Below are 57,671 nucleotides of genomic sequence, written 5' to 3'. Positions count from 1 at the left end.
GGCGGGCCGGAGTAGGCAGGCGCGGTGCGAAGCGCAGGTTGGCGGCGGCGACGGCGAGACCGAACACCGAGACCAGGGAGCCGAACCGGACCACCCGCTCGATCGGCGCAGCGGTCACACCTCCGAGTGGTCCCGTCCGCGACGGCTGCCGAGCACCGGTTCCTTGTTGCGGGCCATCCACGCCAGCGCACCGACGATGACGGCGACACCCAGCGTCACACCGGCCATGATGCCCGCCCAGCCGGCGAAACTGCGGGTGCTGGGATCCGAATAGCGCACCTCGGCCCGGATCGTCGACGTGTCGCCGGCGGGCAACTTCCACGACACGATCGAATCGCCCTCACGGGTGCCGTTGGTGGTGGCGACGCGGGCCGGGAACGCGATCGTGAACTGCACGTCGGTGCCCTGAGCGGGGACCGAACTGAGATCGGCCTTCCCGTCGAGGGTCACGAGGTCGCCGGTCCGCTGGAGCGAGATCTGGAAACTTCCCGTGGCCTGCTCCGACATGGTGCCGAGCTGCTGCACGTCGCCGAACGTGAGGTCGCTGAAGAACGCCTGGCTGCCCACGTAGCCGTCCTTCTTGTACTCCTGGACACGCACCTTGTCCGACAGCGAGCCGGGGGGAGTGAGCTGGGGGCCCTTGTCCTGATCGTTCGCCGGCACGGCGGCGGCCACGATCTGGCCGGAGACCCGGTCGTCGGCGGACACGCCCATCGACACCTGAACCCGCAGGCATCCCGCGAGGAACGGTACGAGGAGAAGTCCGAGGACGGCGAGGGACGCGGCCCTCCGCGAGCGGGTCGAGGTCGGAACCGAAGGCAGCTGCACAGTCGTATCGTGCCAGGGGACCGGTTCGGTGTCAGGCGTGAGGGTGCGTGTCGCGGGCCCCGGGGCGCCGGACGCCCGGCCGCAGCAGCGAGACCAGCAGGGGAACTCCCAGGATTCCCATCGCGCACCACCCGTAGACCGCCGAATACCGCAACTCGGGGGCGTCCAGGAAGACGGAGTGGGCCAGCGCCGAACCCAGCCACGTCCACAGGAACAACCCGATCGGGACGCCGTCGCGGTGCCGGGTTCCCGTGCCGAAGCGGCGGTCGATCCGGTCGACCGCGACCGCCATCACCGTCGCGACGACGAACCACCCCGCGTAGTTCGTCAGCGGAATGTGCTCGACCCCGGGCAGGCCGGCGTCGGTAACGCACCAGCGCCACTGGCCGTCCGCGACCATCTGCGGGTCCAGATACAGGTCCCAGCCGACGACGCCGACGGTCGTCAGCGCGACCCGGACGGCCCGCCGGTGCGGGCCGCGGGCGAGCGCCGACGCCACACACCACACCGGGTAGAAGCCGGCGGTCCAGGCGAACGGCACCACCAGGGGCACCCCGGCGAGCGCGGGACCGAGCCGGTCGACGCTGTAGTCGTAGCAGCCGTAGGGAAAGCCGGTCGCCGTCCCGGCGACCTCGGAGACCAGACCCAGCCCGGCCGTCACGACCACGAGTCCCACCGCCCAGCGTCCGCCCCGGGTCACGGCCGCATGGGTGATCGAGGCGGCGGCGAGCAGGACGACGACGAACACGGTGACGACGTCGCGGACCCCGCCGTGCACCAGCGGGTAGAGGATCTGCGCCGCGATCGCCGCCCCCGCGAGAACGGCGGGAACGCGGGCGGTCATCGCCGGCGCCACACGCGGGCCAGACCCTTTCGGTCGTCGCGGAGCGCGATCCGGGCGGCGCTGCGGCCGCTCGCGCCGGACACCCCGCCACCCGGATGGGTCGAGGCCCCCGTCAGGTACAGGCGGTCCGCTCCCGGAACCCGGTGCCCCGACAACTCGGGAAGGGGACGCCACATCATCATCTGGTCCAGTGACATCTCCACGTGCATGACGTTGCCGCCGAGCAAACCCATCTCGTCTTCGAGGTCCTGCGGAGACTGCACGTGCCGGTCGAGGACGGACTCGCCGAAACCGGGTGCCAGCGCGTCCATCTCCGCCACGATCCGATCGGCCTCCGGCGCGGCGAGGTCCGTCCACCGCCTGCCGCCGGTCAGCCGGTACGGCTGCCACTGCGACCACAGGGTCACCTGGTGCCTGCCCTCGGGCGCGATGGTGGGATCGAGCCCGCTGAAGCTCATCCCCAGCACCGCGGGCCGCGGCGGGAGCTCCCCGGCGAGCGCCGCCCCGTGCGCGAGCCGCAGCTGGGCGCGATCCGAGACCAGCAGCTGGAGCCCGTGGGTGACGGTGTCGTCGGGCGCACTCGGATAGGCGGGGAGCGCGTCGGTCGCCAGCCGCACCACCATCCCGATCCCCGGGCCGACGCGGATCCGGCGACGCCACCGGGCGAGCGTCTGCGCGTCGTACCCGCCGCGTTCGAGCAGGCCGAGGGTGGTCAGCACGTGGCAGCCCGCGACCACCGCGCGGGAGCGGATCTCGCGGCCCGACGACGTCCGGGTCGTCCAGGTGCCGCCGTCGCGGCTCAGCGAGACCACCGACTCGCCGAGCGTGACCGTCCCGGCGTCCGACCGCAGCCGAGAGGCGAGCGCCGCGGTCAGGGCTCCGCTGCCGCCGACGGCCCGGCCGGGCGGAACGGTGTGCATCAAGGCCGCGAACCCGACCATCGGCGCCGTCCCCGGCTCCGACATCGGCGGACCGGACTGGGCGCCGAACCATGCGAGTGCCGCCTTGAGTCGTTCGTCGTCGAAATACTCGTCGAGCAGTGCGTCGCCGGAACCGAGGAACTGCCGGGAGAGGTCGCTGCCGCCGCCGCCCGTGTCGAGCCCCCAGAACGACGAGAGCAGCGCGGGCGCGGTCGGCGGATTCGAGAACGCGCGCATGACGCGGGCGCTGCGCGGACCCCACACGTCCACGAACCGGCGGTACGCGTCGGCGTCCGCGGCCCCACAGGACTCCTCGATGGACCGGCACGTCCCCTCGAGGCTGCGGCGGAACACGATCCCGGGCCGGTCCGTCCCCGCGGGGGCGGGGGCGAACGCCCACGGATCGCAGTCGAGGTACCGCAGGCCGTGCGCGCCGAGGTCGAGTTCCTCGACGATTCCCGTGTGCCGGACCATGATGTGCGCGGACGACCCACGGTCGACCTTGTATCCGGGGAAGCGTTCCACCGTGGACACCGCTCCGCCGAGCACGGTGTCGCGTTCGATCACCTCGACCGACCACCCGGACCGCGCGAGGTAGCACGCCGACACCAGCGCGTTGTGTCCCGACCCGACGACCACCGCGTCGATCACAGGGGAAGCCCGCGTCCCAGCACCGCGAACGGCCGGTTGTCCCCGGCGAATCGGAAGTGGCGCAGGACATCCCGGAAGCCGAGGCGGCGGTACAGCCGCCACGCGCGGTTGTCCTCGTCCGCCACTTCCGGGGTGGAGAGCAGCACTCCGCGTTCGGGTCTGCGTTCGAGGAGGCGCAGGAGCAGGGTCTCGCCGAGCCGGTGTCCCTGGGCGTCCGGGTGGACGTGGAGTTCGGTGAGTTCGAAGTAGTTGCCGAGGATCACGTCGATCTGGTCGCGGGTCCACCCGGTGTGGCGCAGACCGGAACGGACCTGCTGGTGCCACCACTGCTCGGGGGCCCCGCGGTAGCCGTAGGCGATGGCGACGAGGCGGGCGGCCGCGTCATCGGTGGATCCGTCACCGGCCGGGACGAGTGCGCCGACGCCGCGCCACCCCGACCGCTGGAGGTGCTCGTTCCACATCGGCGCCCGGTGGTATTCGGTGCCGTGGGGATAGCCCATGGCGGCGACGTAGATCGACAGCGCCTCGTGCAGGCGGTCGCGGAACTGGGCGGCCGAGAGTTCGACCACGCGCGGAGTCTGGTCAGCGTTCGGTTCGACCGGTCTCACCTTTCTCTTGACGACGTGTCGGTGGGTCCAGCTATATTGAATAGGTCGAACAGATGTTCGATGGCGGGGATCCGGCGATGCTCGAGGGAAGCGAGCATCGCCGGCCCCCGGACTTACGACCTGACTACGCCCGGCGGGGTGGTTGCACCGGGGTTTTGGAGGTGTTCGAAGTGATGACGAACCCGGTCACGGGACCGACCTCTGGGAACTCGCACCGGCGGGGTGACGTACGCAACCCGGCCACGAGGCGCGGTTCGGTGCTGCTCGATCGCGCCGACGCGCTCCTCGCCCAATCGGTGGGGGCAGGTGGCCCGGCGGATCGATTCCACAGCGCGTACCTGGCCGCGTTGCGCGGCGCGGGCGCGGTGCTGGCCGCCGCGGAGGGGCCTGCGGCGGGGAGCAAGAGGACACGAACACGTAACGCCTGGGTGCTCATGGCGCGCGCGGCGCCGGAGTTCGGGAATTGGGCCGACTACTTCGCCGGACACTCGGGCACCCGCGCCGCCATCGAGGCGGGAATGTCGCGAACCCTCACCGATCTCGAGGCCGACGAGTTCTTCGTCGAGGTCGGGCGCTTTCTCCAGGCCGTCGAAGAGCACATCGGACGTGGCGCAGGTCTCGATTTGCGGGCCTCCTGAGCGGCGGGCGCCCGGAAACGGCGGGAAAACGGTGAGGCGTCCGCGACATTGCGGTGCCCCGAACGTCGTTCGGTGCGGGAGTCCGTAAGGTTGGTGGGGAACTCGTACGTGGAGTAGGTGGTACGGGGATCGAACTGCTCGTATTATTAAATCTAGGTAGCCGCCAAAGTCGGTTACCCACCGTCTCGCACCGTGAGGCGGTGGCCAACACTCCAGTGCCGGGGGAGGTACCGTGCCACTCTCCGAGCACGAGCAGCGCATGCTCGACCAGATCGAGAGCGCTCTCTACGCCGAGGATCCCAAGTTCGCCTCCACTGTGCGAGGCGGTCGCATGCGTGCGGCATCGAGTCGTCGTCGATTGCAGGCGGTGGCCCTGTTCGTTCTGGGCCTTGTTCTGCTCATCGCCGGCGTCGCCCTTCCGATCAAGCCGGGCGGTTTCCCCGTCATCAGCCTGATCGGCTTCATCGTCATGTTCGGTGCCGGAGTCCTCCTCCTGTGGGGTGGAGGAAAGAGCAAGTCCGGACAGTCCTCGCGTGGTGGCTCGACCACGCAGGGTGAGACCGGCCGTGCCGAACGCGGTAAGCCCCGAAGCGGGCGCAAGAGTGGCGGATTTTCGTCGCGAATGGAAGACCGCTTCAAGAAGAGATTCGAGCAGGAGTAGTACGACCCGCTCGGCAGTTCAGTGGCGGCGTGGCATGTGATGCCACGCCGCCACTGCTGTCTCCGGGGCCGGCACCCGGTCGCCCGGCGCCCATTCGGCCCGGTCGTGCCCGGCAGGTGGGGCCAGTGAATGCTCCAGCCCACGAATCCCCACCCTCACCCACCCCGTTTCCCCACTTTCCCCCCTCGGGTCTGCGACAAGCCGTGGGGCAGGGGTAACGCACCAGTCCGGTGAGCTCTCACCTGGGCTTTTCCGGTGTTCCGCGCCGCTGTGTGCCGGGGCGCGATCGATGGTGCCCGTGGCGATGATCACGTCGGGAATCTTCCCCCACCCACTCCAATCTGCGTTGACCAGCAAGTATTGGGCAAATAGGGGGACAACACGCCGTTATCTGCCTTGTGGGTGGGGGAAAGTGGGGTACTGTGGTGCGCAGCGGGGAGCGAAGGTGAACCGCCCGGGCATACGGCGTTCGATTTCGAACGCGGTGGGAGGTGTCGAGTGTTTCTCGGTACCTACACGCCGAAGCTCGACGACAAGGGGCGGCTCACGTTGCCCGCAAAGTTCCGGGATGCGCTGGCGGGAGGGTTGATGGTCACCAAGGGTCAGGATCACAGCCTCGCGGTGTATCCCCGGGAAGAATTCACCGCTCTCGCACGCAAGGCCGCGGCCGCGTCGAGAAGCGATCCGGAGGCGCGAGCCTTCGTTCGCGGACTGGCGGCAGGTACCGACGAGCAGCACGCAGATGCCCAGGGGCGCATCACCCTCTCGGCAGATCACCGTCGTTACGCGGGTCTCTCCAAGGACTGCGTAGTGATCGGTTCGGTCGATTTCCTCGAAATCTGGGATGCGCAAGCCTGGCAGACCTATGTCGAGGCGAACGAGGAGAACTACTCGCAGGCAACAGGAGTCGCGCTCGGCGAAATCGTCTGAGCGTGAACACGTCCCGGCGAATGCCGCGAGGCCTCTGTCCGACGGAACCCTGACGCACTTCCCCAGCGCCAGGTTTTCATTTCGGGCAGGGACCTCGAAGCATTCGCCACGGCAACTGGCCGACACGAGAAGTTCGAGCAGTGAACCCCGGCACCGGGCTTGTTCACCCGCACCGCAGAGCAGGAGCCGGAGGGATCATGGTGGATCACGAGGGGGAAGATTCCTCGCCCGCCGATGGTTTCGGTCACATCCCGGTACTGCTTCACCGCGCAGACGAACTGCTGGGCCCCGCTCTCACCGCGAACGACCCGCAAGGCGGGGGCGCCGTGATGATCGACGCGACCCTCGGCCTCGGCGGGCATTCCGAGCACTTCCTGCGGACCTACCCCCAGCTGAGGCTCGTCGCCCTCGACCGTGATCCGCACGCACTGGAGATCGCCGGCGGCCGGCTCGCCCCGTTCGCGGACCGGATCACGTTCGTGCACACCCGCTACGACGGCATCGAGGATGCGCTCACCCAGGCGGGTCTCTCCGCGCGGGAGTCGGTGCACGGCATCCTCTTCGACCTCGGCGTCTCCTCGATGCAGCTCGACGAATCGGATCGCGGGTTCGCGTATTCGATCGACGCGCCCCTGGACATGCGGATGGACCCGACCACCGGCATCACCGCGGCCGAGGTCCTCAACACGTACAGCCACGGAGATCTCGCTCGCATCCTCAGCACGTACGGCGAGGAGCGCTTCGCGGGCAAGATCGCGTCCGAGGTGGTCCGGCAACGCGCGAAGGAGCCGTTCACGACCAGCGCACCGCTGGTCGAACTGCTGTACCGCACCATTCCTGCGGCGACCCGCCGTACCGGGGGACATCCGGCGAAGCGGACGTTCCAGGCCCTTCGAGTGGAGGTCAACGGCGAGCTCGATTCACTGCGCGCCGCGGTACCGGCTGCACTCGACGCGTTGACCGTCGGGGGACGCGTCGTGTTCATGTCGTACCAATCCCTGGAAGACCGGGTCGTCAAGCAGGAAATCACCCCCAGGTCCAAGTCGAAGAGCCCGGAGGGGCTTCCCGTCGAATTACCGGGGATGGGACCGGAGTTCCGGATCCTCACACGAGGGGCGGAGCGCGCGTCCGAGCAGGAAATCGAAGAGAACCCACGATCAGCCCCGGTGCGGTTGCGCGCTGCAGAAAGAATTGCCAGGAGGTCGGCGGCATGACGGTTCAGGTGAGTTCCACCGAGATTCGGCCCGCGCGGGCGGACAACCGGTCGGGCGCGGCTGAGCGGGCGTACAAGAAGCGCACCCAGCGCGCGGCCGTGCACAACGGATCCGCGATCGCCGTCTCCGGCAAGAACCGCACCGGCACGCTCACCGCCCGCATTCCGTTCGTGGCGACGATCCTCGTTCTGCTCGCGACGGGCCTGGCCGTCACACTGCTGCTCACGACCCGGTCCGCGGAGGACTCGTACCAGCTGAGCGCCGCCCGCGCGCACAACCAGTCGCTCGCGGAGGAGAAGGCGGCGCTCCAGCGTGACGTCGAGACCGCCAACTCCGCCCCGAAACTGGCGGAGGAAGCGGCCAAGCTCGGCATGGTCCCCGCGAACGACCCGGCTCGGCTCGTCGTCCACCCCGACGGCAGCGTCGAGGTCGTCGGAAAACCGGCCCCGGCGTCGGGTGCGCCCGTGCCTCCACTCGACGCGGCCGCCCCGAACACCCAGCGTGGCAACTCCGTGGCTACCGCCCCGAATCGAGGGAGCACCACGCAGTCTCCGCGCGCCACGCCGCAGCCCGGCAATGGCACGGAGATCCAGGCGCAAGGTGAACAATTGGTTCCCGTGATCCCTTCGGCCGCCGCACCGACGACTGCTCCACCCTCCGGTGGTCGCCGGTGAGTCGAAGCGCACCGAGAAATCGTCCCCGGCGCCCTGCGGGCGCCGGGAGCGCGTCATTTCCGTTCAGGCAACGGATCGGGCGCGGACTGATGTTCTTGGCGCTCGGCCTCGCCGCCGTGCAGCTTCTGTGGATCCAGGTCATCGACGCACCGCAACTGTCCGCGGAGGCGGCGAACCAGCGCACGACCACCGAGGTGGATCCGGCGCTGCGCGGGTCGATCACCGACCGCAACACCAATCCCATCGCCTTCACGATGGAAGCGAAGGCGCTGACGTTTCAGCCCACGCGGGTGCGCAAGGAACTCGAGGAGGCGAAGGCCAAGAGCGATACCGCCCCCGACGTCGATTCGCGACTCGACGCGATCGCGAAGGAGATCCACGACCGGCTCGGCGACGCCGCACCGGAGAAGGATCTGAAGGAGAAACTGCACGGCGACGAGACGTTCGTCTATCTGGCGCGCAGCGTCGACCCGAACATCGCCGCGCAGATCAGCGACAAGTTCCCGGAGGTCGGCCTCGAACGCCAGGACATCCGCGAGTACCCGGGCGGGTCCCTTGCCGCCAACCTCGTCGGCGCCACCGGCTGGGACGGTCACGGACTGCTCGGCCTCGAGGATTCGCTCGACTCCACCCTCGCCGGCACCGACGGCTCCCAGACGTACGACAGGGGCTCCGACGGCGCGGTGATTCCCGGCAGCTGGCGTGACAAGCAACCGGCGGTGGACGGATCGAGCGTCGAGCTCACCATCGACTCCGACCTGCAGTACTACGTACAGCAGCAGGTTCAGATGGCCAAGGACAAGTCCGGCGCGAAGGACGCGTCGGCGGTCGTGCTCGACTCCCACACCGGTGAGGTGCTCGCGATGTCGAACGACAGCACGTTCAATCCCGCGATCGGGGTCGGCAACAACCCGCGAACGGTGGAGATGGGCAACCTGCCGGTGAGCACGCCGTTCGAGCCGGGATCCGTCAACAAGATCGTCACCGCGGCGGCCGCGATCGAGTACGGGCTGACCTCACCCGACGAGGTTCTCGAGGTTCCCGGCAGCATTCAGATGTCGGGTGTGTCGGTGAAGGACGCGTGGGACCACGGGGTCGCGCCGTACACGGCCACGGGCGTGTTCGGTAAGTCCTCGAACGTGGGCACCCTGATGCTCGCCCAGCGCGTGGGGGAGGACCGTTACGCGGACATGCTGTCCAGGTTCGGTCTCGGCCAGCGCACCGACGTCGGGCTTCCCGGTGAGAGCGCGGGCAGCGTCCCCAGCCGGGACCAGTGGTCGGGGGGCACGTTCGCGAACCTTCCGATCGGACAGGGCCTGTCGATGACCCTGCTGCAGATGACCGGCATGTACCAGGCGATCGCCAACGACGGTGTCCGCATCCCGCCGCGCATCGTCAAGGCGACGGTCGACGCGTCCGGCAACCGGACCGAGACGGAGGCGCCGGAGGAGGTGACGGTCGTCAGCCCGCAGACCGCGGCCACCGTCCGCGACATGTTCCGGTCCGTCACCCAGAACGACACGGGCAACCAGCGCGGCACCGGGGTGCAGGCCGCCGTCGACGGGTACCAGATCAGCGGCAAGACGGGCACCGCCCAGCAGGTCGATCCCGCGTGCAAGTGCTACTCGAACTCGAACTACTGGATCACGTTCGCCGGGATCGCTCCGGCCGACAATCCGCGGTACGTCGTCGGAATCATGCTCAACGCGCCGACACGCAGTGCGGACGGCTCCGGTGGGCAGTCTGCTGCCCCGCTGTTCCACAACATCGCGTCCTGGATGTTGCAGCGCGACAGCGTGCCGATGTCCCCGGACCCCGGACGCAGGCTGGTGCTGCAGGCCGATTGAGCGAAGGTCGGCCGAATCGGGTTCCGGGAGCGCTCGCGGTAATCTGACACGTCGGCCGTTCAGTGGACACGCGCATTTGCCGTGAACGCAGGGAACTGCCGAGGTAGCACGCTGTATCGATCCGTGCACTACGCCGTTGTCCGTGAGAGTCGACATCCGAGAGGAGCCCGGTGCCTGTTCCGTCCCGCCCGCAGTCGGCGTCAGTGGAGGCGAAGGTCACAGACGGTCTTCGCCCCGCCCAGCCGGTCCGTACCACGGTGAGCGCTCTGGCCGCGCTCGCCGGAGCGAGGGTCGAGGCACCCACCGGAACCGCCGAGCACGTGATCGTCACCGGGGTGGATCTGCGCGCCCAGGGGATCATGGAGGGCGATCTGTTCGCAGCCCTTCCAGGGGCCCGCGCGCACGGCGCGGAGTTCGCCGCCGACGCTCTCGAACGCGGAGCCACCGCGATCCTCACCGACGAGGCCGGATTCGCGCTGGTGTCCGCACTGGGCACCGATGCTCCGGTGCTCGTCCACGACGACCCGCGCGGCGTGCTCGGTGAGCTATCGGCCACCATCTACGGTCGCCCCTCGGAGAAGATGCAGGTCATCGGCATCACGGGGACGTCGGGGAAGACCACCACCTCGTATCTCGTCGAAGGCGCCCTCAACGCGGCAGGCCGGACGACGGGTCTCGTGGGCACGATCGAGACCCGGATGAGCGGCCGCCGGGTGCCGAGCGCCCTGACGACCCCCGAGGCGCCGCAACTCCACGCGCTGTTCGCCGTGATGCTCGAGCAGGGGATCGACACCGTCGTCATGGAGGTGTCCAGCCACGCGCTGTCCCTCGGCCGCGTCGACGGAGTCCGCTTCGACGTGGGCGCGTTCACCAACCTCTCCCAGGACCACCTGGACTTCCACCGCGACTTCGAGGACTACTTCGCCGCCAAGGCGCGGCTCTTCGCGGCCGACTCGTCCGTGCACGCGCAGTACGCCGTCATCTGCGTCGACGACGTGTGGGGCCGGCGGATGGCCGAGGTCGCGCGCGGCGCCCACTCGATCGTGACGACGGTCGCGACGACGCCGGTGACCGACGGCGCGGTGTGGACGGCGGGCCCGGCGACGGTGTCGGCATCCGGCTCGCAGACGTTCGCGCTCACCACCGCCGAGGGCACGGCGCTCGACGTGGAACTCCGGCTGCCGGGGCAGTACAACGTCGCGAACGCTTCGCTCGCCGTCGCGTTGTGCGCCGCGCTGGGCGTCGATCCGCGCGACGCCGTCTCCGGTATCGCCGGGGTCGACGTGCCGGGCCGGGTGCAGCGGATCGACCGGGGGCAGGATTTTCTCGCCGTCGTCGACTACGCGCACAAGCCCGCCGCGGTGGAGGCCGTGATCGCGACGCTGCGCGAGCAGGTCCGCGGCCGCGTCGCCGTCGTCGTGGGTGCCGGGGGCGATCGCGACGCGGGTAAGCGGCCCCTGATGGGCGCCGCGGCCGCGCGGGGAGCCGACCTGCTGATCATCACGGACGACAACCCGCGTACCGAGGATCCGGCGAAGATCAGGGCCGCGATCCGCGAGGGCGCCCTCGGGGTGCCCGAGTCCGAGCGGGGACAGGTGTGGGAAGTAGCGGACCGAGCGAAGGCGATCGCCGACGCCGTCGGCTGGGCGCAGGCAGGCGACGTGGTTCTGGTCGCAGGCAAGGGACACGAGATCGGTCAGGAGATACACGGGGTGAAGTACCCATTTGACGACCGCGACGTACTGGGCGACGCGATCGAGCGACAGGTCGGAGGAACGCGATGATCCCGATGACACTCGCTCGGATCGCCGAGATCGTGGGAGGCGAACTGCACGATGTCGCCGACCCGTCGGCCGAGGTGACGGGAACGGTCGAATTCGACTCGCGCAAGGTCGCCGGCGGCGGATTGTTCCTCGCCCTGCCCGGCGCCCGCGTCGACGGACACGATCACGCGGCAGCGGCGATCGAGGCCGGCGCGGTCGCGGTCCTGGCCGCGCGCCCGGTCGGGGTCCCCGCCGTGGTGGTCACCCCGACGCCCGGGGCAGGCCCGAGCAAGGCGATGGCGCTCGAACACGACACCGACGGATCGGGCGCCGCCGTACTCGCGGCCCTCGCAAAGCTCGCGCGCGCATCCGTCGACGACCTCGCCGCGAAGGGGCTCACCGTCGTCGGCGTCACCGGCTCGGCAGGCAAGACGTCGACGAAGGATCTGCTCGCCGCCGTCCTGCGGCCCCTCGGTCCCGTCGTCGCGCCGCCCGGATCGTTCAACAATGAACTCGGCCACCCGTGGACCGCGCTGCGCGCGGACGCCGAAACGGGATTCCTGGTTCTGGAGATGTCGGCCCGGGACCGCGGCCACATCGCCTCTCTCGCAGCGATCGCGCCCCCGAAAATCGGGGTGGTCCTCAACGTGGGAACGGCGCACCTCGGCGAATTCGGTTCGCGGGACGCGATCGCCGCGGCCAAGGGCGAACTCCCGGAGTCGCTGCCCTCGGCGGAGGACGGTGGAGTCGCGATCCTCAACGCGGACGATCCGCTGGTGGTGGCCATGGCCCCGCGCACGTCGGCGCGGGTGGTGCTCGTCGGCCGCTCGGAATCCGCGCACGTGCGGGCCACCGACATCGTGCTCGACGAGAGGGCAAGGGCGCGTTTCACTCTCACGACGACGGCGGGCAGCGTTCCCGTCGAACTCGCCGTGCATGGTGAGCACCAGGTCGGAAACGCACTCGCAGCAGCCGCGGTGGCGCTCGAATGCGGTGCGCACCTCGACCAGATCGCGCAGGCGCTCTCCGGCGCCGCCGCCGTCTCGGGGCGCCGGATGGACGTCCGCGACCGGCCGGACGGTGTGACCGTCGTCAACGATTCGTACAACGCGAACCCCGACTCGATGCGGGCCGCCCTCAAAGCGCTGGTGTCGATGGCCAGGTCGGGCCGGGGAGCGGCGCGCCGGAGTTGGGCGGTGCTCGGAGAAATGGCCGAGCTGGGTCCAGAATCAGTGGTCGAACACGACGCCATCGGCAGATTCGCGGTCCGGCTCGATGTCAGCAGGCTGATCGTCGTCGGAACCGGAAGGCCCTCCCGTGCCATGCACCAGGGTGCGGTCATGGAAGGTTCGTGGGGTGAGGAGTCGATCCTCGTCCCCGACATCGCCGGTGCGGTCGCACTGCTCGAGAAGGAACTGGCGCCGGGAGATCTGGTGCTGGTCAAGGCGTCGCAGTCCATCGGATTGTGGGAGGTCGCGGACACGGTGTTGGCGGGAAGCACGGGACAGAAGGGTTCGGAGGCTACGCGGTGAGACAGATCCTCTTCGCGGCGGGCATCGCGCTCGCTGTCTCGATTCTGCTGACCCCCGTTCTCATCAAGGCCTTCTCCCGTCAGGGGTTCGGCCAGGAGATCCGCGTCGAAGGTCCGGCGAGTCACCAGTCGAAGCGCGGCACGCCGACGATGGGTGGCGTCGCCATCCTCGCCGGACTGTGGGCGGGCTACTGGGGTTCGCACATGATCGGCATCGGGTACGACGCGGACGGACCGTCGGCGTCGGGACTCCTCGTGCTCGGTCTCACGACGGCGCTCGGCGGCGTCGGGTTCCTCGACGACTTCATCAAGATCCGCAAGCAGCGCAACCTGGGGCTGAACAAGACGGCGAAACTCGTCGGACAGCTCATCGCGGCGGTGGCGTTCGGCATTCTCGCGCTGCAGTTCCGCGGTGCGAACGACCTCACCCCCGGCAGCGAGCACCTGTCCTATGTGCGCGACATCGCGACGGTCACGATGGGCTCCGTCGTATTCGTGGCGTTCTGCTACCTGCTGGTGAGCGCGTGGTCGAACGCGGTCAACCTCACCGACGGCCTCGACGGGCTCGCCGCCGGTTCCATGAGCCTGGTGCTCGGCGCATATGTGATCATTACGTTCTGGCAGTACCGCAACGCGTGCGAGACGAGCCCCGGCAAGGGCTGCTACGACGTCCGCGACCCGCTCGATCTGGCCCTGATCTGCGCGGCCGGCGCCGGTGCGTGCATCGGATTCCTCTGGTGGAACGCCGCGCCCGCCAAGATCTTCATGGGCGACACCGGTTCGCTGGCACTCGGCGGCATGCTCGCCGGACTGTCGATCACGACGCGCACCGAACTGCTGATGGTCGTGATCGGCGCGCTGTTCGTCGCCGAGGCGGCGTCGGTGGTGATCCAGGTCGCGGTGTTCCGGTCGAGCCGAAGACGCGTGTTCCGGATGGCCCCGTTCCACCACCACTTCGAACTCGCCGGGTGGGCGGAAACCACGGTGATCATCCGTTTCTGGTTGCTGGCCGCCATCGCCTCCGCGATCGGGCTCGCGCTGTTCTACAGCGAGTACCTGGCAGCGATCGGGGGCTGACGCCGTGACAGAGGAACACGGCGGGCTCGACTGGTTGCGGGGCCGCAGTGTCCTCGTCGCCGGTGCGGGTGTGTCCGGCCGCGCCACCATCGAACCTCTTCGTGACCTCGGGGCCCACGTCACCGTCACCGACTCGAACGTCGACGCCCTCGCCGAATGCGCACGGCTGGGGGCGGCGACCGTCCCGATCGACGATCTGCTCGCCGAGCGGGAGCGGGTCGCCGAGTTCGCGCTGGTCGTGACGAGTCCGGGTTTCCGCCCGGACGCGCCGCTGCTCTCGGTCGCCGCCGGGGACGGGGTGCCGATCTGGGGCGACATCGAATTCTCGTGGCACGTGGACCGGGCCGGGCTCTACGGCCCGCCGCGGCGGTGGCTGGTGGTCACCGGCACCAACGGCAAGACCACGACGACCTCCATGCTGCACTCCGTTCTCGAGGCGGCCGGGTTGCCGAGCCTGGCCTGCGGCAACATCGGGCTCCCGGTGCTCGACGCACTGCGGCAGACCGAACCGCGGGCGGACGTGCTGGCCGTCGAACTGTCGTCGTTCCAGCTGCACTGGGCGCCGTCGGTCCGGCCGATTGCGGGCGCGATCCTCAACATCGCCGAGGATCACCTGGACTGGCACGGCGGCATGCAGCCGTACATCGACGCGAAGGCCCGCGCCCTGACCGGTGAGGTCGCGGTGCTCGGTCTCGACGACGAAGTCGCGTCCTCTCTCTTCTCCTCGTCCCCCGCAGCGCGCACCCTGGGTTTCCGGCTGGGGGTGCCCGCGCCGGGCGAACTGGGCGTCGAGGACGGCTATCTCGTCGATCGCGCGTTCGCGGACGGCGAGCGGCTGGCCCCGGCCGACGGGATCACCCCACCCGGGCCCGCCGGACTGATGGATGCGCTGGCAGCGGCGGCTCTCGCCCGGGCGATCGGGGTTCCGCCTGCCGCCGTCGCAGCAGGCCTGGCCGCCCACGTGGTGGGCCCGCACCGGGCGGCGCACGTCGCCGACGTCGGGGGAGTGACGTTCGTCGACGACTCCAAGGCAACCAACCCGCACGCCGCCCGCCCGTCGATCCTCGCCCACGACCGGGTGGTGTGGATCGCCGGTGGTCTGCTGAAGGGTGCGCGGGTCGACGACCTCGTCCGGGAGGTGGCCGGCCGCCTTGCGGGTGCCGTCCTGCTGGGCCGCGATGCGAGGCAGATCGCAGAGTCGCTTGCGCGACACGCCCCCGAGGTTCCCGTGGTCACCGTGGAAACGGGAGACGATGCAGGTGTGAGTGCAGTCCCGCAGACCGCGATGCACCGGGTGGTGCTGCCGGCGGACACCGACAGCGACGCTGTGATGGGCGTCGTCGTGCGCGAGGCGGCTGCGCTGGCAACGGCAGGCGATGCCGTCGTCCTGGCGCCCGCGGCGGCGTCGCTCGACATGTTCGACAGTTACGGTCACCGGGGGCGCAGCTTCGCGGACGCCGTCGGCAGGCTCGACGAGTCGGACATCTCCAGGACGCCGCGATGACCTCCGCCGGAGCCCGCACCCGCCGCGTCCCCGAAGGACAGCGGTCCCCGGCCCGCACCGCCGCCGCACCCGGGGTGGCCAAGCGCGCACCGTCGAGTCCGCGCACGCGGGCGGCCCCTCCCCGCAGCCCGCGCACCCGGATCGGGGCGTGGCTGTCGCGGCCGCTGGCGTCGTTCCACCTCGTGGTCACCATCGCGTTTCTGCTGACGGTCCTCGGCCTGGTGATGGTGCTGTCGTCGTCGAGTGTCGAGGCCTACGCCTCCGACGGCTCGGCCTACACCCTCTTCACCCGGCAGGCGCTGTTCGCGGCTCTCGGACTCGGCCTGTTCTACGCGGCGCTGCAGATCCCCGTCCGGGTGATGCGCGCCCTGTCGTTCCCGGCGTTCGCGGTCACGATCATCCTGCTGGTCCTGGTCCTCATCCCCGGTATCGGCACCGTGTCCCAGGGCACCCGCGGCTGGTTCGTGGTCGCCGGATTCTCGTTGCAGCCCGCCGAGCTCACCAAGATCGCGCTGGCGGTGTGGGGTGCGCACATCCTGGCGTCGCGCCGCAGCGACATCTCCAGCGTCCGCGACATGCTGGTGCCGCTGGTTCCGGCCGCTCTCATCGCGTTCGTCCTGATCATCCTGCAGCCCGATCTCGGCACGACGGTCTCGCTGGCCATCATCCTGATGGCGCTGTTGTGGTTCGCGGGACTGCCGCTGAAGCTGTTCGTCGCCATCGTCGGCACCGGCGTCGCCGGAATCGTGATCCTCGCGCTCACCGCCGGCTACCGGTCCGCTCGCGTGCGTGAGTTCCTCAACCCCGGCTCCGACCCGCAGGGCATCGGATACCAGTCGCGGCAGGCGATGTACTCGCTCGCGGACGGCGGGATCCTCGGCCGCGGGCTCGGGCAGAGCCGCGCGAAGTGGAGCTACCTGCCGAACGCGCACAACGACTTCATCTTCGCGATCATCGGCGAGGAACTCGGATACCTCGGCGGCGCCGCGGTCCTCGGCCTGTTCGGGCTGTTCGTGTACACGGGCCTGCGCATCGCGGCCCGATCCGCCGACCCGTTCCTCCGGTTGCTCACCGGAACGGCGACCGTGTGGATCACCGGGCAGGCGTTCATCAACGTGGGATACGTGATCGGGCTGCTCCCCGTCACCGGGCTGCAGTTGCCGCTGGTGTCGGCGGGCGGAACGTCGACGGCCACCACACTGTTCATGTTCGGTCTCGTCGCCAACGCGGCGCGGCACGAACCGGAGGCGGTCGCGGCGCTGCACTCCGGGCAGGACGGCCCGTTCGGCCGTCTGCTGCGGCTCCGCAAACCGGAGGCGTATTCGCCGGTGCGCGCGGACGCGGCGCGCGCGGAGGCGGTGCGCCGGGCCGAGGCCCGTCGCCGTGCCGGTCGCGAGATGGCCCCGAGGACCCGCAGCATCACATACGAGAAGGGCCGCCCCGAACGCGGCAAGGGCCGCACCCCCGAACGCGGTGCACGTCAACAGCGAAGCTCGGGTGGCCGAGCAGGAGAGCGAGGATTTCGTAGGTGAACGGCGACAAGCCCACCCTGTCGGTGATCGTGGCCGGCGGTGGTACCGCCGGGCACATCGAACCGGCCCTGGCCGTGGCCGACGCGATCAAGGCGATCGACGACACCGCGGTGGTGACCGCTCTCGGCACGGCGCGTGGCCTCGAAACCACGCTGGTTCCCGAGCGGGGCTACCCGCTCGAACTCGTTCCGCCGGTGCCGCTGCCCCGTAAACCCACCCTCGACCTGCTGCGGCTGCCCGGGCGCGTGCGCGCGTCGGTGCGCCGTACCCGCGAGGTGCTCGACGCGACCAATGCCGACGTCGTCGTCGGTTTCGGCGGGTACGTCGCGCTGCCCGCGTACCTCGCGGCAGGCCCCGGCCTGCTCCGCCGCCGGCGCCGCATCCCGATCGTCGTGCACGAGGCGAACGCCAGCGCCGGGATCGCGAACAAGATCGGCGCCCGCCGCGCCGCCCGCGTCCTGGCCGCGGTCGCCGGTTCGGGCGTGTCGGCACGGGGGCGCTCGGACGCCGAGATCCTCGGTATCCCGGTGCGGGCGTCGATCACCGGTCTCGACCGGGCCGCGTTGCGCGCGGAGGCGCGTGCACACTTCGGCCTCCCCGCCGACGGCCCGGTGCTGCTGGTGTTCGGCGGTTCGCAGGGCGCGCGGTCGCTGAACGAGGCCGTGTCGGGTGCGGCCGAGTCGCTCGCGGCGGCCGGGGTGGCCGTCCTCCACGCGCACGGACCGAAGAACACCCTCGACGTTCCCGCGACCCCGGGCGGCCCGCCGTACGTGGCCGTTCCCTACCTGTCGCGGATGGACCTCGCCTATTCGGCGGCGGACGCCGTGATCTGCCGGTCGGGTGCGATGACGGTTGCCGAGGTGTCGGCGGTCGGCCTTCCCGCGGTGTACGTGCCGCTGCCACACGGCAACGGTGAGCAGGAACTGAACGCGCGGCCGGTCGTGGCCGCCGGAGGTGGAATGATTGTGGCCGACGGAGACCTGTCCGCCGGATTCGTCGCGGAGACCGTGATCCCCCTGCTGCGCGACCCCGCACAGCTCGAGGACATGGGACACCGCGCGGCCGGCGCGGGTCACCGCAGCGCAGCCGCCGAGGTTGCGCGCATCGTGATCGACGTGGCCGCGCAGACGAGGGGAACCCGATGACCGACCTGCCCGCGCAGTTGGAACGTGTCCACATGGTCGGGATCGGCGGCGCCGGAATGTCCGGAATCGCGAGGATCCTGCTGGCCAGGGGTGGACAGGTGTCCGGTTCGGACGCCAAGGAGAGCCGCGGCGTCCTCGCGTTGCGTGCCCGCGGCGCGCAGGTCCGCATCGGCCACGACGCCTCCGCACTCGACCTGCTGCCCGGCGGCCCGACCGTCGTGGTCACCACCCACGCCGCCATCCCCAAGGACAACCCGGAACTCGTGGAGGCGGCCCGGCGCGGGATTCCCGTGATCCTGCGGCCCGCGGTGCTGGCCTCGCTGATGCAGGGGCACCGCACCCTGCTGGTGTCGGGCACCCACGGCAAGACGTCGACCACGTCGATGCTGGTGGTGGCGCTGCAACACTGCGGGTACGATCCGTCGTTCGCGGTCGGCGGCGAACTCAACGAGGCCGGAACCAACGCCCACCACGGCAGCGGCGACGTGTTCGTCGCCGAGGCCGACGAGAGCGACGGTTCACTGCTCCAGTACGACCCGAACGTCGTCGTCGTCACCAACGTCGAGGCCGATCACCTCGACTACTTCGGAAGCCCCGAGGCCTACATCCAGGTATTCGACGATTTCGCGGCCCGGCTCTCGCACGGCGGGCTGCTCGTCGCCTGCCTCGACGATCCGGGGTCCGCGGCGCTCGCGCAGCGGGTGGCGGCACGGGGACTGCCCGGGGTGCGGGTGCTCGGCTACGGCAGCGCCGAGGATGCGGACGGGGCCTTCGCTCCGATCGACGGCGTCGAGGTCGGCGCGCGCCTGCTGAGTTTCGAGGCCAGGGACGTCGGCGGGGTACTGCAGTTCCAGCTGGCCGGGGAGCAGGCGCCGAGAACGATCCGGATGAATGTGCCCGGCAGGCACATGGCGCTCAATGCGCTGGCCGCGCTCCTCGCCGCCATGGAGGCGGGCGCCGACGTGGACGAAATCCTCGAGGGCATCGCCGGTTTCGGGGGAGTGCACCGCCGGTTCCAGTTCACCGGCCGCGAGCACGGGGTGCGTGTGTTCGACGACTACGCGCACCACCCGACCGAGGTGCGTGCCGTGCTCGGCGCCGCCGCCGATCTGGTGCGCCAGCCCCACGAGGCCGACCGCCGCGAATCCGAGGACTCGGTGCGCAGCGGCAAGGTCATCGTGGTCTTCCAGCCGCACCTGTATTCCCGCACAGCAACATTCGCCGAGGAATTCGGGCACGCACTGGACCTCGCCGACGAGGTCGTGGTCCTCGACGTGTACGGGGCGCGGGAAGAACCGCTCCCGGGCGTCAGCGGCGCCCTGGTCGCGCTGTCGGTGTCGAAGCCGGTGCACTACCAGCCGGACCTGTCGCAGGCGCCGCGTCAGGTCGCGGGACTCGCGTCCCCCGGTGACGTGGTGATCACCATGGGCGCCGGCGACGTGACGATGCTCGGGAACCAGATCCTCGACGCTCTGCGTGCGGCTCCGCACCACCACCCGTCGCGATGACGCGGGAGCGCCGCGGCCGGTCCGAGCGGCCGGACCGCCCTGTCCGCCGCGACGCCGCGCGCAGTCCGCAACCGGGCACGTCCGGCGCACGCGCCGCGGCGGGCGACCGGACGTCCTCGCGTCGGCGCAGCGCGATCGCCACCGACCCCGGCACGCGGCGCACCCGCGAATCGGCTTCGGCGGCACGGAAGTCCACGGCGGTGGAGACGCCGCGGCGTCCGTGGTACCGGCGGCCTGCGGTGATGGGTGTGGTCGGCGTCGTTGTGGTCGTGGCGCTCGGTCTCGTCGCGTGGTTCACGCCGCTGCTGTCGGTGCGGCAGACGGACGTCGCGGGGGCGACGTCGATTTCCGAGGAGCAGATTCGCCAGGCGCTGGCGGTGCCGCAGGGGCAGCCGCTGCTCCGGGTCGACACCGAGGGCGCGGCCCTGCGCGTCGCCGCGATCCCGAAGGTGGCGTCCGCCCGCGTGCAACGGGTGTACCCGTCCACCATCCGCGTCACGGTAACCGAGCGGGTGCCCGTCGTGTTCGTCGACAGCCCCGGCGGCACCCATCTCCTCGACGGGGAGGCCGTGGATTACGAGATCGCACCGCCGCCGCCCGGGGTGCCGCGACTGGTGACGGAGAAGCCGGGGTGGGGCGACCCGTCGACGGAGGCGGCGATCGAGGTGCTGGAGTCGATGCCGCCCCAGCTGCGCGGTCAGGTGGGACAGGTTGCGGCGAAGTCGATTTCGGATATCGCGGTGACACTGCTCGACGGCCGGATCGTGGTGTGGGGCGGCACGGAGAAGTCCGAGCGCAAGGCCGCGGTCACCCTGCCGCTGCTCACCCAGCCCGGGCAGACGTACGACGTGTCGAGTCCCGACCTGCCGACGGTGCGGTGAGGGGCCGTGACTCGGATGCGAAAGAGTTGCGGGCGAGTTCGTCAAATAACTCGGCGCGTCTCGGCGCGCCTAATGGCGTATCCGTATGACGGTGCATAGCGTTTCGCTCTAGTCGAGCAGCACTTGACATAACCGTAACCCTATGGTTGAGGTTGAGGCTTCAGACTGGGCTGATCTGTACGAAAGCGTGATACACACTCATGGAAGGCGAGAGCCGATGACGCCCCCGCACAACTACCTCGCCGTAATAAAGGTCGTCGGCATCGGCGGCGGCGGCGTGAACGCAGTCAACCGGATGATCGAGCAGGGACTCAAGGGAGTCGAGTTCATTGCCGTCAACACCGACGCGCAAGCACTGCTGATGAGTGACGCCGACGTCAAGCTCGACGTCGGCCGGGAACTCACCCGCGGGCTCGGCGCCGGCGCGGATCCCGAAGTCGGCCGCAAGGCCGCAGAAGATCACAAGGACGAGATCGAGGAAGTCCTCAAGGGCGCCGACATGGTGTTCGTGACCGCAGGCGAGGGCGGCGGCACCGGCACCGGTGGCGCACCGGTCGTGGCGAGTATCGCGCGCAAGCTCGGCGCCCTCACCGTCGGCGTCGTCACGCGCCCCTTCTCCTTCGAGGGCAAGCGCCGCGGCGGCCAGGCCGACACCGGCATCCAGTCGCTGCGCGAATCGTGCGACACCCTCATCGTGATCCCCAACGACCGCCTCCTGCAGCTCGGCGACGCCGCGGTCAGCCTCATGGACGCGTTCCGCAGCGCCGACGAGGTCCTGCTCAACGGTGTCCAGGGCATCACCGACCTCATCACCACCCCCGGACTGATCAACGTCGACTTCGCCGACGTCAAGGGAGTCATGTCCGGCGCGGGTAGCGCGCTGATGGGCATCGGATCCTCGCGCGGCGAGGGCCGGGCCATCAAGGCCGCGGAATCGGCGATCAACTCCCCGCTGCTCGAGGCGTCGATGGAGGGTGCGCGCGGCGTGCTGCTCTCGATCGCCGGTGGCAGCGACCTCGGTCTGTTCGAGATCAACGAGGCTGCGTCGCTGGTGCAGGAAGCCGCCCACATCGACGCCAACATCATCTTCGGCACCGTCATCGACGATTCCCTCGGCGACGAAGTGCGGGTCACCGTCATCGCCGCCGGGTTCGACGGCGGCACCCCCGCCCGCAGGCCGGTCGAGTCGGGTGCCGCCGGTCGCAGCGCCATCGGCGCCGGACGGGCGGGCGAGGTCGGACAGTCCGTCGAGCAGCAGAACAGCGAGCCGATGTCGGTGACCCGCGAGACGATCAGCTCGCACCAGAGCCCGAGCAGTCTGCCGCCGCTTCCCGGAAACGGGCAGTCCCGCGCGGTGCCGGTGTCCGACGAGGAGGGTGAAGACGAAGTCGACGTGCCCTCCTTCATGCGTCGTTGAGTTCGCCGACCGCCCCCGAGTTCAGGGTTCGCCGGGTCGTCACCACCCGCGCCGGAGGACACTCCGTCGCACCGTATGACACGTTCAACCTCGGTGATCACGTCGGCGACGATCCGGCCGCGGTGGAGGCGAACCGGCGCCGGCTCGCGGGCGAGATCGGCGTGCCGTTCGACCACCTGGTGTGGATGGAGCAGATCCACAGCCGCAACGTGACCGTCGTCGACGGGCCCACCGATACGCCGGTGCCCGCGACGGACGCGCTGGTGACGACGGTGCGGGGGCTCGCGCTCGCGACCCTCAGCGCCGACTGCGTCCCGGTGCTGCTGTCCGACGACGAGGCCGGGGTGATCGCCGCCGTCCACGCCGGCCGGATCGGCGCCCGCATCGGCATCGTTCCGCGGGTGCTCGACGTCATGGTGGAGCAGGGGGCGCGGATCGACCGGATCGGCGCGTTCCTGGGTCCGGCGGCGAGCGGCCGCCAGTACGAGGTGCCCGCGGCGATGCAGGCGGACGTCGAGAAGTTCCTTCCCGGCAGCGCCGTCCGCACTGCCAAGGGGACCCCCGGCCTGGACCTGCGGGCGGGTCTGCGGAAGCAACTGCTCGACGCGGGTGTCGCCGGAGTGGCGGAGGATCCGCGCTGCACCATCGAGGACCAGACGCTGTTCAGTCATCGCCGCCAGGCCCCGACCGGTCGGCTCGCGGCGGTGATCTGGATGGATACTGGGCAGGACAGCGTGTGACGACTGCCGGCGATGCCGGCGAGAGATTCGGTGTGGGAGTGGAAACGATGAGCAGGGTCGGGGACATCGAGGCTGCGCTCGGCGCCGTGCGCGCACGGCTCGACGCGGCGTGCCGGGACGCCGGTCGCGACCCGTCGGAGGTCTCGCTCCTGCCCGTCACGAAGTTCTTCCCCGAATCGGACGCGCGGATCCTGTACGACCTCGGCTGCCGTGAGTTCGGGGAGTCGCGAGAGCAGGAGGCCACCGCCAAGATCGCGGAGTTCCGCACCGCGGTGACGGACCCATCGGTGCGGTGGCACATGATCGGGCATCTCCAGCGCAACAAGGCGAAGGCGGTCGCGCACTGGGCGTATGCGATCCACTCGGTGGACAGCGAACGACTCGTCGGCGCCCTCGGCCGCGCGGCGGCCACCGCATTGGAGGCGGGGGAGCGGCCCGCGCCGCTGCGGGTGCTGCTGCAGGTCAGCCTGGACGGTGACCCGCAGCGTGGCGGCGCCGCGATCGCCGATCTCGATCGCCTTGCCGCGCAGGTGCAGTCGTCGCCGGGGCTCGAGTACCGCGGACTGATGGCGGTTCCGCCGATCGACGCCGACCCGGACGCGGCGTTCGAGGAACTGCACAACATACACGCGAGGTTGCAGCGCGACCATCCGGATGCGACGGAACTCTCGGCGGGCATGACGAATGATCTCGAGCACGCTGTCCGACACGGGTCCACCTGCGTGCGTGTCGGAACCGCGCTGTTGGGTTCGAGGCCTATAACCTCGAAATAGATCGCTCAGGTGATCGCCAACCCGTCCACACCGCTGCGACCGGTCGCAGTTGGATCCTGTCCGCCGCGCCAAGGAAGGTCGATCAATGAGCAGTCTGCACAAGTTCAAGGCTTACTTCGGCATGGTTCCCCTCGACGATTACGAGGACGAGTACCTGGACGAGCCGGAACCTGCGCGCAGGCCCGCTCGACCGGCGCGCGACAGTGGACGCGATCCGTACCTCGACCGTGACGACCGTGACTTCGCCGAACCGGCCTTCAGCAAGGCCGCCTACGCGCCCGGTCGCCGGGACGACCTCGACGACGACTTCGACCGGTACGAGAGCCCCCGGCACTCGTCCCGGGTCGAACCCGTGGCCGTCCGGTCGGCCCGTCCGAGCGCGAGCGGTGCTGTGCGCGGCAGCACCCGCGGCGCGCTCGCCGTCGACACGCGCTCCGACCGGGTCGAGAGCCGTCGCGGACCCCTCTTCGACGAAGGTGGCCCTCTGTCCAAGATCACCACGCTCCGTCCCCGCGACTACGGGGAGGCCCGCACGATCGGCGAGCGGTTCCGTGACGGCACCCCCGTCATCATGGACCTGGTCGAGATGAGCAACGCCGACGCCAAGCGCCTCGTGGATTTCGCCGCCGGCCTGGCGTTCGCACTGCGTGGTTCGTTCGACAAGGTGGCCACGAAGGTGTTCTTGCTCTCACCTGCAGACATCGACGTGTCCGCCGAGGAGCGCCGCCGCATCGCGGAAACCGGCTTCTACAGCCAGAAGTAAGCCGGGGAGCGGGGGAAACGACCATCGGGATCCGAACGTCCGACACGACGCGAGCCGCGACGGCTGTGGCGCAGAACGCCCTGGCCACGCGGCTCGTTTTGATCGGCCGGACATTCTCAGGCAGAGTGAAGGTGTGGCCTTGTTCTCGGTGATCTACTTGATACTGTTTGTCTTTTGGCTGCTACTCATCGGCAGAATCATTGTCGAGTTCGTACGGACCTTCGCACGAGACTGGCGGCCAACCGGCGTCGTGGTCGTCATTCTCGAAGCGATTTTTACGGTCACCGATCCACCGGTCAAACTGCTTCGGCGGTTGATCCCCCCGATCAATCTCGGTGGGGTGCGGTTGGATCTATCCATCATGGTCTTGCTGTTCATCGTCTTCATCCTGATGTCGATCGTTCAGGGACAAGCGCGTGCCGCGGGAGTGGTGTGACAGAATGGACCCCATTGATCCAGTCTTGTTTCACCGTTACGTAGACTGCGCTGTAACTGAATGCTTGCTAGACCGCCAAATGACGCGTGAAGGGATCCTTCCATGCCGCTGACTCCCGCTGATGTGCACAATGTCGCGTTCAGCAAGCCACCGATCGGTAAGCGGGGCTACAACGAAGACGAAGTCGATGCGTTTCTCGACCTCGTCGAGCAAGAGTTGTCGCGCCTGATCGAGGAGAACGCCGACCTTCGGCAGCGAGTAGGGGAGCTCGACAAGGAGCTCGCCGATGCGAAGAAGGCTCCCCGCTCCACGTCCGCAGCACCGACTCCCGCCCCCAAGGCGGAGCCGGCGCGCGTCGTCGAGCAGCCCAAGGCTCCGGCGCCCGCTCCGGCTCCGGCTGCCGCCGCTCCCGCCCAGGGCGCCGACGCTCACATGCAGGCCGCCAAGGTCCTGGGTCTCGCCCAGGAAATGGCAGACCGGCTGACGAGCGACGCGAAGACCGAGTCCGAGCAGCTGCTCGGCAACGCGCGCACCAACTCGGAGCAGCTGGTCGGCGACGCGCGGACCCGCTCCGAGACGATGATCTCGGACGCCCGCCAGAAGTCGGAAGCACTGATCACCGACGCTCAGACCCGTTCCGAGACCCAGCTGCGCCAGGCCAAGGAGAAGGCCGACGCGCTGCAGGCGGACGCGGAGAAGAAGCACACCGAGATCATGGCGACGATCAACCAGCAGCGTTCCGTGCTGGAGGGTCGAATCGAGCAGCTCAAGACGTTCGAGCGCGAATACCGTGTGCGCCTGAAGTCGTACCTGGAGTCGCAGCTCGAGGAACTGGAGCAGCGGGGATCCGCGGTTCCGGTGGACGGCGGTCAGGATTCGTTCGCGCAGGGTGGATCGCAGTCCAATTACAGCCAGTCCTACGCCAAGGGCAATAGCTGACTGAGCGCGCGGTAGTTGCCCAGCCAGCGGCCCGGATAGAGGTTGAGCCGTGCTGGTCGTGACACTCGCTTTTGCAGCGGTGGGGTTCGCTCTCCTTGTGGTGGCTCTCATGACAGGTTCGGTCGTGTGGGCCTGGGGATGCATCGTGGTATGTGTCGCCGGAGCGGTCCTGCTGCTCGTCAGCGCCCTCGCGGGTAAGAAGGCCGCGGTCGTGCCCCGGCAACCCGCGAGCGGCGTTCCCGGTGAACGCGGTCCCGCAGCCGATACGGGCGCGACACCCGGATCCGACGAGCCCGACTGAGTTGCCGTCCGGCGGTGGCGGCTAGACTGCATACAGCGAACAATTCAGTAACCGATTCGTGGCGACGATCCGGCCATCACCGGGGAGCCTTCGGAAGAACGGCCGGCACGCCGGCTCAGTAGAACCGAACGGGTGGGCCCGTCACAGCCCTGCACCGAGAGGCGCCCTCCGGGGTGCAAGCGGGGTGGTACCGCGGTGGTGACGCAGGAGGCGTCCCCGTCGTCCCCGTGCCGAGTACGTCAGGCACGAGGAGATCGCGGTGACCGACACCAGCAACGTGACCAGCAGCAACGAGTCGTACCCCAAGGTCGACTACGGCGTCTCCCAGGACGCCGGCGTCCGATTCCCCCAGATCGAGCAGCGGGTGCTGGCCGGCTGGGACGAGGACGACACCTTCCGGGCCTCGGTCGCCCAGCGCGAGGACGCCCCCGAGTTCGTGTTCTACGACGGCCCGCCGTTCGCGAACGGTCTCCCGCACTACGGCCACCTCCTGACGGGGTACGTCAAGGACCTGGTGCCGCGGTTCCAGACCATGCGCGGCAAGAAGGTCGAGCGCCGATTCGGCTGGGACTGTCACGGGCTGCCCGCCGAACTCGAGGCGGAGAAGCAACTCGGCATCAAGGACAAGTCCGAGATCGACGTCATGGGTCTCGAGAAGTTCAACGAGTACTGCAAGTCGTCGGTGCTGCGCTACACGGACGAGTGGCGCGACTACGTGACCCGTCAGGCCCGGTGGGTCGACTTCGACAACGACTACAAGACCCTGGACCTCGACTTCATGGAGTCGGTCATGTGGGCGTTCAAGGAACTGTTCGACAAGGGCCTGATCTACCAGGGCTTCCGCGTGCTGCCGTACAGCTGGTACGAGCAGACGCCACTGTCGAACCAGGAGACGCGGCTCGACGACGCCTACAAGATGCGCCAGGATCCCGCCGTCACGGTCGACATGCCGCTCCGCGGTGAGGGCCCGCTCGACGGCGCCAACGCCATCATCTGGACCACCACCCCGTGGACGCTGCCGTCCAACCTCGCCGTCGCAGTGCACCCGGACATCGACTACGTGCAGGTCGCGGGCGGCGACGGGAAGCGTTACGTGCTCGCGAAGGACCGGCTGGGGCATTATGCCCGCGAACTCGGCGAGGCTCCGGAGGTGCTGTCCGAGCACAAGGGTTCCGAGCTCGTCGGGCTCAGTTACGACCCGCCGTTCGACTTCTTCGCCGGCCACGACAACGCGCACGTGGTGCTGTCCGCCGACTACGTGACCACCGAGTCCGGTACCGGAATCGTGCACATGGCACCGGCTTTCGGTGAGGAGGACTACGACTACTGCGTCCGCAACGGCATCGAACTGGTGCAGCCGCTCGATCCGGGCGGCAAGTTCACGGCGATGGTGCCGCCGTACGAGGGTCTCCTGGTGTTCGACGCGAACCCGGTGATCATCAAGGACCTCAAGGCTGCTGGAAAGTTGCTGCGGCACGAGACGATCGAGCACTCGTACCCGCACAGCTGGCGCAGCGGGCAGCCGCTGATCTACATGGCGGTCCCGTCGTGGTTCGTCGCGGTCACCAAGTTCCGCGAGCGCATGGTGGAGCTGAACCAGGACATCACCTGGGTGCCCGAGCACATCCGCGACGGACAGTTCGGCAAGTGGCTCGAGGGTGCCCGCGACTGGAACATCAGCCGCAACCGGTACTGGGGCAGCCCGATTCCGGTGTGGGTGTCCGACGACCCGGCGTACCCGCGCACGGACGTGTACGGCTCCCTCGACGAACTCGAGCGTGACTTCGGGGTGCGGCCGACGGATCTGCACCGCCCGATGATCGACGATCTGGTGCGCCCGAACCCGGACGACCCGACCGGGAAGTCGATGATGCGGCGCGTTCCGGAGGTCCTCGACTGCTGGTTCGAGTCCGGGTCGATGCCGTACGCGCAGGTGCACTACCCATTCGAGAACCGGGAGTGGTTCATCGGGGCGAGCGGAGCGACGGGGGATGACACTGCGCATTTCCCGGGCGATTTCATCGTCGAGTACAACGGGCAGACCCGCGGCTGGTTCTATACGCTGCACGTCCTGGCGACGGCGCTGTTCGATCGGCCCGCGTTCAAGACCGTTGCGGCCCACGGCATCGTCCTGGGCGAGGACGGCCTGAAGATGAGCAAGTCCAAGGGCAACTACCCGGACGTGAAGGAGGTGTTCGAGCGCGACGGCTCCGACGCCATGCGCTGGTTCCTCATGTCTTCGCCGATCCTGCGCGGCGGAAACCTCGTCGTCACCGAGCAGGGCATCCGGGAGGGTGTCCGGCAGGCGCTGCTGCCGCTGTGGAACGCGTGGAGCTTCCTGCAGTTGTACGCGCCGACGTCCGGTGAGTGGCGCACGGATTCGACGAACGTCCTGGACCGGTACATCCTCGCGAAGCTGGCAGGCACCCGAGACGTCATCACCGACGCGCTCGAGACGAACGACATCGCCGGGGCGTGCGACGAATTGCGCACGTTCTGCGACGCGTTGACGAACTGGTATGTGCGGCGGTCGCGTTCGCGGTTCTGGGACGAGGACGCCGAGGCCGTCGACACGCTGCACACCGTGCTCGAGGTGGTCACCCGGCTTGCCGCCCCGTTGCTGCCGCTCATCAGTGAGGTGATCTGGCGGGGGCTGACCGGCGGACGGTCCGTGCATCTCGCGGACTGGCCGGCCCAGGGTGAACTGCCCGCGGATGCGGAGCTGGTGTCGGCGATGGACGAGGTGCGGTCGGTGTGCTCGACGGTGCTGGGTCTGCGCAAGGCGCAGAACCTGCGGGTGCGGCTGCCGCTGCCCGAGGTGACGGTCGCGTCCGAGGACGCGGAGCGGCTGCGCCCGTACCTCGGTCTCATCGCCGACGAGGTCAACGTCAAGAAGGTCGACCTCACCACCGACGTGGACGTGCACGGCCGCTTCGAGCTCGTCGTCAACGCGCGTGCCGCGGGGCCGCGGCTGGGCAAGGACGTGCAGACCGTCATCAAGGCCGTGAAGGCCGGTGACTGGTCGGAGAATTCGGACGGCGTCGTCGTCGCCGCGGGGATCGAATTGCTGCCGGAGGAGTACACGCAGCGGCTCGTCGCCGCCGAACCGGAATCCACGGCGGCCCTGCCCGACGGGGCCGGTCTGGTGGTCCTGGACTCGGCGGTCACCGAGGAACTCGAAGCCGAGGGCTGGGCGAAGGACCGGATCCGCGAGTTGCAGGACGCGCGCCGCGCGGCCGGGCTCGAGGTGTCGGATCGGATCACCGTCGTCCTCGACGTGCCCGCGGAACGGCGGGACTGGGCGCTCGCGCACCGGGAACTGATCGCGGGCGAGATCCTCGCCGTCGAGCTGGAACTGGCCGAAGCGCCGGGCGATGCCGTCGAACTCGGTGAGGGTGTGCGGGCGGCGATCACGAAGGCGTGACCTGTCGGACCGGGCGGGTATTTTGCACCAGGTGAGTCGTCGGTGGGTGCTGCACCTCGACATGGACGCGTTCTTCGCGTCCGTCGAGCAGCTCACCCGGCCGACGCTCCGCGGCCGCCCGGTTCTCGTCGGCGGTCTCGGCGGACGCGGTGTCGTCGCCGGGGCCAGCTACGAGGCGCGGGTGTTCGGCGCGCGGTCGGCCATGCCGATGCATCAGGCCCGGAGGCTGGTGGGCCCGGGTGCGGTGGTGCTGCCGCCGCGGGGCCGGCTGTACGGCATGCTCAGCAAGTCCGTGTTCGACGCGCTCCGCGGGCCGATGCCGGTGCTCGAGCAGCTGTCGATGGACGAGGCGTTCGGCGAACCCACCGAACTGGCCGGAGCGGATGCGGCCGCGGTGCAACGCTATTGCGAGGGTCTGCGGGCCCTGGTCCTCGGGGAGACGGGGCTCGTCGCGTCCATCGGGGCCGGGTCGGGGAAACAGGTGGCCAAGATCGCGTCCGGTCTCGCCAAACCCGACGGGATCACGGTGATTTCGCCGGACGAGCAGCACGCGGTGCTGGACGAGCTTCCGGTGCGGAAGCTGTGGGGCATCGGCCCGGTCGCGGAGGAGAAACTGAAGCGGCTCGGCATCGAGACCATCGGCGGTTTCGCGCGGACCCCCGAATCGGAGGTCGCGTCGATTCTGGGCACCACGATCGGACCGGGCCTGCACCGGTTGGCGCAGGGCATCGACAATCGGCCGGTCGCCGAGCGTGCCGAGTCCAAACAAGTCAGTGCGGAGACGACTTTCGCCACCGACATCGTCACGATGGCGGAACTGCGGGGCGCCGTCGAGTCGAGCGCGGCGTCCGCGTTCGTGCGCCTGCAGAAGGACGGCCGGGCCGCGCGCACGGTGGTGCTGAAGCTGAAGAAGTCGGACATGAGCATCGTGACGCGTTCGGTCACGCTGCCCTACGCGACACTCGACCGTCACATTCTGGTCGCGGCCGCGCAGCGTCAGGTGATCGACCCGATCGAACTCGGGCCGGTGCGTCTGGTCGGGGTGGGGTTCGCCGGACTGTCGACGGTGCGCCAGGGCTCGCTGTTCCCCGAACTGGACCTGGACGTGCCGGGATACCAGGAGTCGAAGATCACGGAGGCGGCCGGTGACGACGGCCTCTCCGAGCCCGTCCCGGCACCCGCCCGGGCGATCGACACCCGGTGGCATCCCGGTCTCGACGTGGCGCACCCGGACTTCGGCCACGGCTGGGTGCAGGGTGCCGGGCACGGTGTCGTGACCGTTCGATTCGAAACGCGCACAACGGGTCCGGGAAAGGCCCGCACCTTCAAGGAGGACGACGGGCAGCTCGAACCGGCCGATGTGGAAGGCTCGCTCGCGTGACCGGACCCGCCGCCCGAACGAGGGAGTGGAGACCGGCTCCACGAGAAGGTAGCCTCGGGCGCTGATGCCTACCCTTGGGTAATGTCGCCCGGGTAGCGAACGAGCTCAGATCGTCCGAGAACGAACACCGAGAATGAAGAGGTTATTGAGTTGAAGCTTCGTAAGATCACGGTTGCCGGAGTTGCAATCGCCGCAGCCCTCACGATGTCCGCGTGTGGCTCCGACGAGGGCGACACGGCGGCCAAGACCACGACGACGACTTCCGCAGCTGCCGAGACCTCGGAAGCCATCGAGGTGCCCACCGCGGCCGATCTCAACGCGCTTCTGGTGCAGGGCCTCGACCCGGCGACGCCGCTCGAGGTCAAGTCCGCGATGGTCGAGGGCTCGGAGCAGGATCCGGAGCTCATCAACCAGGTCGCCGCGGCCGCCAAGGCCAACAACGCCGAGGTCACCGTTCTCGACCCGGTCATCGACAACGGTGACGGCACCGCCAGCGGCCAGCTGCAGCTGACCGTCAACGGCCAGGTCCAGCAGGGTGGCGTTCCGGCCATCTTCGTTCCCGGCGAGAACGGAACGTGGAAGCTGTCGAAGATCACCGCATGCCAGATCGTGTCGCTCGCGCAGCTGACCTCGCCTGCATGCCCTGCCTGATTCCAGGCCGAACCGTGCGGTCCTGACGGATCGCCGCGTTCCCGCACCGATGCCGGTGTCCCCTCGGGGAAGCCGGCATCGGTCGTCTACGGGGACCGGCTCAGCCGGCGGGTGCGGGCGCGAGCTTCGCCACGGCGGTGCTCGTCAGGTCGTTCATGACGCCGGCGTCGATCGGGTCCTGTCCCGTCGCGACCAGTTGAGTGACGGTGCTGCCGACGACGACCACCACCACATCCGAGACGAGACTGACGCCCTCGCTGGTGGTGACGAGCCGGAACGCCGTCGACGCGTCGCCCGCGGGCTGCTGCTCGCGGCCCCCGATCCGGTACTGCACCTGCACGCCGTCGGCGTCCGTGCCGCTGTACTGGGTGCATCCCGGCAGCCGCTCCTGCACCGCGGCGAAGGCCTGGGACGCGTCCGCGCCGGTGGCGTAGCTCGCCGCGTCCTGGTCGATGGTCGCGAAGCCCGGGCCGGTGAACCAGCCGGACGCCGAGGCCGCCGCTCCCGCGCGCTGGTCCGCGACCGGTGACAGCACCGCGCCGCAGTCCGCGGGATCCGTGCTCGACTTGTCGGAATCCGCCGACTCCGACGCCGGCGGCAACCCCAGATCGTCCTCGGGATCGGGCACCGGGGTGAATCCGACGGGAAGGTCGCCGACGTCGAGGAGCGCCGCCTTCAGCGCGGCCTGATCGGCGAACGATGTACCCGCCGCGTCCTGCGCGGCGGTCACCACCGGACCGAGCGGCTCCAGCGCGGTGGCGTCGCCCGCGTCGCCGGACGCGTTCGACGAGCACGCCGACAGCGCGAGCACGGCCAGCAAGGAGCAGTAGGCGGCGACGGGTCCGCGGCGCATCAGGAACCCCACCGGACCGAGTTCGACGTGGTCTGGTGCAGGCGGGTGGCGCCGTCGGGGTCGCTGTACTGCTGGTCACCGCCCACGGTCACGGTCCCGGACACCGGCAGCGGCAGACCGAGGTCGACGGTCATGGTGCCCGAGCCCTGCATCACGTACTGGTCGACGTTCAGCGTGCCTGCCTCTCCGGGCAGTTCCCACACGGGCGACTTCGGCTTCTGGTCGATCGTGTAGTCGATGGTGAGGCGGTTGCCGTCCCGCGCGGTCAGGGTGGCCACGGTCGTCTGGTCGAGGGCGATGCCGCTCATCACCTGCTGGCGGATCGTCCACTGGGCGCCCACGCCGACCGGTTCCGCCGGAAACGGGACCGTGCGGTACACGGCCTGGTAGAAGGCCTGCTCGATCGCGGAGCGGGCGATGTCCTGGGACTCGGCGTCCGGTCGCAGGCGCAGCGCCGTGATCGCACCGGTGGGATCGACGGTGAAGCCGGCGCCGGAACCGGCACTGGCTTCGAGCGCGCTGCCGAGGCGGCCGTCGGGGCTGGTGACGTCGCCGAGCGTGAGGTCGACGGTGGTGCCGCCGTCCGCGTCCTCGGTCGCCCGGCCGACGGCGGCGGTGAGGGGGAGCGTCACCTGGGGGGAGGAGAAGTCCTGGGCGGGCTGGTCGTCGATCTGCTGGAACACCTGCGCGTCCGTGGTCAGCTGGACGTCCTGCGTGACTCCCGCCGGCGGTCTCCGCGAGATCACCTCCCGCGGTTCCTCGCCGGGCTGGATCAGTTCGACGGTGGTGGCGGAGATCGGGACGGTCACTTCGGCGGGAGTGGACGTGGACCCTGCGGGGGTCGACTCCGAGGAGTCGCCGTCACCTCCGCACCCGGCGGTCAGAGCGACCAGGGAGAGGGTTGCGGCGAGCAGGCAGAATCCGGGTCGCAGAGCTTTCGAGAACAGTGGCACGCCCCCAGGCTAGTGCGCGCGGGAGCGCGTGAACGGAGGCTTGCCTCCGTAGTGGATGATGAACGGGTGAGTCAAGACCCCACGGCAGAGAACGAGACCGACGCCGAAGACCGGAACGACGGTGACACGTCCGGCGCCGTAGCCCCCCGGCCGGCGAAGCATCAGCGCAGGCTGCTGCTGTTCGCGATCGCAGGGACGATCCTCGCGACCGACCTGCTGACGAAGATCCTCGCCGTCGCCAACATCGAGCCCGGCCGCCCGGTCTGGCTGATCGGGGACCTCGTCTCGCTGCGGCTCGTGCGCAACCCGGGCGCGGCGTTCTCCATGGCCACCGGCATGACGTGGCTGCTGACCCTCGTCGCCGTGGGTGTGGTGATCGGCGTCGTCCGGATCGGCCGGACGCTGCGGTCGCCGTGGTGGGCGCTCGGTCTCGGGCTGGTGCTCGGGGGCGCCCTCGGCAATCTCGTCGACCGGTTCTTCCGGGCCCCCGGAGTGATGCAGGGGCACGTCGTCGATTTCGTCTCCGTCGGCTGGTGGCCGGTGTTCAACGTGGCGGACTCCGCGATCGTGTGCGGTGCGATCCTGCTCGTCGTGCTCACGCTGGTGGGGCTGGAACCGGACGGAACACGTAAGGGGGTAGAGAAGTGAGGGAAACACGGTCGATGCCGGTCCCGGACGGGCTCGAAGCGATGCGGGTCGACGCCGGCCTCGCCCGGCTGCTCGGTCTGTCGCGCACCGCGGTCGCGCAGCTCACCGAGGAAGGTTCGGTGCTCGTCGACGGCGCGCCCGTCGGCAAGTCCGACCGGCTGTCCGCAGGCACCTGGCTGGAGGTGGAACTTCCCGAACCGCCGCGGCCGCTGACCATCGAGGCGGAACCCGTCGAGGGCATGGAGATCCTGTACGCGGACGACGACGTGGTCGCCGTCGACAAACCGGTCGGGGTCGCGGCCCACGCCAGCGTGGGGTGGACCGGTCCGACGGTGATCGGCGGCCTCGCCGCCGCGGGCTTCCGGATCTCGACGTCCGGTGCGCACGAGCGTCAGGGCATCGTGCACCGGCTGGACGTCGGCACGTCCGGAGTGATGGTGGTGGCCACGTCGGAGCGCGCCTACACACTCCTCAAGCGTGCGTTCAAGCAGCGGACCATCGACAAGCGGTACCACGCGCTGGTGCAGGGTCACCCGGATCCGAGCAGCGGAACCATCGACGCGCCGATCGGCAGGCACCGCAGCAACGACTGGAAGTTCGCCGTCACCGCCGACGGCAAGCCCAGCATCACCCACTACGACACGGTCGAGGCGTTCCAGGCGGCGAGCCTGCTCGACATCCACCTGGAGACGGGCCGGACCCATCAGATCCGCGTCCACTTCGCGGCGCTGCGGCACCCGTGCTGCGGCGACCTCACGTACGGGGCCGATCCGCGGCTGGCGGAGCGCCTCGGGCTGGAGCGCCAGTGGCTGCACGCCCGGTCGCTCGGTTTCGCGCATCCCGCGGACGGGCGGTGGGTCGAGATCACGTCCAAGTACCCGAAGGATCTCGAGGACGCTCTCGGGGTTCTGCGGGCGAGCTGAGGTGCGGCTCCCGCGCCCCGGCGGTGCCGCGGTGCCGGCAGTGCTCACCGTCGTCGTGCTGATCGCGGTGACGGTCGTGCTCGGGGCACTGAACCCCGTTCGGCGGGCGCCCGTGTCGACGGACACGCTGGGCCCGGACAACGGGGAAGCGGTGGCCGACTACCTGGCTCGGGCGGACCGATCGCTCGACGAGGCGGACGGTCGCCACGAGCACTGGGCGCTGGTCTCGTTCACGCGTCCGGTGACCACGGAGACCGTCCGGGGCGCTGCGTCCGGCACCCGGGTGTCGCAGGTGCTCTTCCGCGTGCCGCTCGACCGGGTGCAGACCCCCCTCGTGCCCGTGTCCGTCGCGGCAGGCGACGCGGCCCTCGCCCGGGCGAGCGTCCTGGCCGCCGGCCGCGTCCAGGCGATGACGGGCGAGACGGCGCGGCAGGCGCAGATCGCGGCGGTCTCGTCGGCGGAACTCGCCCGGAACTGCGCGTGTGTGATCGGCGTCGTCGTCCGCGGTGATCACGACGCGCTGGCCGCGCTGCGGTCCGAACCGGACGTCCGGGCGGTCGAGGCGCTCGGCGCCGACGCCGTGGCCGGGCGGTTCGCGGTGCGCCCGCTGCTGCCGGAGCAGGTCGAGACCGTCGCGCCCGGCCCCGACGACGGGGCCGTCCCGGGGAGCGGTTCGTGACGGCGCGGAAGGCGGAAACCGTGGGCGCCGCCTGCGGAGTCGGCGCCTACGTGCTGTGGGGTGCGTTCCCCGCGTTCTTCGGTCTGCTCGGCCCGGCCGGGTCGGTGGAGATCCTCGCGCACCGCGTGGTGTGGACGCTCGCACTCATGTTCGTCGTCCTCGCGGTCTCGGGCCGGCTCCGCTCGCTGCGCGGGCTCAGCGCGCGCACCTGGCTGCTGGTCACGGCCGCGTCGACGGCCATCGCCGTGAACTGGGGCACCTACATCTACGGGGTCACGTCGGACCGGGTGGTCGAGACCGCGCTCGGCTACTTCATCAACCCGTTGGTGAGCGTGCTGCTCGGGGTCGTGATCTTCCGGGAACGGCTCGTGCCCGCCCAGATCGTCGCGCTCGCCCTCGCCGCCGTCGCGGTGATCGTGATCACCGTCGACTACGGGCATCCGCCGTACATCGCGCTCACCCTGGCCGCCTCGTTCGCGCTGTACGGGCTGTGCAAGAAGGTGATGCCGCTCGATCCGCGGACGAGCCTCACGGCCGAGGGCATCGTCGCCGCACCCGTCGCGGTCGGCTATCTCGTGTTCCTCGCCCTCACCGGCGCAGGCACGTTCCTGGGGTTCGGGGTCGGGCACACCCTGCTGCTGATGGCCGCAGGCCCGGTGACCGCCCTGCCTCTGCTGCTGTTCGGCGCCGCGGCGCAACGGGTGCCGTTGCGCACACTCGGCATGCTGCAGTACCTGACACCGGCGCTGCAGATGGCGTGGGGCGTCGCCGTTCTCCACGAGGACATGCCCGCGTCGCGGTGGATCGGTTTCGCCCTGATCTGGGTGGCGCTCGCGATCTTCAGTACCGATGCGCTGGTGCGGGTCCGGCGCGAGCGGCGCAATTCCGCCCCGTCCCAGGCGCCCGTCCCGTAACTCGCGTCACGACTTCGCCGACACCCGCCGTCGGCGACCGGTGCTGTCGGTCCGAGGGCCTACACTCGTGAGGCTCCCAGACCTTCAGAGAGGCGCACGTGGCTGACTCGTTCGTACATCTGCACAATCACACCGAGTACTCGATGCTCGACGGTGCGGCCAAGGTCGGCCCCCTGTTCGAAGAGGCCGCGCGGCTGGAGATGTCGGCGGTGGGCATGACCGACCACGGCAACATGTACGGCGCCAGCGAGTTCTACAACGTGGCGAAGAACCAGGGCATCAAGCCGATCATCGGCATCGAGGCGTACGTCGCGCCCGAGTCCCGCTTCAACACCAAGCGTGTGCTGTGGGGCGACCGCAGCCAGAAGTCCGACGACGTCTCCGGTAGCGGCGCGTACACCCACATGACGATGGTTGCCGAGAACGCGACCGGTCTGCGGAACCTGTTCAAGCTGTCCTCGCTCGCGTCGATCGAAGGTCAGCTCGGCAAGTGGGCGCGAATGGACGAAGACCTCATCGCCACCCACCACGAGGGCATCATCGCGACCACGGGCTGCCCGTCCGGCGAGATCCAGACGCGGCTGCGACTCGGCCACGACCGCGAGGCGCTCGAGGCGGCAGCCAAGTGGCAGGAGATCTGGGGCAAGGACAACTTCTTCCTCGAGCTGATGGACCACGGGCTGTCGATCGAGCGACGCGTGCGTGAGGGCCTCCTCGAGATCAGCAAGAAGCTCGAGATTCCGCCGCTCGCCACCAACGACTGCCACTACGTCACGAAGGACGCCGCGGAGAACCACGAGGCGCTGCTGTGCATCCAGACCGGCAAGACGCTGTCCGACCCCACCCGGTTCAAGTTCGACGGTGACGGCTACTTCCTCAAGTCCGCCGCGGAGATGCGGGCCCTGTGGGACGACCAGGTCCCCGGCGCGTGCGACAACACCCTCCTCATCGCCGAGCGTGTCCAGCCGTACGACGACGTGTGGGCGCACCACGACCGGATGCCGATCTTCCCGGTCCCCGAGGGCGAGACGCAGGGCACCTGGCTGCGCAAGGAGGTCATGCGCGGGCTGGACCGCCGGTTCCCCGACGGACCGCCCGAAGAGTACCTGGCCCGCGCCGACTACGAGATCGGCGTCATCCTCGAAATGGGTTTCCCCGCCTACTTCCTCGTCGTCGGCGACCTCATCAACCACGCGCGGGAGGTCGGCATCCGGGTCGGCCCCGGCCGAGGCTCGGCCGCCGGTTCGCTCGTCGCCTACGCGATGGGCATCACCAACATCGACCCCATCCCGCACGGCCTGCTGTTCGAGCGGTTCCTGAACCCCGAGCGCGTGTCCATGCCCGATATCGACATCGACTTCGACGACCGCCGTCGCGGCGAGATGGTGCGGTACGCGACGGACAAGTGGGGCAGCGACCGCGTCGCCCAGGTCATCACGTTCGGCACCATCAAGACGAAGGCGGCCATCAAGGACTCCGCCCGCGTCCAGTTCGGTCAGCCCGGTTTCGCGATCGCCGACCAGATCACCAAGGCGCTGCCGCCGCCGATCATGGCCAAGGACATCTCGGTGTCCGGCATCACCGACCCGAACCACGAGCGCTACAAGGAAGCGGTGGAGGTTCGCGCCCTCATCGACTCCAACCCGGACGTCGCGAAGATCTACCAGACGGCCAAGGGGCTCGAGGGCCTGATCCGTAACGCCGGCGTCCACGCCTGCGCGGTGATCATGTCGTCCGAACCGCTGATGGACGCGATTCCCGTGTGGAAGCGCGCCCAGGACGGCGCCATCATCACCGGCTGGGACTACCCGTCGTGCGAGGCCATCGGCCTGCTGAAGATGGACTTCCTCGGACTGCGGAACCTCACCGTCATCGGTGACGCCATCGACAACATCAAGGCGAACCGGGGGATCGAACTCGATCTCGACACCCTCGCGCTCGACGACACGGCCACGTACGAACTGCTCTCGCGCGGCGACACTCTCGGCGTGTTCCAGCTCGACGGCAGTGCGATGCGCGATCTGCTGCGCCGCATGCAGCCCACCGGCTTCGAGGACATCGTCGCGGTGCTCGCGCTGTACCGGCCAGGTCCGATGGGCATGAACGCGCACAACGACTACGCCGACCGCAAGAACGGGCGGCAAGAGGTCAAACCCATCCACCCGGAACTCGAGGAGCCCCTGAAGGAGATCCTGGCCGACACGTACGGCCTGATCGTCTACCAGGAGCAGATCATGCAGATCGCGCAGAAGGTGGCCGGGTACTCGCTCGGGCAGGCCGACATTCTCCGCCGCGCCATGGGTAAGAAGAAGCTGTCGGTGCTGGAGGAGGCGTACGCCGGTTTCCGCGAGGGCATGCTCGCCAACGAGTTCTCCGAGCCCGCCATCAAGGCGCTGTGGGACACCATCCTCCCGTTCGCCGGGTACGCGTTCAACAAGTCGCACGCCGCCGGGTACGGCCTGGTGTCGTTCTGGACCGGGTACCTCAAGGCCAACTATCCGGCCGAGTACATGGCCGGTCTGCTCACCTCGGTCGGTGACGACAAGGACAAGGCCGCCGTCTACCTCGCGGACTGCCGCAAGATGGGCATCACCGTGCTGCCGCCGGACGTCAACGAATCGGAGGTCAACTTCGCCTCCGTCGGTGAGGACATCCGGTTCGGCATGGGCGCCGTCCGCAACGTCGGTGCCAACGTGGTGGGCTCGATCATCAAGGCGCGCAAGGAGAAGTCCAAGTTCGTCGACTTCTCCGACTACCTCAACAAGATCGACGCGGCCGCCTGCTCCAAGAAGGTCACCGAATCGCTGATCAAGGCAGGCGGATTCGACTCGCTGGGCCACCCGCGCAAGGGGCTCATGCTCGTCCACGCCGACGCCATCGACGCGGTGATGGGTACCAAGAAGGCGGAGGCGATCGGCCAGTTCGACCTGTTCGGCGGCGACGACGCCGACGAGTCGATCGCCTCGGTGTTCAACGTGAAGATCCCCGAGGAGGAGTGGGACTCCAAGCATCGGTTGGCGCTGGAACGGGAAATGCTGGGACTGTACGTGTCCGGGCACCCGCTCAACGGTGTCGAGCACGTGTTGTCGGCGCAGTCCGACACCGCGATCCCGACCATCCTCGAAGGCGACATCAAGGACGGCACCCAGGTCACCGTCGGCGGCATCCTCGCGTCGGTGAACCGGAGGATCAACAAGAACGGTCTCACCTGGGCGTCCGCGCAGCTCGAGGACCTGACCGGTGGTATCGAGGTGCTGTTCTTCCCGCAGGCCTACTCGGTGTACGGGATGGATGTCACCGAGGACTCCGTGGTGCTCGTCAAGGCGCGCGTGTCGATCCGTGACGACCGGATCTCACTCATCGCCAACGACCTTGCGGTGCCGGACCTCTCGGCGGTGGGGGTAGCGAAGCCGTTGGCGGTCAGTCTGCCGCTGCGTCAGTGCACCAAGGACAAGATCGGCGCGCTGCGTCAGGTGCTGACCCGCCATCCGGGCACCTCGGACGTGCACGTGCGGTTGATCGGCGGCACCGAGGTCACGTTGTGGAAGGTGGACGACGTGCTCCGGGTGGAACCGTCGTCGGCGTTGATGGGCGACCTCAAGGCGCTGCTCGGACCGAGCTGCCTGTCCGTCTGATCGCTTCGATGGGTGAGGCTACGAGCGCGGCGGGAAGAGCCGCCGCGCCCACCACACCACGACGGCGGCAGCGGCGGCCGTGAGAACGGCCGCCTGCAGCGTCTGGGTGACGACGAGGATCGTGACGAAGACCAGCAGCGCGACTGCCAGGGCCTCCAGCTTGTAGAGGGGCCACTCGGTGCCGGCCAGATCGACGGTCCGGGCGGGGGTGCTGCGGGGCACATCGCGGCGCACCCAAGCGTCGTGTGTCGTCATCGCAGGTCACCTCACTGGAGTGGGTCGGGGGAGCGGACGGCCCCGCGTGCGATCAGGGTACTCGGAATCCGGAGTTCGGCGCAACGAACAAACGGATGCGGTCCTTCGCATGCGCGCTGGTTCGGTGGAATCGGTGGCGGGCTCTCGCGGATCAGGTGTTGACTGGACGCATGCCACTCACAGGTGAATACGAACCCAGTCCGTCCAAGTGGGCAGCGGATCAGGCCGAGTTGATGGAATCCACCGACGGGGCCGAGGGCACGACGTTGGGCGGCAGGCCCGTCGTCCTGCTGACCACCCGGGGCGCGAAATCCGGCAAGATCCGCAAGACGCCGTTGATGCGTGTCGAGCACGACGGGACGTACGCGATCGTCGCCTCGCTCGGCGGCGCCCCCAAGAACCCGGTCTGGTACTACAACGTGAAGGCCGAACCGCACGTCGAACTCCGCGACGGCTCGGCGACCCGCGACATGGTGGCCCGTGAGGTCACGGGCGACGAGAAGGCCACGTGGTGGGAGCGGGCTGTCGCCGCGTTCCCCGACTACGCCGAGTACCAGACCAAGACCGATCGGGAGATCCCGGTGTTCGTGCTCGAACCCGCCTGAGTCTCGCCCCGCCGCTGTCGTTCGCCGTTCGACCGTCCCCGACCGGAGGCCCGATGAGAGCGAAAACCGTTGCCGATCAACTGGTACGTCAACTCCAGGACGCCGGCGTCCGGCGGATCTACGGAATCGTGGGCGACAGCCTCAATCCCGTCGTCGACGCCGTCCGGCGTTCGGGCGGGGCGGACAACGGCGGCATCGACTGGATCCACGTCCGGCACGAGGAGGCCGCCGCCTTCGCCGCGGCCGCGGAGGCGCAGGTCACCGGCAAACTGGCGGTCTGCGCCGGCTCGTGCGGGCCGGGCAATCTGCACCTGATCAACGGTCTCTACGACGCGGACCGGTCCGGGGCGCCGGTGCTCGCGATCGCGGCGCAGATCCCGAGCGAGCAGATCGGTCTCGGCTACTTCCAGGAGACCCACCCGGACCGGCTGTTCGTCGAGTGCTCCCGGTACACGGAGCTGATCGGAAGTCCCGCCCAGGCCCCGCGCGTCATGGCGTCCGCCATCGCGCATGCGACCGCGCTGTCCGGCGTCGCGGTGATCACCCTGCCAGGTGACATCGCGGACCGCCCCGCCGAGGGGCGGGCGCCGTCGGTGCCGCGCACGGCTGCGCCGTCGGTCGTGCCGGACCAGTCCGACGTGCAGGCACTCGCGGACGCCGTGAACGCGGCAGGGAAGGTCGCGATCTTCGCCGGGGAAGGGGTGCGCGCGGCACGCGAGGAGTTGCTGGGCCTTGCCGACGCGATCGGTGCGCCGATCGGTCACACCCTGCGCGGCAAGGAATGGATCCAGTACGACAACCCCTTCGACGTCGGGATGACGGGGCTGCTGGGGTACGGGGCGGCGCACGACGGGATGCACGGCGCCGATCTCCTGCTGCTCGTCGGAACGGACTTCCCGTACAACCAGTTCCTCCCCGACGGCGTCCGCACCGCGCAGATCGACCGGGCCGCACAGCGAATCGGCAGGAGAACGGACGTCGATCTGGCGGTGCACGGCGACGTGGAGAGCACGTTGCGTGCGCTCGTCCCGTTGATCCGGCGGAAGGACGACCGCCGATTCCTCGACGACATGCTCGAGAAGCACCGGATGCTGATGAACAAGGTGGTCGGCGCGTACACGAAACCGGCCAAGCAGCGCGTCCCGATCCATCCCGAGTACGCCGCGTCGATCCTCGACGACCTCGCTGCCGACGACGCGATCTTCACCACGGACACGGGAATGTCGAACGTGTGGACGGCGCGCTACCTGACGCCGAACGGCTCGCGGCGTTTCCTCTCCTCGGCCCTGCACGGATCGATGGCGAACGCCCTGCCGCACGCGATCGGCGCCCAGGTGTGCGCGCCCGGCAGGCAGGTGGTGTCCGTGTCGGGCGACGGCGGGCTGTCGATGCTGCTGGGGGAACTGGTGACGGTCGCGATGTACCGGCTCCCGGTCAAGGTCGTGGTGTTCAACAATTCCACTCTCGGCATGGTCAAGCTGGAGATGCTGGTGGACGGGCTGCCGGATTTCGGGGTCGACGTCGCGCCGGTCGACTATTCGGCGGTGGCGTCCGCGCTGGGCATCTTCGCCCGCCGGATCGAGGATCCGGCCGACATCGAATCGGGTCTGCGTCAGGCGTTCGATCACGACGGACCGGCCCTCGTCGATCTCGTCACCGACCCGTTGGCGCTGTCGCTGCCGCCGACCATCACGGGTGGGCAGCTCACCGGTTTCGCACTGGCGTTGTCGAAGATGGTGATGAACGGGGGTGTCGGCGAGGCCGTGAAAATGGCGAAGTCGAACGTCCGGAACGTGCCGCGACCGTCCCAGTTCGATCCGCGCGGCTGAACCCGACTGGTATCCCATGGCCGGAGAGTGGGAACATATCCGGGTGTCCACATCGCCCGATACCGCAGCCCAGAACATCACCTCGCCCCTGACGGTGGGCGATATCGACGCGGCTATCGAGCGAATTTCCCACGTGATCGACGCCACCCCACTGCAGTGGAGCGACCGCCTGTCGACCCTGACCGGCGCGAACGTCTACCTCAAGCGTGAAGACCTGCAGGTCGTGCGCTCCTACAAACTTCGCGGCGCCTACAATCTCATGGCCCAGCTCGACGCCGCCGAGCGTGCCGCCGGAGTCGTGACCGCCAGCGCAGGCAACCATGCGCAGGGCGTCGCGTTCGCCTGCCGCACAATGGAAATCACCGGCCGCATCTACGTCCCGTCGAGCACACCCAAGCAGAAGCGTGACCGCATCCGTGCGCACGGCGGCGAGTTCGTCGAGCTGATCCTGACGGGGGAGACGTACGACGCCGCCGCCGCTGCGGCCGCCGCCGACGTGCGGCGGACGGGCGCGACGATGGTTGCGCCGTTCGACGACGCCCGGACCGCGGCCGGTCAGGGCACCATCGCCGCCGAGATCCTCGCCCAGCTCGGCGCGGCCCCCGATTCCGTCCTGGTCCCGGTCGGCGGCGGCGGGTGCATCGCCGGCATCGCCACCTACCTGCATGCGCACGCACCGCGCACGGCCATCGTCGGCGTGGAGCCGACGGGAGCGGCGTCGATGACGGCGGCCCTGGTCGCCGGTGGTCCCGTGACGTTGACGGAGATCGACCCGTTCGTCGACGGCGCGTCGGTGAAGCGGGTCGGCGACCTGCCCTACGCCGTGGTCTCCGCCCTCGGCGCCGAGGTGGTGACGCACACGTCGCTGGGCCAGGCCGGCGGGGCGTCCACGATCCGGCTCGATCCGGAGACGTTCGTGATGACCAACCTCGACGAGGGCGCGCTGTGCACCGCGATGCTCGAGCTGTACCAGAACGAGGGCATCATCGCCGAGCCCGCGGGCGCCCTGTCGGTGGCGGCCCTCGGGAACATCACGTTCGAACCGGGTTCCACGGTGGTGTGCCTGATCTCCGGCGGCAACAACGACGTCTCGCGGTACGGCGAGATCCTGGAACGCTCGCTGGTGAATCTAGGCCTGAAGCATTACTTCCTCGTCGACTTCCCGCAGGAGCCGGGCGCGCTCCGCCGCTTCCTCGACGAGGTGCTCGGCCCCGAGGACGACATCACCTTGTTCGAGTACGTGAAGCGCAACAACCGGGAGACCGGCGCCGCCCTGGTGGGTATCGAACTCGGTAAGGCCGAGGGGCTCGGCGAGCTGCTCGAGCGGATGGAGCAGTCCCGGATGCAGGTGGAACGCCTGGAGCCGGGGAGCCCCGCCTACCGCTACCTCACCTGAGCCGCTACTTCTGCAGCAGCCGCGCGACGACCTTCGTGTACAGCTCGGGCTCGGGCATGGGGAGCCCGAGCAGAGCGGCCAGGTAGATGCCGTCGCCGACGAGGCGCACGATCTCGGCCTGCACGGGATCGTCGATCTCGCTCTGGAGACCTTCGTCCCAGCCGCGCATCACTTCGGTAACGGCCTTCTGGATCTCGTCGTGCTGACCGTCGACGCTCCGTAGCGCGGCGATGGTCGAACGATAGAGGGCGAGTTCCTCGGTGGTGCTCGCGTCGGGAACCTGGAGATACCACTCGGACAGCGAGGTGCCGCCGGACACGGCGTCGGCGAGCTGGGCGTCCGCCCGCTCGCCGAGCCGGCGCACCATCGCGGCGAGAAGCGCTTCCTTGCTGGGGAAGTGGTAGAGCAGTCCGCCCTTGGACACCCCGGCCTCCGCAGCGACGGCTTCGAGGGTCACCTGGGCTATACCCACGTCGAGCAGCAGCTTCTCGAGGGCGTCGAGTATTCGATCGCGCGTACCGGCAGCCATGGTGAGGGACTGTACCCGGGAAATAACTTTACCGTCCGGACGGTTCACGGTAAGGTAACGAAAATGTACCGGCCGGACGGTTCATCACGCTGCCGGCCCCAATCGGAAAGTCGCAGGAAGATAAATGTCTGTCTCCACGGATCGCGGGATCAACGACGCCTACGGCGCGCCAGGTCAGTCCTCCGCATCACGCCGAGACTGGCTCGGATTGGTCGTCCTGGCCTTCGCCGTCCTCCTGATCGCCGTCGACGGCACGGTGCTCGACCTCGCACTGCCGTTCATCAGCGCCGACCTCGAGCCCAGCAGCACGCAGCTGCTGTGGATCATCGACGTCTATTCCTTCGTCCTCGCCGGACTGCTCATCACCATGGGCACGCTCGGCGACCGGATCGGGCGGCGCCGGCTACTGCTCCTCGGCGCCGCCGGATTCGGTATCGCCTCGCTGATCGCGGCATGGGCGCCGACACCCGAGATGCTGATCGCAGCCCGTGTGCTGCAGGGAATCTCGGGTGCCACCCTGATGCCCGCGACCCTCGGCCTGATCCGCACGATCTTCGTCGACCCGCGCCAGCGGACCCTCGCCATCGGCGTGTGGGGAGCGATGGCCGGTGGCGGCACCGCGGCGGGCCCGCTGATCGGCGGCTGGCTGCTCGAGCACTTCTGGTGGGGCTCGGTGTTCCTGATCAACATCCCCGTGATGCTGGTGCTGATCGCCGTGGGACCGATCGTGATTCCCGAGTCGAAGGACCCCGCGCCGGGACGGTTCGACCTGCTCAGCGCGGCGTTGTCGATGACGACGATGCTGCCGCTGGTGTACGCGGTCAAGGAGACCGTGGTGCACGGCGTCGACCCGGTGCTCCTCGGCGTCGGTCTCGTCGGTGTCGTGTCGGGTGTGGTGTTCGTGCGCAGGCAGAAGTCGATGAAGGACCCGATGATCGACATCGGACTGTTCGCGAAGCCCGCGTTCTCGACCGCCGTCCTCACCAACCTGCTGTCCATTTTCGCGCTCGCCGGTGTGCTGTTCTTCGGCTCGCAGTACCTGCAGTTGGTGCTCGGCAACACTGCGTTCGAATCGGGTGTGCTGATGCTGCCCGGGATGCTGATGAGCGCGGTCACCGCGCTCGCAGCGGCCTGGATGGTGCGCCGGTGGGCCACCTCGCACGTGCTCGGCGGCGGCCTCGCCGTCGCGGGTGTGGGTGCGGCACTGATGCTCACGCTCGGCGTGGACGGTGCCCCGACGATGTTCGTGGTCGGCTTCGGTCTCGCCGGAGCGGGTGTCGGTATCGCGTTGACGCTGACGTCCGACCTCGTGGTGAGCGCCGTCGAGCCCGAACGGGCCGGCGCCGCCTCCGCGGTGTCCGAGACCGCGTACGAACTCGGCATCGCGCTCGGTGTCGCCGTGCTCGGCAGCGTCGTCATGGCGATCTTCCGGAACGGCCTCGACACGTCGATGCTGCCGCAGGAACAGATCGAGCCCGCCCAGGGCACGCTCGGCGCCGCGGTCGCGGAGGCTCAGCATCTTCCCGAGGCGGCGCGGGCAGTGTTCCTGGAGTCCGCGCAGTCGGCGTTCGTCGACGGCATGCACGTCGCCGCGGGCGCGACGGCCGTGATCCTGTTCACGACCGCGATCCTCGTCCTGCGGATGCTGCGCGACCGTCAGGGTGAGCTGTCGAGCACCACGAACGAGTGACCCGGTAGCACCGTCGCCGACCCGGTCCCGTCCTGCGTCGGCGGCTCCCACCAGAGCACGGGGGAGCCGCCGACCGGGACGGTCACCGGTTCGGCACCCAGGTTGCAGGCGAGGCGAAGTGCGCCGCGGTGCACCACGATCCACTGCTGCGCCTCGTCGTAGTCGACGGACAGGTTCTCGAGCCACGGGTCCGTCAGCTCGGCGCGCTCCCGCCGTAGCCGCAGCAGCGAGCGATAGCAGTCCAGCAGCCGGGCATGCGGCTGCCGGACGGGTTCGTCCCAGTCGAGCTTGGACCGCTCGAACGTCTCCGGGTCCTGCGGGTCGGGAACGTCGTCCGTGCTCCAGCCGTGCTCCGCGAACTCGGCCTTGCGTCCCTCCGCCGTCGCCCGCGCGAGGTCCGGCTCCGGGTGCGAGGTGAAGAACTGGAACGGGGTGCTCGCCCCCCACTCCTCGCCCATGAACAGCATCGGCGTGAACGGCGAGCAGAGCACGAGCGCCGCCTTCACGGCGAGCTGCCCGGAATCGAGATACGTGCCGGGCCGGTCGCCGGTCGCCCGGTTGCCGATCTGATCGTGCGTGCACGTGTACGTGACCAGCGAACTGGCAGGGGTCCGCCGCGTGTCCAGCGGCCTGCCGTGCGTGCGACCCCGGAACGTCGAGAACGTGCCCGCATGGAACCAGCCCTGGCGCAGCGTGTCCGCGAGGCAGGCCATCGAACCGAAATCTCCGTAATAGCCCTGCCTCTCGCCCGACACCGCAGCGTGGATGGCGTGATGCACGTCGTCGTCCCACTGGGCGTCGAGGCCGCAGCCGCCTGCCGACCGCGACGTGATCAGGCGCGGATCGTTGAGGTCGCTCTCGGCAATGAGCGTCAGCGGTCGCCTCAGGTGCGCGGACAATCGGCGGGTCTCGATGGCCAGTTCCTCGAGAAGATGGGTGGCGGTGTGGTCGACGAGCGCGTGGACGGCGTCGAGTCGGAGCGCGTCGATGTGGAACTCGCGGAACCACCGCAGCGCGTTGCCGATGATGTAGCGGCGCACCTCGCCGCTGTCCGGTCCGTCCAGGTTGATGCTGCGGCCCCAGGTGTTGGCGCCCTGCGCCAGGTACGGGCCGTACCGGTCGAGGTAGTTCCCCGACGGTCCGAGGTGGTTGTAGACGGCGTCGAGGACCACGCCGAGACCGCGGGCGTGGCACGCGTCGACGAGGGTCTGCAGCCCGTCCGGTCCGCCGTAGCCCTCGTGCACCGTGTACCAGAGGACGCCGTCGTATCCCCAGTTGTGGGTTCCGTTGAACCCGTTGACGGGCATCAGTTCGACGAAATCCACGCCGAGGCCGACGAGATGGTCGAGCCGGTCGACCGCGGCGGCGAAGGTGCCCTCCGGAGTGAACGTGCCGACGTGCAATTCGTAGACGACGGAGCCGGCGAGCTGCCGCCCGGTCCACTGCGAGTCGGTCCAGAGGCTCTCGTCGAGGGTGTGGAGCTGGGACGCGCTGTGCACGCCGTCGGGCTGGCGCGGCGACCGGGGATCGGGGAGCGGGGTGTCACTGCCGTCGAGGAGGAACGCGTACCGGGAGTCCGGTGACGCGTCGACGTCGGCCCGCCACCACCCGTCCGGTGACGGGGTCATCTCGTGGCGCCTGCCGTCGACCTCCACGGAAACCGATGTCGGGATCGGGGCCCATACCTCGAATGTGTGCACCCGATCAGCATGCCTCGGCCGGGCGGGCCGCGCAGGACAGTCAGCTCTCGGGCGTGCCGGAGTCCTCGACCTCCTCGATGATCTCGGCGCCGAGAACCGACAACCGGTGTTCCTCGGCGTCCTGTACGGTGCCGAAGTCCTGCTCCTCGAGCACGTTACGGTCCTTGTCGAGGTATCGATACGTAGCCATGTCCCCACGATGGCACACGGCGGCAGAGATGGCGGCGAGTCGGCCCTTTCGCCCCGCATCCGGAAGTAGCAAGCTGAGAGTACGGACTCGAACGTCGCGAGGAGCAGTCATGCACGTAGCAGTGGGAGACCGGTTGCACGTTCAAGGCCGGGTGGTCGGAGTGCACGAGACGACCGCCGAGGTCGTGGAGGTACACGGCGAGAACGGCGAACCGCCCTATCTCGTCCGATACGACGACGGCCACGAGGCCCTCGTGTTTCCCGGATCCGATGCCTGGGTGGAACACCCGAAGTCGTAGGCATCGGGCGTTTCGCCCGGTCCAGGCGCGGCGGATCGCCGTGCCTCATTGGTTGCACGGTCGATGAATCGAATGCGTCTATCGTGAGACCGTGCCCGACTCCGCCAAGAGGCCCTACTCTTCGCCGCTGCGTGCGGAATCGGCGCGCCGGACCCGCCTCCTCGTCCGGGATGCCGCGGCCCGGTTGTTCACCGAACGCGGATACGTCAGCACCACGGTGCGAAACGTGGCCGAAGCAGCCGGGGTGTCGACCCGCACGGTGTTCACCGTGTTTCCGGGCGGCAAGGCGGAACTGTTCCACCAGGCACTGCACGCGGCGATTCAGGGCGAGACCGACGCCGCGCGTGGTGCCCGCACACCCCGGGACGGCGACCCGGTGGAGCGGATCCTCGAACAGATGGTGGGCTACAGCACCGACGTCCTGGAGCGGGCCGGAACCCTGATGGCGACGTCGATCGAATCCTCGGGGGCGGACGAGGACATGCGGCGGTTCGCCGACGAGGGCGCGCGGGCGTCCGCCGAGAATGCGATGACCCTCGCCGAGGGACTCGCCGCCCACGAACTGCTGCGCCCCGAGATCTCCGTCCAGCGGGCCGCCGACGTGCTGTTCACGGTCGTGTCGCCGCAGGTGTATTCGATGCTGCGCGTGCAGTGCGGGTGGGATGTCGACGAGTACCGGAACTGGGTGAAGGCGACGATCCGGGCCGGTCTGCTCTACTGAGGGCCGACATCCCCGCCTACGGCAACAGGATGAATTTGCCCGCCGCGTGCGGCTTCCGGAGATCGGCGTGAGCGCGCGCCGCCTCCGACAGCGCGTACGTGCGCGCGACCCGCACCCGCACGTCACCGTTGCCGGCGAGGTCGACGAGGGCGGCTCGGAAACGTTTACGCAGTTCCATGCCTTCCGGCCCCAGCGCCCCCACGATCCGGAACCCGGCCTCGCCCGCCCGTGTCCCCGGGACGGTCGTCACCAACCGCGACCGGTCCCGCACCAGGTCCACGGACACGTCGACGGCCTCGTCGCTGCCCGCGGTATCGATGACGGCGTCCACCCCGTCCGGTGCCAGGACACGGATCCGGTCGCTCAGGCCGTCCCCGTACGACACCGGGGTCGCGCCGAGCGACCGCACGTAGTCGTGGTTGCCGGGGCGGGCAGTGCCGATGATCGTGGCGCCGCGGGCCCGGGCCAACTGCACGACGAACGACCCCACGCCGCCTGCCGCGCCGTGCACGAGCAGCAGGTCGCCGGTGCCGACGTTCGCCGTGTCGAGGGTGTCGACCGCAGTGGCACCCACCGCGAGAAGTCCGGCGGCCTCGTTCCACGGCAACGACGCCGGTTTCGGGACCACCGAATCACCGGACACCACAAGCCGGTCCGCGTAGGCCTCCGACAACGGGTACGCGATCACCTCGTCGCCCACCGCGATCGGGCCCCTCGGCCCCGTGGCGGAGTCACCCACCTCCGCGACGACGCCCGCCGCCTCGCTGCCCAGCCGCATCGGCAGGACGGCGGGATCGGCGCCGAACGCGCCGCTGTACAGCTTGTAGTCGATCGGGTTGACCCCGATCGCGCGGACCTCGATCACCACCTCACCCGGTGCCGGACCCGCCGGTTCCGCATCGACCAACGCGAGGACCTCCGGCCCTCCGTACGCCCGGGCAACCACACGTCGCATACACAGGCCAGTACCCCTGTGAGTACTTCTTAACCGCGGGCGGTTAAGAAGTACTCACGGGCCAGCAGCACCACGGGGTAGCGGGCGAACAGGGTGGACGTGTCGACGCGGCCGCCGGGGTGCGTCGCGGAGGTGAGCAGGTCGGTCCAGGTTCCGTCCGGGAGGGTCACCGCGGTGTCGCCCCAGCCGTCCTGTTGCAGCCCCACGCTGTGCCGGGTGGCCAGGGCCGCGACGTCCGGCGCCGATCCCTGGGGCCCGCGGGTGAAACCGATCAGGTGCTCGGCCGCGGTCCCCGATGCGAAGACCGGCGCGTACGTGCCGCCCACGAAGCTCCCCGGACGGTCCCGGCGCAGGCGCAGGGCCGTCTGTACGACGTGCATCTTCGCCGCGCCGGTGGCGTCGACCGGAGGGGTGCCCAGCCCCGCGAGCGCGGTCCGCCGCACGTCGTAGTCCACGGGGCGGCGATTGTCGGGGTCGACGAGCGAGTCCTCCCACAGTTCGGTGCCCTGGTACACGTCCGGGATCCCGGGCCCGCACAGCTGGAGGAGCTTCTGGCCGAGCGCATCGGACCAGGCGTGCGGCGCCAGTTGCGTGCACAGCGATCCGAGGGCCTTGCCGACGGTGCCGTCGATCACCGTGTCCAGCCAGCGGTGGAGGTCGCGTTCGAAGTCCTCGTTCACGTCGTTCCACGACGTCCGGGTCCCGGCTTCCCGGACGGCCTTCTCCGCGTACGCGTGGACGCGGTCACGGAAGCCGGGCACCTCGCCCGCGGCCCGGCCGTCGACCGGCCACACCCCGAACAGGTTCTGCCACAGGAACAGTCCGGTGGCGGGATCGGGGCTGGGGGCAATGCGCTCCCACTGGTCGACGCATTCGGCCCACAGGTCCGGCACCTGCGACAGGATGCCGATCCGGGCGCGGACGTCCTCGCCGCGTTTGGTGTCGTGCGTCGAGAGCGTCGTCATCGCCTGCGGCCACCGGGTGGCGCGCTCGGCCGCGGCGAGGTGGAATTCGGCGGGGGAGACGCCGACGTTCGCGGGGTTGCCGCCCACCTCCTGCAGCGACACCAGCCGGGCCGTGCGGTAGAACAGGCAGTCCTCCACGGATTTCGCCATCACCGCGCCGCAGACCTGCTGGAAGCGGGTGGCCGCCTCACCGCCGGCGATCAGGGCGGCGGCGAGGGCGGACAGCGCCGCGGACCGCCCCGGTTCGCGCCGCGCGGCGTCACCGATCACGCGGGTCGCGAGCCCGGCGAGCGGGCTGTAGTCGGACCGGTACACGGGCATCGCCGCGACGACGTCCACCACGGCGTCGCGCAGGTCAGGATCTGCGCAATCGGTGCCGGTCTCCGCGCGGATCGCGCGGACGAGGCGCCGGATCTCCGGGGCGAGGCCGGTGCTCGCGACGTCGCGTTTGATCGCGGTTTCGTGCCCGTGGATCCACGTCGCGTCACCCCGGTCGCCCGTGCGGGACGCCGACAGGGCGGTCAGCGCGGGAGCTCCCGACGGGTCGACGAACACGCCGCCGAGTTCGGCCAGTGCGTCGTAGCCGGTGGTGCCCTCGATCGGCAGGTGATCGTCCAGGGGTTCGGAGTGGCCGAGGATCTTCTCGATCACGAGCCAGCGGTCCGCGCCGATCACGCCGCGCAGCCGGTCGAGGTATTCGGCCGGATCGGACAACCCGTCGGGGTGGTCGATGCGCACGCCGTCGATCAACTCGTCCGCCACCCAGCTCCGCAGTTCGCGGTGCGAGGCCTCGAACACGCGGGGATCTTCCTGACGGATCCCGGCCAGTTCGCTGACCGCGAAGAATCGGCGGTACCCGATGAGCCCGGAGTTCCACGGAACCAGGCGGTACGCCTGCGCGTCGTGCACCGACTCCGGCTCGGTCGCGTCCGTGCCGGGGGCGATGGGGAACCGGTGCTCGTAGAACGCGAGCAGCGGCTCCGGTCCCGAGCGGTCGACGGTCAGCGACTCGAGGTCGGCGTCCGACCCGAGGACGGGCAGCGCGAGCCGTCCGCCCGCGCCGTTGTCTTCGCTCCAGTCGATGTCGAAGAAGTCGGCGTACCCGGAGCCGCGACCGTGCGTGAGAACGTCCCACCACCAGGCGTTCTCACGCGGATTCGCGACCCCCACATGGTTGGGGACCAAGTCGACGACGATGCCCATGCCGCGGCCGCGCAACTCCCGTGACAGCGCGGCCAGCGCCTCCCGGCCACCGAGGGCGGGGGACACGCGGGTCACGTCGGTGACGTCGTAACCGTGGGTCGAACCGGTGGTGGCCGTCAGGATCGGCGACAGGTAGACGTGCGAGATCCCGAGGTCGTCCAGATAGTCGGCGACGGCGGCGGCGTCCGCCAGGGTGAAGCAGTCTCCGCGCAGTTGCAGCCGGTAGGTCGCCGTGATCCCCATCGTCGTCCCCGGCTCAGGCGGTCCGGCGCAGCACGACCAGCGACCGGGCCTCGACCTGCAGCGAATTCCCGGCCTTGATCACCGCGTCCTTCGCCCCCGTCGGCACGGCGGTGTCGAGCACGACCGCCCACTCGTCGGCGTAATCGGAGTTCGGCGTGGAGAACTCGATCTCCTCGTCGTGCGCGTTGAAACACAGCAGGAACGAGTCGCCGACCACCCGCTCGCCGCGGTGGTTGGGTTCGGGGATGCCCTCGCCGTTGAGGAACACCGCAAGGGACTTCCCGAAACCACTGTCCCAGTCCTCGGGGGTCATCTCCTCACCGGACGGGGTGAGCCAGGCGATGTCACGGGTCTGGTCGCCGCTGCGGATGGGGGTGCCCTCGAAGAACCGGCGGCGGCGGAACACCGGATTCTTCATCCGCAGCGCGATGACCCGTTTGGTGAACTCGACGAGGTCGGCGTTGGTGTCCCCCAGCGACCAGTCCATCCACGACAGTTCCGAGTCCTGGCAGTACACGTTGTTGTTGCCCTGCTGGGTGCGGCCCATCTCGTCACCGTGCGCGAGCATCGGCGTCCCCTGGCTGAGCAGGAGGGTGGCCAGGATGTTGCGGGTCTGCCGCCCCCGCAGATCGAGGATCTCCGGATCGTCCGTGGGTCCCTCGACGCCGCAGTTCCAGGACCGGTTGTGGCTCTCGCCGTCGTTGTTGTCCTCGCCGTTGGCCTCGTTGTGCTTCTCGTTGTACGACACCAGGTCGTGCAGGGTGAACCCGTCGTGGGCGATGACGAAGTTGATGCTCGCGCCGGGGCGGCGGCCGGTCGCCTCGTACAGGTCGGAGGAGCCGGTGAGCCGGGACGCGAATTCGCCGAGCGTCGCCGGTTCGCCCCGCCAGTAGTCGCGGACGGTGTCCCGGTACTTGCCGTTCCACTCCGTCCACAGTCCGGGGAAGTTGCCCACCTGGTAGCCGCCCTCGCCGATGTCCCAGGGTTCGGCGATGAGCTTGACCTGGCTGACGATCGGATCCTGCTGGACGAGGTCGAAGAACGCGGAGAGCCGGTCGACGTCGTGCAGTTCGCGGGCGAGCGTGGACGCGAGGTCGAAGCGGAAGCCGTCGACGTGCATCTCGGTGACCCAGTACCGCAGCGAGTCCATGATCAGCTGCAGGGTGTGCGGGTGCCGGGCGTTGAGGCTGTTCCCGGTGCCCGTGTAGTCCATGTAGTGCTCGGCGTCGCCGTCGACGAGCCGGTAGTAGGCGGCGTTGTCGATGCCGCGGAACGAGATGGTCGGACCGAGATGGTTGCCCTCGGCGGTGTGGTTGTAGACGACGTCGAGGATGACCTCGATGCCCGCCTCGTGGAACGAGCGGACCATCGCCTTGAACTCCGACACCGCGGCGCCCGGCTTCTCCGCCGACGAATACCCGGTGTGCGGGGCCAGGAAGCCGAACGTGTTGTAGCCCCAGTAGTTCCGCAACCCCTTGTCGAGCAGGGTCTGATCGTGCATGAACTGGTGCACCGGCATCAGTTCGATCGCGGTGACGCCGAGGTCGACGAGGTGGTCGATGATCACCGGATGCGCGAGGCCCGCATACGTGCCGCGAAGTTCTTCCGGCACACCGGGATGCGTCGCCGTCATGCCCTTGACGTGGGCCTCGTAGATCACGGTGTCGTGGTACGGGTGCTTCGGTGCGCGGTCGGCGGCCCAGTCGAAGAACGGGTTGATCACGACCGTCGTCATCGTGTGGCCGAGCGAATCGTGTCCGGGCAGTCCCGGCGCCGAGTCGGCCTCGGCTTCCGCTGCGCGTGCGTCCTCGGCGTCCTCCGCCTCGATGTCGTCGTCGGTGTCGACGATCAGCGGGTCGTCCCCGGATTCCTCGTCCCCGGCGTCCGCGAGGGCGTCCTCCGCGGACGCGTCGATGTCGTAGGAGAACAGGGACCGGTCGCCGTCGAATTCGCCGTCGAACGCCTTGCCGTAGGGGTCGAGGAGAAGCTTGCTGGGGTCGCAGCGGTGCCCGGCCGAGGGGTTCCAGGGGCCGTGGATCCGGTACCCGTACCGCTGCCCGGGCACGACGGTCGGCAGGTATGCATGCCACACGTAGCCGTCGACCTCGTCGAGGCGCACCCGCGTCTCCGTGCCGTCCTTCGCGATCAGGCACAGATCGACCGCCTCGGCGACCTCGGAAAACAAGGAGAAGTTCGTCCCGGCCCCGTCGTAGGTGGCGCCCAGCGGGTAGGCGCTGCCGGGCCACACGGGAATGGGCGTGGTGCCGGTCGACTCGCTCGCTTCCATATCGAGAACACTAGCCCGCGTTCGCGTCGCTCTCAGCCCGACGAGAGCGCACCGTCAGCCCCGGGTGGAGGTCCGTGCGGCAGCAAGCATTCCGGTTGTGATCTTCCGCACGTCCTCGCTGGTGCACACGTACGGCGGCATCGCGTAGATCAGGTTGCGGAAGGGCCGCAACCAGGTCCCCGCCGCCACCGCGGCGTCGGTTGCGGCCCGCATGTCGACGGGCTCGGAGAGTTCGATCACTCCGATCGCGCCGAGCACCCGGACGTCCCGGACGCCGGGCAGTTCCCAGGCAGGCGCGAGACCCGATTCGAGCCCCCGGCGCACGTCCTCGACCTCGCCGCGCCAGTCGCGCGACAGCAGGAGTTCGATCGACGCCACCGCGACGGCGCAGGCCAGCGGGTTCGCCATGAACGTGGGGCCGTGCATCAGCCCGCCTGCGTCGCCGGCGCTGATGGTCTCGGCGACGTCGGTGGAGCAGAGCGTCGCGGCGAGGGTCAGGTATCCGCCGGTGAGGGCCTTGCCGACGCACATGATGTCGGGGCGGGTCCCGGCGTGGTCCGCGGCGAACAGTTCGCCGGTGCGGCCGAAGCCCGTGGCGATCTCGTCGAACACCAGCAGGAGCCCGTGCTCGTCGCAGATGCGGCGCAGCTCCGAGAGGTACCGGGGGTCGTGGAAACGCATGCCTCCGGCGCCCTGCACCACCGGCTCCACGATGACGGCCGCCAGTTCGCCGGTGTGCGCGGCCACCAGGCGCTCGAACTCCGCGACGTACCGCGGGTCGAACTCGCGCGGCGGCGGTCCCGCGAAGACCTGCCGCGCGAGAACGTCCGTCCACAGGGAATGCATGCCGCCGTCCGGGTCGCAGACGCTCATCGGCGCGAACGTGTCGCCGTGATAGCCGCCGCGCCAGGTCAGCAGCCGATGCCGCTCCGGCCTGCCGCGACTGCGCCAGTACTGCAGGCACATCTTGACGGCGACTTCGACGGACACCGAACCGGAATCGGCGAGGAACACCTTGTCGAGTCCGTCCGGGGTGATCTCCACGAGCAGCTGGGCGAGCCGCGCGGCCGGTTCGTGGGTCAGCCCGCCGAACATCACGTGGCTCATCCGGCCGAGCTGCGCGGTCGCCGCCGCGTCGAGGACGGGATGCCGGTAGCCGTGGACCGCCGCCCACCACGAACTCATGCCGTCGACGAGTTCGCGTCCGTCGGCGAGTGTGAGGCGGGTGCCGCTCGCCTCGGCCACCACGAGCGGGGTGGTCGACGCGGGAAAGGCGCCGTACGGATGCCAGAGCAGGGAGGCATCGAGGGAGGTGATGTCGTCGGCGGACAGGCTCGGGGAGGTCACGGTCTCGACCCTAGCCATCGGAGGAAAAACGGGTCCACCCGGGTTGAACACCGTTCAAGTCGCGTATGGTGCCGAGTGTGAGTACCGACCACACCTTCACCACCTGGCTCGACGACGTCGAGGAGCGGCGGCGCGCTGCGGGACTGCGCCGCGAGCTGCGTCCACGCACGCCGGGCAGCGCGCTCATCGATCTGGCGTCCAACGACTACCTCGGGCTCGTACGGCACCCCGAGGTGCTGCACGGCGCGATGACCGCGCTGCGGCGGTGGGGCGCCGGAGCCACCGGCTCGCGACTGGTCACCGGTTCGACCACCGAGCACGAACTGCTCGAAACGGAACTGGCCGAATTCGTCGGCGCCGACGCCGGGCTGGTGTTCTCCTCGGGATACACCGCCAATCTCGGCGCCGTCACCGCACTGTCCGGCGCCGGATCGCTGATCGTCTCCGACGCGGGCAGCCACGCGTCGCTGGTCGACGCGTGCCGGCTGTCCCGGGCCAGGGTCGCCGTCGCACCGCACGCCGATCTCGACTTCGTCCGCAGCGCACTGGCCACCCGGCCGGAAGAGCGGGCGCTGGTCGTCACGGATTCGGTGTTCAGCGCGGACGGTGATCTCGCGCCCCTCGTCGACCTGCACCGCGTGTGCCGCGAGTACGGCGCGTTTCTCGTGGTGGACGAGGCCCACGGTGTCGGAGTCCGTGGCGCAGGGGGCCGCGGACTCGTGCACGAGGTGGGGCTCGCGGGCGAACCCGACATCGTCGTCACGGCCACGCTGTCGAAGTCGTTGGCCAGCCAGGGCGGTGTGGTGCTGGCGTCGGAGAAGGTGCGCGCACATCTCGTCGACGCCGCGCGCACGTTCATCTTCGACACCGGACTGGCCCCGGCCGCCGTCGGTGCGGCCCGGGCCGCCCTCGCCGTTCTGCGGCGTGAACCGCACCGCGCCGACTCCGTCCTGAACCGCGCCCGGGATCTCGCGCGGTTCACCGGTGCCGCGGCACCGGAGTCGGCGGTGGTCTCGGTGATCCTCGGGGATCCGCAACGCGCCTTCGACGCTGCGGCCGCCTGCCGCGAGCAGGGGCTGCACGTCGGCTGCTTCCGGCCCCCGTCGGTGCCCGAGGGCACGTCGCGGCTGCGGCTCACCGCCCGCGCGACGCTCGATCAGGACGAACTGGCCCGGATCGAGTCCGTGCTCACCGACGTCCTGGCGGGGGCGTCGGCATGAGCATCCTCATGGTCACCGGAACGTCGACGGACGTCGGCAAGACGGTGGTGAC

At 69.4% G+C, this 57,671-nt stretch carries 52 protein-coding genes (2 of these 52 only partly in view); 37 read left to right on the top strand and 15 right to left on the bottom strand.

Annotation, left to right across the window (positions count from 1 at the left end):
* The 5 genes in view from JWS14_RS05735 to JWS14_RS05715 are tightly spaced (at most 31 nt apart) and all read right to left on the bottom strand, a layout consistent with a single transcriptional unit that may run on beyond the window.
* Positions 1–118, bottom strand: partial view of a glycosyltransferase family 2 protein gene (locus tag JWS14_RS05735; RefSeq protein WP_206012663.1) — the beginning only. Its footprint begins 1,043 nt before the window's first position; 118 of the gene's 1,161 nt are visible here — the first part of the coding sequence; the start codon lies at positions 116–118; its stop codon lies beyond the left edge, outside the window.
* Positions 115–828 carry an LppM family (lipo)protein gene (locus JWS14_RS05730; protein WP_072945383.1) on the bottom strand — a complete coding sequence of 238 codons (714 nt, stop codon included), beginning with the start codon at positions 826–828 and terminating at the stop codon, positions 115–117. The genes JWS14_RS05735 and JWS14_RS05730 overlap by 4 nt, the downstream gene beginning before the upstream one ends.
* Before the next feature lie 31 nt (positions 829–859).
* A complete protein-coding gene (locus tag JWS14_RS05725) occupies positions 860–1,672 on the bottom strand; it encodes a carotenoid biosynthesis protein (RefSeq protein ID WP_206012662.1) in 813 nt (270 codons plus the stop codon).
* Positions 1,669–3,243 carry a phytoene desaturase family protein gene (locus tag JWS14_RS05720; protein ID WP_072945381.1) on the bottom strand — a complete coding sequence of 525 codons (1,575 nt, stop codon included), beginning with the start codon at positions 3,241–3,243 and terminating at the stop codon, positions 1,669–1,671. Before JWS14_RS05720 ends, JWS14_RS05725 begins: the two co-directional genes overlap by 4 nt.
* Complete coding sequence (locus tag JWS14_RS05715; RefSeq protein WP_072945379.1) at positions 3,240–3,851, bottom strand: GNAT family N-acetyltransferase; 612 nt, start codon at positions 3,849–3,851, stop codon at positions 3,240–3,242. Before JWS14_RS05715 ends, JWS14_RS05720 begins: the two co-directional genes overlap by 4 nt.
* Before the next feature lie 173 nt (positions 3,852–4,024).
* Here JWS14_RS05715 and JWS14_RS05710 point away from each other — a divergent pair, with 173 nt between their 5' ends.
* The 24 genes from JWS14_RS05710 to JWS14_RS05595 all read left to right on the top strand — a co-directional run bounded on the left by JWS14_RS05710 (position 4,025) and on the right by JWS14_RS05595 (position 31,581).
* Positions 4,025–4,489 carry an SAV_6107 family HEPN domain-containing protein gene (locus JWS14_RS05710; RefSeq protein ID WP_241031272.1) on the top strand — a complete coding sequence of 155 codons (465 nt, stop codon included), beginning with the start codon at positions 4,025–4,027 and terminating at the stop codon, positions 4,487–4,489.
* Positions 4,490–4,721: 232 nt separating this feature from the next.
* The gene (locus JWS14_RS05705; RefSeq protein ID WP_012688068.1) at positions 4,722–5,150 is read left to right on the top strand and encodes a DUF3040 domain-containing protein; all 429 of its coding nucleotides are present in this window, start codon (positions 4,722–4,724) and stop codon (positions 5,148–5,150) included.
* Positions 5,151–5,648: 498 nt separating this feature from the next.
* Positions 5,649–6,080 (top strand): division/cell wall cluster transcriptional repressor MraZ, encoded by a 432-nt coding sequence (gene mraZ / locus JWS14_RS05700; RefSeq protein ID WP_005247637.1) that lies wholly within the window; start codon positions 5,649–5,651, stop codon positions 6,078–6,080.
* Between the two features lie 197 nt (positions 6,081–6,277).
* Positions 6,278–7,294 (top strand): 16S rRNA (cytosine(1402)-N(4))-methyltransferase RsmH, encoded by a 1,017-nt coding sequence (gene rsmH / locus JWS14_RS05695; protein WP_072945375.1) that lies wholly within the window; start codon positions 6,278–6,280, stop codon positions 7,292–7,294.
* Positions 7,291–7,968, top strand: a complete 678-nt coding sequence (gene ftsL / locus JWS14_RS05690; RefSeq protein WP_072945373.1) for a cell division protein FtsL — start codon at positions 7,291–7,293, stop codon at positions 7,966–7,968. Before rsmH ends, ftsL begins: the two co-directional genes overlap by 4 nt.
* On the top strand, positions 7,965–9,815 hold the full coding sequence (locus JWS14_RS05685) for a peptidoglycan D,D-transpeptidase FtsI family protein (protein ID WP_095865242.1): 1,851 nt from the start codon (positions 7,965–7,967) through the stop codon (positions 9,813–9,815). Before ftsL ends, JWS14_RS05685 begins: the two co-directional genes overlap by 4 nt.
* A 170-nt stretch (positions 9,816–9,985) precedes the next feature.
* A complete protein-coding gene (locus tag JWS14_RS05680) occupies positions 9,986–11,599 on the top strand; it encodes a UDP-N-acetylmuramoyl-L-alanyl-D-glutamate--2,6-diaminopimelate ligase (protein WP_206012661.1) in 1,614 nt (537 codons plus the stop codon).
* Entirely contained in the window at positions 11,596–13,110 is a 1,515-nt protein-coding gene (locus tag JWS14_RS05675; RefSeq protein WP_072945367.1) for a UDP-N-acetylmuramoyl-tripeptide--D-alanyl-D-alanine ligase, read from the top strand. Before JWS14_RS05680 ends, JWS14_RS05675 begins: the two co-directional genes overlap by 4 nt.
* A complete protein-coding gene (gene mraY, locus JWS14_RS05670; RefSeq protein ID WP_072945365.1) occupies positions 13,107–14,186 on the top strand; it encodes a phospho-N-acetylmuramoyl-pentapeptide-transferase in 1,080 nt (359 codons plus the stop codon). Before JWS14_RS05675 ends, mraY begins: the two co-directional genes overlap by 4 nt.
* A 4-nt stretch (positions 14,187–14,190) precedes the next feature.
* On the top strand, positions 14,191–15,690 hold the full coding sequence (gene murD / locus JWS14_RS05665) for a UDP-N-acetylmuramoyl-L-alanine--D-glutamate ligase (protein WP_206012660.1): 1,500 nt from the start codon (positions 14,191–14,193) through the stop codon (positions 15,688–15,690).
* Positions 15,687–17,222: a putative lipid II flippase FtsW gene (gene ftsW / locus JWS14_RS05660; protein WP_072945361.1), complete on the top strand. Its 1,536-nt coding sequence runs from the start codon at positions 15,687–15,689 to the stop codon at positions 17,220–17,222. Before murD ends, ftsW begins: the two co-directional genes overlap by 4 nt.
* Positions 17,219–18,367 carry an undecaprenyldiphospho-muramoylpentapeptide beta-N-acetylglucosaminyltransferase gene (gene murG / locus JWS14_RS05655; protein ID WP_206012659.1) on the top strand — a complete coding sequence of 383 codons (1,149 nt, stop codon included), beginning with the start codon at positions 17,219–17,221 and terminating at the stop codon, positions 18,365–18,367. Before ftsW ends, murG begins: the two co-directional genes overlap by 4 nt.
* On the top strand, positions 18,364–19,875 hold the full coding sequence (murC, locus tag JWS14_RS05650; protein ID WP_072945358.1) for a UDP-N-acetylmuramate--L-alanine ligase: 1,512 nt from the start codon (positions 18,364–18,366) through the stop codon (positions 19,873–19,875). The genes murG and murC overlap by 4 nt, the downstream gene beginning before the upstream one ends.
* Complete coding sequence (locus JWS14_RS05645; protein ID WP_241031271.1) at positions 19,872–20,756, top strand: cell division protein FtsQ/DivIB; 885 nt, start codon at positions 19,872–19,874, stop codon at positions 20,754–20,756. Before murC ends, JWS14_RS05645 begins: the two co-directional genes overlap by 4 nt.
* Before the next feature lie 217 nt (positions 20,757–20,973).
* The gene (ftsZ, locus tag JWS14_RS05640) at positions 20,974–22,173 is read left to right on the top strand and encodes a cell division protein FtsZ (protein WP_072945355.1); all 1,200 of its coding nucleotides are present in this window, start codon (positions 20,974–20,976) and stop codon (positions 22,171–22,173) included.
* Positions 22,170–22,913: a peptidoglycan editing factor PgeF gene (gene pgeF, locus JWS14_RS05635; protein ID WP_072945353.1), complete on the top strand. Its 744-nt coding sequence runs from the start codon at positions 22,170–22,172 to the stop codon at positions 22,911–22,913. Before ftsZ ends, pgeF begins: the two co-directional genes overlap by 4 nt.
* A gap of 47 nt (positions 22,914–22,960) precedes the next feature.
* Entirely contained in the window at positions 22,961–23,686 is a 726-nt protein-coding gene (locus tag JWS14_RS05630; protein WP_179377869.1) for a YggS family pyridoxal phosphate-dependent enzyme, read from the top strand.
* Positions 23,687–23,771: 85 nt separating this feature from the next.
* Positions 23,772–24,449 (top strand): cell division protein SepF, encoded by a 678-nt coding sequence (locus tag JWS14_RS05625; RefSeq protein WP_072945350.1) that lies wholly within the window; start codon positions 23,772–23,774, stop codon positions 24,447–24,449.
* A 133-nt stretch (positions 24,450–24,582) separates the two neighbouring features.
* The gene (locus JWS14_RS05620) at positions 24,583–24,885 is read left to right on the top strand and encodes a YggT family protein (protein ID WP_072945348.1); all 303 of its coding nucleotides are present in this window, start codon (positions 24,583–24,585) and stop codon (positions 24,883–24,885) included.
* A gap of 102 nt (positions 24,886–24,987) precedes the next feature.
* Complete coding sequence (gene wag31 / locus JWS14_RS05615) at positions 24,988–25,824, top strand: DivIVA-like cell division protein Wag31 (RefSeq protein WP_206012658.1); 837 nt, start codon at positions 24,988–24,990, stop codon at positions 25,822–25,824.
* Between the two features lie 49 nt (positions 25,825–25,873).
* Positions 25,874–26,125: a hypothetical protein gene (locus tag JWS14_RS05610; RefSeq protein ID WP_206012657.1), complete on the top strand. Its 252-nt coding sequence runs from the start codon at positions 25,874–25,876 to the stop codon at positions 26,123–26,125.
* 259 nt (positions 26,126–26,384) lie between these two features.
* On the top strand, positions 26,385–29,549 hold the full coding sequence (gene ileS, locus JWS14_RS05605; RefSeq protein WP_095865245.1) for an isoleucine--tRNA ligase: 3,165 nt from the start codon (positions 26,385–26,387) through the stop codon (positions 29,547–29,549).
* A 31-nt stretch (positions 29,550–29,580) separates the two neighbouring features.
* The gene (locus JWS14_RS05600; protein WP_455566914.1) at positions 29,581–30,930 is read left to right on the top strand and encodes a DNA polymerase IV; all 1,350 of its coding nucleotides are present in this window, start codon (positions 29,581–29,583) and stop codon (positions 30,928–30,930) included.
* A 150-nt stretch (positions 30,931–31,080) separates the two neighbouring features.
* The gene (locus JWS14_RS05595) at positions 31,081–31,581 is read left to right on the top strand and encodes a WKL family lipoprotein (protein ID WP_012688046.1); all 501 of its coding nucleotides are present in this window, start codon (positions 31,081–31,083) and stop codon (positions 31,579–31,581) included.
* A gap of 100 nt (positions 31,582–31,681) precedes the next feature.
* Here JWS14_RS05595 and JWS14_RS05590 read toward each other — a convergent pair whose 3' ends face one another.
* Together JWS14_RS05590 and JWS14_RS05585 are read right to left on the bottom strand one after the other, a co-directional pair.
* On the bottom strand, positions 31,682–32,434 hold the full coding sequence (locus JWS14_RS05590) for a sensor domain-containing protein (protein WP_206012656.1): 753 nt from the start codon (positions 32,432–32,434) through the stop codon (positions 31,682–31,684).
* The gene (locus JWS14_RS05585; RefSeq protein WP_206012655.1) at positions 32,434–33,387 is read right to left on the bottom strand and encodes a hypothetical protein; all 954 of its coding nucleotides are present in this window, start codon (positions 33,385–33,387) and stop codon (positions 32,434–32,436) included. The genes JWS14_RS05590 and JWS14_RS05585 overlap by 1 nt, the downstream gene beginning before the upstream one ends.
* A 51-nt stretch (positions 33,388–33,438) precedes the next feature.
* Between JWS14_RS05585 and lspA the strand changes: the two genes are divergently transcribed.
* The 5 genes from lspA to dnaE all read left to right on the top strand — a co-directional run bounded on the left by lspA (position 33,439) and on the right by dnaE (position 40,186).
* The gene (lspA, locus tag JWS14_RS05580) at positions 33,439–34,035 is read left to right on the top strand and encodes a signal peptidase II (protein ID WP_174705524.1); all 597 of its coding nucleotides are present in this window, start codon (positions 33,439–33,441) and stop codon (positions 34,033–34,035) included.
* Positions 34,032–34,958 carry an RluA family pseudouridine synthase gene (locus tag JWS14_RS05575; RefSeq protein WP_005260233.1) on the top strand — a complete coding sequence of 309 codons (927 nt, stop codon included), beginning with the start codon at positions 34,032–34,034 and terminating at the stop codon, positions 34,956–34,958. The genes lspA and JWS14_RS05575 overlap by 4 nt, the downstream gene beginning before the upstream one ends.
* Before the next feature lies 1 nt (position 34,959).
* On the top strand, positions 34,960–35,637 hold the full coding sequence (locus JWS14_RS05570) for a hypothetical protein (protein ID WP_206012654.1): 678 nt from the start codon (positions 34,960–34,962) through the stop codon (positions 35,635–35,637).
* Positions 35,634–36,551, top strand: a complete 918-nt coding sequence (rarD, locus tag JWS14_RS05565; RefSeq protein WP_206012653.1) for an EamA family transporter RarD — start codon at positions 35,634–35,636, stop codon at positions 36,549–36,551. Before JWS14_RS05570 ends, rarD begins: the two co-directional genes overlap by 4 nt.
* Positions 36,552–36,649: 98 nt before the next feature.
* Entirely contained in the window at positions 36,650–40,186 is a 3,537-nt protein-coding gene (gene dnaE / locus JWS14_RS05560) for a DNA polymerase III subunit alpha (protein WP_072945321.1), read from the top strand.
* A gap of 18 nt (positions 40,187–40,204) precedes the next feature.
* Here the strand turns inward: dnaE and JWS14_RS05555 are convergent, their stop codons facing one another.
* The gene (locus tag JWS14_RS05555) at positions 40,205–40,441 is read right to left on the bottom strand and encodes a hypothetical protein (protein WP_072945318.1); all 237 of its coding nucleotides are present in this window, start codon (positions 40,439–40,441) and stop codon (positions 40,205–40,207) included.
* A gap of 170 nt (positions 40,442–40,611) precedes the next feature.
* Here JWS14_RS05555 and JWS14_RS05550 point away from each other — a divergent pair, with 170 nt between their 5' ends.
* From JWS14_RS05550 to ilvA, 3 genes are read left to right on the top strand one after another with little or no spacing between them, the layout of a single operon-like run.
* Complete coding sequence (locus tag JWS14_RS05550; protein ID WP_072945406.1) at positions 40,612–41,046, top strand: nitroreductase family deazaflavin-dependent oxidoreductase; 435 nt, start codon at positions 40,612–40,614, stop codon at positions 41,044–41,046.
* A gap of 53 nt (positions 41,047–41,099) precedes the next feature.
* Complete coding sequence (locus tag JWS14_RS05545; protein ID WP_072945316.1) at positions 41,100–42,875, top strand: pyruvate dehydrogenase; 1,776 nt, start codon at positions 41,100–41,102, stop codon at positions 42,873–42,875.
* Positions 42,876–42,918: 43 nt separating this feature from the next.
* A complete protein-coding gene (gene ilvA, locus JWS14_RS05540) occupies positions 42,919–44,271 on the top strand; it encodes a threonine ammonia-lyase IlvA (RefSeq protein WP_072945404.1) in 1,353 nt (450 codons plus the stop codon).
* A gap of 4 nt (positions 44,272–44,275) precedes the next feature.
* Here ilvA and JWS14_RS05535 read toward each other — a convergent pair whose 3' ends face one another.
* Positions 44,276–44,800: a TetR/AcrR family transcriptional regulator gene (locus JWS14_RS05535; protein WP_072945313.1), complete on the bottom strand. Its 525-nt coding sequence runs from the start codon at positions 44,798–44,800 to the stop codon at positions 44,276–44,278.
* A gap of 124 nt (positions 44,801–44,924) precedes the next feature.
* Here JWS14_RS05535 and JWS14_RS05530 point away from each other — a divergent pair, with 124 nt between their 5' ends.
* Positions 44,925–46,490, top strand: coding sequence for an MFS transporter (locus JWS14_RS05530; protein WP_072945311.1), 1,566 nt, complete (start codon positions 44,925–44,927; stop codon positions 46,488–46,490).
* Here the strand turns inward: JWS14_RS05530 and treZ are convergent.
* Positions 46,457–48,190, bottom strand: coding sequence for a malto-oligosyltrehalose trehalohydrolase (treZ, locus tag JWS14_RS05525; protein ID WP_206012652.1), 1,734 nt, complete (start codon positions 48,188–48,190; stop codon positions 46,457–46,459). The genes JWS14_RS05530 and treZ overlap by 34 nt on opposite strands.
* Positions 48,191–48,230: 40 nt before the next feature.
* Positions 48,231–48,380 carry a hypothetical protein gene (locus tag JWS14_RS05520; protein WP_005260252.1) on the bottom strand — a complete coding sequence of 50 codons (150 nt, stop codon included), beginning with the start codon at positions 48,378–48,380 and terminating at the stop codon, positions 48,231–48,233.
* Between the two features lie 109 nt (positions 48,381–48,489).
* Here JWS14_RS05520 and JWS14_RS05515 point away from each other — a divergent pair, with 109 nt between their 5' ends.
* Together JWS14_RS05515 and JWS14_RS05510 are read left to right on the top strand one after the other, a co-directional pair.
* On the top strand, positions 48,490–48,678 hold the full coding sequence (locus JWS14_RS05515) for a DUF1918 domain-containing protein (RefSeq protein ID WP_005247576.1): 189 nt from the start codon (positions 48,490–48,492) through the stop codon (positions 48,676–48,678).
* A 91-nt stretch (positions 48,679–48,769) separates the two neighbouring features.
* A complete protein-coding gene (locus JWS14_RS05510; protein ID WP_206012651.1) occupies positions 48,770–49,399 on the top strand; it encodes a TetR/AcrR family transcriptional regulator in 630 nt (209 codons plus the stop codon).
* 16 nt (positions 49,400–49,415) lie between these two features.
* Here JWS14_RS05510 and JWS14_RS05505 read toward each other — a convergent pair whose 3' ends face one another.
* From JWS14_RS05505 to JWS14_RS05490, 4 genes are read right to left on the bottom strand one after another with little or no spacing between them, the layout of a single operon-like run.
* Positions 49,416–50,354, bottom strand: a complete 939-nt coding sequence (locus tag JWS14_RS05505; protein WP_072945303.1) for an NADP-dependent oxidoreductase — start codon at positions 50,352–50,354, stop codon at positions 49,416–49,418.
* 29 nt (positions 50,355–50,383) lie between these two features.
* On the bottom strand, positions 50,384–52,765 hold the full coding sequence (gene treY / locus JWS14_RS05500; RefSeq protein WP_206012650.1) for a malto-oligosyltrehalose synthase: 2,382 nt from the start codon (positions 52,763–52,765) through the stop codon (positions 50,384–50,386).
* 13 nt (positions 52,766–52,778) lie between these two features.
* Positions 52,779–55,052: a glycogen debranching protein GlgX gene (glgX, locus tag JWS14_RS05495; protein WP_072945298.1), complete on the bottom strand. Its 2,274-nt coding sequence runs from the start codon at positions 55,050–55,052 to the stop codon at positions 52,779–52,781.
* Positions 55,053–55,106: 54 nt separating this feature from the next.
* Positions 55,107–56,399: an adenosylmethionine--8-amino-7-oxononanoate transaminase gene (locus JWS14_RS05490; RefSeq protein ID WP_072945287.1), complete on the bottom strand. Its 1,293-nt coding sequence runs from the start codon at positions 56,397–56,399 to the stop codon at positions 55,107–55,109.
* Positions 56,400–56,464: 65 nt separating this feature from the next.
* Between JWS14_RS05490 and JWS14_RS05485 the strand changes: the two genes are divergently transcribed.
* On the top strand, positions 56,465–57,619 hold the full coding sequence (locus tag JWS14_RS05485; protein WP_072945284.1) for an 8-amino-7-oxononanoate synthase: 1,155 nt from the start codon (positions 56,465–56,467) through the stop codon (positions 57,617–57,619).
* Positions 57,616–57,671, top strand: partial view of a dethiobiotin synthase gene (gene bioD, locus JWS14_RS05480; RefSeq protein WP_072945282.1) — the 5' portion only. It continues 640 nt past the right edge of the window; the window shows 56 of its 696 coding nt (coding positions 1–56); it begins with the start codon at positions 57,616–57,618; its stop codon lies beyond the right edge, outside the window. The genes JWS14_RS05485 and bioD overlap by 4 nt, the downstream gene beginning before the upstream one ends.

Source organism: Rhodococcus koreensis, from assembly GCF_017068375.1.
GTDB classification, from domain to species: Bacteria; Actinomycetota; Actinomycetes; order Mycobacteriales; family Mycobacteriaceae; genus Rhodococcus_F; species Rhodococcus_F koreensis.
Note: the sequence above shows the minus strand (reverse complement) of the source record. Positions and strands in the feature narration are given on the sequence as shown.

Bases quoted from the DNA above. Each gene is read 5' to 3' on its own strand.
- ftsW (WP_072945361.1), top strand. From the start codon at position 15,687: ATGACCTCCGCCGGAGCCCGCACCCGCCGCGTCCCCGAAGGACAGCGG.
- JWS14_RS05725 (WP_206012662.1), bottom strand. From the start codon at position 1,672: ATGACCGCCCGCGTTCCCGCCGTTCTCGCGGGGGCGGCGATCGCGGCG.
- JWS14_RS05485 (WP_072945284.1), top strand. From the start codon at position 56,465: ATGGTGCCGAGTGTGAGTACCGACCACACCTTCACCACCTGGCTCGAC.
- JWS14_RS05590 (WP_206012656.1), bottom strand. From the start codon at position 32,434: ATGCGCCGCGGACCCGTCGCCGCCTACTGCTCCTTGCTGGCCGTGCTC.
- JWS14_RS05675 (WP_072945367.1), top strand. From the start codon at position 11,596: ATGATCCCGATGACACTCGCTCGGATCGCCGAGATCGTGGGAGGCGAA.
- JWS14_RS05515 (WP_005247576.1), top strand. From the start codon at position 48,490: ATGCACGTAGCAGTGGGAGACCGGTTGCACGTTCAAGGCCGGGTGGTC.
- JWS14_RS05545 (WP_072945316.1), top strand. From the start codon at position 41,100: ATGAGAGCGAAAACCGTTGCCGATCAACTGGTACGTCAACTCCAGGAC.
- JWS14_RS05550 (WP_072945406.1), top strand. From the start codon at position 40,612: ATGCCACTCACAGGTGAATACGAACCCAGTCCGTCCAAGTGGGCAGCG.
- JWS14_RS05530 (WP_072945311.1), top strand. From the start codon at position 44,925: ATGTCTGTCTCCACGGATCGCGGGATCAACGACGCCTACGGCGCGCCA.
- JWS14_RS05520 (WP_005260252.1), bottom strand. From the start codon at position 48,380: ATGGCTACGTATCGATACCTCGACAAGGACCGTAACGTGCTCGAGGAG.
- JWS14_RS05625 (WP_072945350.1), top strand. From the start codon at position 23,772: ATGAGCAGTCTGCACAAGTTCAAGGCTTACTTCGGCATGGTTCCCCTC.
- JWS14_RS05505 (WP_072945303.1), bottom strand. From the start codon at position 50,354: ATGCGACGTGTGGTTGCCCGGGCGTACGGAGGGCCGGAGGTCCTCGCG.
- JWS14_RS05555 (WP_072945318.1), bottom strand. From the start codon at position 40,441: ATGACGACACACGACGCTTGGGTGCGCCGCGATGTGCCCCGCAGCACC.
- JWS14_RS05645 (WP_241031271.1), top strand. From the start codon at position 19,872: ATGACGCGGGAGCGCCGCGGCCGGTCCGAGCGGCCGGACCGCCCTGTC.
- ftsZ (WP_072945355.1), top strand. From the start codon at position 20,974: ATGACGCCCCCGCACAACTACCTCGCCGTAATAAAGGTCGTCGGCATC.
- wag31 (WP_206012658.1), top strand. From the start codon at position 24,988: ATGCCGCTGACTCCCGCTGATGTGCACAATGTCGCGTTCAGCAAGCCA.
- ftsL (WP_072945373.1), top strand. From the start codon at position 7,291: ATGACGGTTCAGGTGAGTTCCACCGAGATTCGGCCCGCGCGGGCGGAC.
- JWS14_RS05630 (WP_179377869.1), top strand. From the start codon at position 22,961: ATGAGCAGGGTCGGGGACATCGAGGCTGCGCTCGGCGCCGTGCGCGCA.
- JWS14_RS05535 (WP_072945313.1), bottom strand. From the start codon at position 44,800: ATGGCTGCCGGTACGCGCGATCGAATACTCGACGCCCTCGAGAAGCTG.
- JWS14_RS05710 (WP_241031272.1), top strand. From the start codon at position 4,025: ATGACGAACCCGGTCACGGGACCGACCTCTGGGAACTCGCACCGGCGG.
- murC (WP_072945358.1), top strand. From the start codon at position 18,364: ATGACCGACCTGCCCGCGCAGTTGGAACGTGTCCACATGGTCGGGATC.
- glgX (WP_072945298.1), bottom strand. From the start codon at position 55,052: ATGGAAGCGAGCGAGTCGACCGGCACCACGCCCATTCCCGTGTGGCCC.
- rsmH (WP_072945375.1), top strand. From the start codon at position 6,278: ATGGTGGATCACGAGGGGGAAGATTCCTCGCCCGCCGATGGTTTCGGT.
- treY (WP_206012650.1), bottom strand. From the start codon at position 52,765: ATGGGGATCACGGCGACCTACCGGCTGCAACTGCGCGGAGACTGCTTC.